At 40.5% G+C, this 57,671-nt stretch carries 53 protein-coding genes (1 of these 53 only partly in view); 34 read left to right on the top strand and 19 right to left on the bottom strand.

The genetic code is table 11. From position 1 onward, the window contains the following. Positions 1-212 precede the first annotated feature (212 nt). From proV to L4C37_RS17575, 4 genes are all read left to right on the top strand, one after another. Complete coding sequence (gene proV / locus L4C37_RS17590; RefSeq protein WP_137373038.1) at positions 213-1,400, top strand: glycine betaine/L-proline ABC transporter ATP-binding protein ProV; 1,188 nt, start codon at positions 213-215, stop codon at positions 1,398-1,400. 4 nt (positions 1,401-1,404) lie between these two features. After that, entirely contained in the window at positions 1,405-2,490 is a 1,086-nt protein-coding gene (gene proW / locus L4C37_RS17585; protein WP_273296269.1) for a glycine betaine/L-proline ABC transporter permease ProW, read from the top strand. Continuing rightward, complete coding sequence (gene proX / locus L4C37_RS17580; protein ID WP_137373040.1) at positions 2,483-3,490, top strand: glycine betaine/L-proline ABC transporter substrate-binding protein ProX; 1,008 nt, start codon at positions 2,483-2,485, stop codon at positions 3,488-3,490. Before proW ends, proX begins: the two co-directional genes overlap by 8 nt. Positions 3,491-3,673: 183 nt before the next feature. Further along, on the top strand, positions 3,674-4,183 hold the full coding sequence (locus tag L4C37_RS17575; RefSeq protein ID WP_429769324.1) for a lipocalin family protein: 510 nt from the start codon (positions 3,674-3,676) through the stop codon (positions 4,181-4,183). Positions 4,184-4,293: 110 nt separating this feature from the next. On the opposite strand, the gene L4C37_RS17570 is transcribed toward L4C37_RS17575, so the two are convergent. After that, on the bottom strand, positions 4,294-5,925 hold the full coding sequence (locus L4C37_RS17570) for a methyl-accepting chemotaxis protein (protein WP_137373042.1): 1,632 nt from the start codon (positions 5,923-5,925) through the stop codon (positions 4,294-4,296). 406 nt (positions 5,926-6,331) lie between these two features. On the opposite strand from L4C37_RS17570, the gene L4C37_RS17565 reads away from it, so the two are divergent. The 3 genes from L4C37_RS17565 (at position 6,332) to L4C37_RS17555 (ending at position 7,778) form a co-directional block, all read left to right on the top strand. Beyond that, positions 6,332-7,075 carry a class I SAM-dependent DNA methyltransferase gene (locus L4C37_RS17565; protein ID WP_273294029.1) on the top strand — a complete coding sequence of 248 codons (744 nt, stop codon included), beginning with the start codon at positions 6,332-6,334 and terminating at the stop codon, positions 7,073-7,075. 76 nt (positions 7,076-7,151) lie between these two features. Then, positions 7,152-7,325 carry a hypothetical protein gene (locus L4C37_RS17560; RefSeq protein WP_167494017.1) on the top strand — a complete coding sequence of 58 codons (174 nt, stop codon included), beginning with the start codon at positions 7,152-7,154 and terminating at the stop codon, positions 7,323-7,325. A gap of 51 nt (positions 7,326-7,376) precedes the next feature. Continuing rightward, entirely contained in the window at positions 7,377-7,778 is a 402-nt protein-coding gene (locus tag L4C37_RS17555; protein ID WP_429769323.1) for a YkgJ family cysteine cluster protein, read from the top strand. 26 nt (positions 7,779-7,804) lie between these two features. On the opposite strand, the gene L4C37_RS17550 is transcribed toward L4C37_RS17555, so the two are convergent. The 3 genes from L4C37_RS17550 to L4C37_RS17540 form a co-directional block, all read right to left on the bottom strand. After that, positions 7,805-8,134, bottom strand: coding sequence for a DUF4144 family protein (locus L4C37_RS17550; RefSeq protein WP_137373045.1), 330 nt, complete (start codon positions 8,132-8,134; stop codon positions 7,805-7,807). A 102-nt stretch (positions 8,135-8,236) separates the two neighbouring features. Beyond that, positions 8,237-8,698, bottom strand: coding sequence for an NUDIX hydrolase (locus L4C37_RS17545; protein WP_429769322.1), 462 nt, complete (start codon positions 8,696-8,698; stop codon positions 8,237-8,239). Between the two features lie 63 nt (positions 8,699-8,761). Beyond that, the gene (locus tag L4C37_RS17540; protein WP_429769321.1) at positions 8,762-9,163 is read right to left on the bottom strand and encodes a hypothetical protein; all 402 of its coding nucleotides are present in this window, start codon (positions 9,161-9,163) and stop codon (positions 8,762-8,764) included. Positions 9,164-9,330: 167 nt separating this feature from the next. Between L4C37_RS17540 and L4C37_RS17535 the strand changes: the two genes are divergently transcribed. The 3 genes from L4C37_RS17535 (at position 9,331) to L4C37_RS17525 (ending at position 11,890) form a co-directional block, all read left to right on the top strand. Next, positions 9,331-9,762: a hypothetical protein gene (locus L4C37_RS17535; protein ID WP_429769320.1), complete on the top strand. Its 432-nt coding sequence runs from the start codon at positions 9,331-9,333 to the stop codon at positions 9,760-9,762. 40 nt (positions 9,763-9,802) lie between these two features. Further along, on the top strand, positions 9,803-10,084 hold the full coding sequence (locus L4C37_RS17530; RefSeq protein WP_429769319.1) for a putative quinol monooxygenase: 282 nt from the start codon (positions 9,803-9,805) through the stop codon (positions 10,082-10,084). Between the two features lie 276 nt (positions 10,085-10,360). Beyond that, positions 10,361-11,890 carry a phospholipase D family protein gene (locus tag L4C37_RS17525; protein WP_429769318.1) on the top strand — a complete coding sequence of 510 codons (1,530 nt, stop codon included), beginning with the start codon at positions 10,361-10,363 and terminating at the stop codon, positions 11,888-11,890. Positions 11,891-12,035: 145 nt separating this feature from the next. Here the strand turns inward: L4C37_RS17525 and L4C37_RS17520 are convergent, their stop codons facing one another. After that, positions 12,036-12,947, bottom strand: a complete 912-nt coding sequence (locus L4C37_RS17520) for a DMT family transporter (RefSeq protein WP_167494018.1) — start codon at positions 12,945-12,947, stop codon at positions 12,036-12,038. Between the two features lie 197 nt (positions 12,948-13,144). Next, positions 13,145-15,082 carry an amidohydrolase gene (locus L4C37_RS17515; RefSeq protein WP_429769317.1) on the bottom strand — a complete coding sequence of 646 codons (1,938 nt, stop codon included), beginning with the start codon at positions 15,080-15,082 and terminating at the stop codon, positions 13,145-13,147. Positions 15,083-15,464: 382 nt separating this feature from the next. Here L4C37_RS17515 and L4C37_RS17510 point away from each other — a divergent pair, with 382 nt between their 5' ends. After that, on the top strand, positions 15,465-16,355 hold the full coding sequence (locus tag L4C37_RS17510; RefSeq protein ID WP_273294037.1) for a LysR family transcriptional regulator: 891 nt from the start codon (positions 15,465-15,467) through the stop codon (positions 16,353-16,355). Positions 16,356-16,430: 75 nt separating this feature from the next. On the opposite strand, the gene L4C37_RS17505 is transcribed toward L4C37_RS17510, so the two are convergent. Beyond that, positions 16,431-17,468, bottom strand: coding sequence for a linear amide C-N hydrolase (locus L4C37_RS17505; RefSeq protein ID WP_429769316.1), 1,038 nt, complete (start codon positions 17,466-17,468; stop codon positions 16,431-16,433). A gap of 419 nt (positions 17,469-17,887) precedes the next feature. Between L4C37_RS17505 and L4C37_RS17500 the strand changes: the two genes are divergently transcribed. From L4C37_RS17500 to L4C37_RS17490, 3 genes are all read left to right on the top strand, one after another. Continuing rightward, a complete protein-coding gene (locus L4C37_RS17500; RefSeq protein WP_429769315.1) occupies positions 17,888-19,450 on the top strand; it encodes an amidase in 1,563 nt (520 codons plus the stop codon). A gap of 123 nt (positions 19,451-19,573) precedes the next feature. Next, positions 19,574-20,572: a DUF2860 family protein gene (locus tag L4C37_RS17495; RefSeq protein ID WP_429769314.1), complete on the top strand. Its 999-nt coding sequence runs from the start codon at positions 19,574-19,576 to the stop codon at positions 20,570-20,572. Positions 20,573-20,715: 143 nt separating this feature from the next. Next, entirely contained in the window at positions 20,716-21,756 is a 1,041-nt protein-coding gene (locus L4C37_RS17490) for a helix-turn-helix domain-containing protein (RefSeq protein ID WP_429769313.1), read from the top strand. Positions 21,757-21,928: 172 nt separating this feature from the next. On the opposite strand, the gene L4C37_RS17485 is transcribed toward L4C37_RS17490, so the two are convergent. Continuing rightward, a complete protein-coding gene (locus L4C37_RS17485; RefSeq protein ID WP_429769312.1) occupies positions 21,929-22,888 on the bottom strand; it encodes a GlxA family transcriptional regulator in 960 nt (319 codons plus the stop codon). A 115-nt stretch (positions 22,889-23,003) separates the two neighbouring features. Here L4C37_RS17485 and L4C37_RS17480 point away from each other — a divergent pair, with 115 nt between their 5' ends. Continuing rightward, positions 23,004-23,795: an MBL fold metallo-hydrolase gene (locus tag L4C37_RS17480; RefSeq protein WP_429769311.1), complete on the top strand. Its 792-nt coding sequence runs from the start codon at positions 23,004-23,006 to the stop codon at positions 23,793-23,795. 149 nt (positions 23,796-23,944) lie between these two features. On the opposite strand, the gene L4C37_RS17475 is transcribed toward L4C37_RS17480, so the two are convergent. After that, positions 23,945-24,562 carry a hypothetical protein gene (locus L4C37_RS17475; RefSeq protein ID WP_273294046.1) on the bottom strand — a complete coding sequence of 206 codons (618 nt, stop codon included), beginning with the start codon at positions 24,560-24,562 and terminating at the stop codon, positions 23,945-23,947. A gap of 214 nt (positions 24,563-24,776) precedes the next feature. On the opposite strand from L4C37_RS17475, the gene L4C37_RS17470 reads away from it, so the two are divergent. Next, positions 24,777-25,322, top strand: coding sequence for a TetR/AcrR family transcriptional regulator (locus L4C37_RS17470; protein WP_273294043.1), 546 nt, complete (start codon positions 24,777-24,779; stop codon positions 25,320-25,322). A 48-nt stretch (positions 25,323-25,370) separates the two neighbouring features. Then, entirely contained in the window at positions 25,371-26,252 is an 882-nt protein-coding gene (locus L4C37_RS17465) for a phosphotransferase family protein (protein WP_429769310.1), read from the top strand. 155 nt (positions 26,253-26,407) lie between these two features. On the opposite strand, the gene L4C37_RS17460 is transcribed toward L4C37_RS17465, so the two are convergent. Further along, on the bottom strand, positions 26,408-27,058 hold the full coding sequence (locus L4C37_RS17460; protein WP_429769309.1) for a DsbA family oxidoreductase: 651 nt from the start codon (positions 27,056-27,058) through the stop codon (positions 26,408-26,410). Positions 27,059-27,419: 361 nt separating this feature from the next. Between L4C37_RS17460 and L4C37_RS17455 the strand changes: the two genes are divergently transcribed. From L4C37_RS17455 to L4C37_RS17445, 3 genes are all read left to right on the top strand, one after another. Beyond that, complete coding sequence (locus tag L4C37_RS17455; RefSeq protein WP_429769308.1) at positions 27,420-28,097, top strand: glutathione S-transferase family protein; 678 nt, start codon at positions 27,420-27,422, stop codon at positions 28,095-28,097. A 192-nt stretch (positions 28,098-28,289) separates the two neighbouring features. Then, the gene (locus tag L4C37_RS17450) at positions 28,290-28,631 is read left to right on the top strand and encodes a hypothetical protein (protein ID WP_137373066.1); all 342 of its coding nucleotides are present in this window, start codon (positions 28,290-28,292) and stop codon (positions 28,629-28,631) included. Positions 28,632-28,974: 343 nt separating this feature from the next. Next, positions 28,975-29,460: a VOC family protein gene (locus L4C37_RS17445; protein ID WP_137373067.1), complete on the top strand. Its 486-nt coding sequence runs from the start codon at positions 28,975-28,977 to the stop codon at positions 29,458-29,460. 176 nt (positions 29,461-29,636) lie between these two features. Here the strand turns inward: L4C37_RS17445 and L4C37_RS17440 are convergent, their stop codons facing one another. After that, positions 29,637-30,131: a YcxB family protein gene (locus L4C37_RS17440; RefSeq protein WP_429769307.1), complete on the bottom strand. Its 495-nt coding sequence runs from the start codon at positions 30,129-30,131 to the stop codon at positions 29,637-29,639. A 394-nt stretch (positions 30,132-30,525) separates the two neighbouring features. Here L4C37_RS17440 and L4C37_RS17435 point away from each other — a divergent pair, with 394 nt between their 5' ends. After that, positions 30,526-31,410: an MBL fold metallo-hydrolase gene (locus L4C37_RS17435; RefSeq protein WP_429769306.1), complete on the top strand. Its 885-nt coding sequence runs from the start codon at positions 30,526-30,528 to the stop codon at positions 31,408-31,410. Between the two features lie 675 nt (positions 31,411-32,085). On the opposite strand, the gene rplY is transcribed toward L4C37_RS17435, so the two are convergent. Further along, the gene (gene rplY / locus L4C37_RS17430; protein ID WP_137373070.1) at positions 32,086-32,364 is read right to left on the bottom strand and encodes a 50S ribosomal protein L25; all 279 of its coding nucleotides are present in this window, start codon (positions 32,362-32,364) and stop codon (positions 32,086-32,088) included. A gap of 354 nt (positions 32,365-32,718) precedes the next feature. Between rplY and L4C37_RS17425 the strand changes: the two genes are divergently transcribed. Next, complete coding sequence (locus tag L4C37_RS17425) at positions 32,719-33,453, top strand: glycosyltransferase family 2 protein (RefSeq protein ID WP_429769305.1); 735 nt, start codon at positions 32,719-32,721, stop codon at positions 33,451-33,453. 8 nt (positions 33,454-33,461) lie between these two features. Further along, a complete protein-coding gene (locus L4C37_RS17420; RefSeq protein WP_429769304.1) occupies positions 33,462-34,718 on the top strand; it encodes an LssY C-terminal domain-containing protein in 1,257 nt (418 codons plus the stop codon). A 205-nt stretch (positions 34,719-34,923) separates the two neighbouring features. Here the strand turns inward: L4C37_RS17420 and L4C37_RS17415 are convergent, their stop codons facing one another. From L4C37_RS17415 to radD, 4 genes are all read right to left on the bottom strand, one after another. Next, complete coding sequence (locus L4C37_RS17415; protein ID WP_429769303.1) at positions 34,924-36,279, bottom strand: ATP-binding protein; 1,356 nt, start codon at positions 36,277-36,279, stop codon at positions 34,924-34,926. A gap of 112 nt (positions 36,280-36,391) precedes the next feature. Then, entirely contained in the window at positions 36,392-37,051 is a 660-nt protein-coding gene (locus tag L4C37_RS17410) for a response regulator transcription factor (RefSeq protein WP_429769302.1), read from the bottom strand. 92 nt (positions 37,052-37,143) lie between these two features. Next, the gene (locus tag L4C37_RS17405) at positions 37,144-37,536 is read right to left on the bottom strand and encodes a PepSY domain-containing protein (RefSeq protein WP_137373075.1); all 393 of its coding nucleotides are present in this window, start codon (positions 37,534-37,536) and stop codon (positions 37,144-37,146) included. Between the two features lie 73 nt (positions 37,537-37,609). Then, positions 37,610-39,352, bottom strand: a complete 1,743-nt coding sequence (gene radD, locus L4C37_RS17400) for a DNA repair helicase RadD (RefSeq protein WP_429769301.1) — start codon at positions 39,350-39,352, stop codon at positions 37,610-37,612. A gap of 109 nt (positions 39,353-39,461) precedes the next feature. Between radD and rsuA the strand changes: the two genes are divergently transcribed. The 3 genes from rsuA to L4C37_RS17385 all read left to right on the top strand — a co-directional run bounded on the left by rsuA (position 39,462) and on the right by L4C37_RS17385 (position 42,351). Beyond that, entirely contained in the window at positions 39,462-40,157 is a 696-nt protein-coding gene (gene rsuA / locus L4C37_RS17395) for a 16S rRNA pseudouridine(516) synthase RsuA (RefSeq protein ID WP_137373077.1), read from the top strand. A gap of 317 nt (positions 40,158-40,474) precedes the next feature. Then, positions 40,475-41,689 carry a Bcr/CflA family multidrug efflux MFS transporter gene (locus L4C37_RS17390; protein WP_429769300.1) on the top strand — a complete coding sequence of 405 codons (1,215 nt, stop codon included), beginning with the start codon at positions 40,475-40,477 and terminating at the stop codon, positions 41,687-41,689. Beyond that, positions 41,689-42,351 carry a DUF2913 family protein gene (locus tag L4C37_RS17385; protein WP_429769299.1) on the top strand — a complete coding sequence of 221 codons (663 nt, stop codon included), beginning with the start codon at positions 41,689-41,691 and terminating at the stop codon, positions 42,349-42,351. Before L4C37_RS17390 ends, L4C37_RS17385 begins: the two co-directional genes overlap by 1 nt. 38 nt (positions 42,352-42,389) lie before the next feature. Here L4C37_RS17385 and L4C37_RS17380 read toward each other — a convergent pair whose 3' ends face one another. Beyond that, complete coding sequence (locus L4C37_RS17380) at positions 42,390-43,829, bottom strand: DUF2867 domain-containing protein (protein WP_429769298.1); 1,440 nt, start codon at positions 43,827-43,829, stop codon at positions 42,390-42,392. A 99-nt stretch (positions 43,830-43,928) separates the two neighbouring features. Here L4C37_RS17380 and L4C37_RS17375 point away from each other — a divergent pair, with 99 nt between their 5' ends. The 5 genes from L4C37_RS17375 to nhaA all read left to right on the top strand — a co-directional run bounded on the left by L4C37_RS17375 (position 43,929) and on the right by nhaA (position 51,111). Next, positions 43,929-45,302 carry an MATE family efflux transporter gene (locus tag L4C37_RS17375; protein ID WP_429769297.1) on the top strand — a complete coding sequence of 458 codons (1,374 nt, stop codon included), beginning with the start codon at positions 43,929-43,931 and terminating at the stop codon, positions 45,300-45,302. Between the two features lie 123 nt (positions 45,303-45,425). After that, positions 45,426-46,097, top strand: a complete 672-nt coding sequence (locus L4C37_RS17370) for an ABC transporter ATP-binding protein (protein WP_137373082.1) — start codon at positions 45,426-45,428, stop codon at positions 46,095-46,097. Then, the gene (locus L4C37_RS17365) at positions 46,078-48,531 is read left to right on the top strand and encodes an ABC transporter permease (protein ID WP_273293937.1); all 2,454 of its coding nucleotides are present in this window, start codon (positions 46,078-46,080) and stop codon (positions 48,529-48,531) included. The genes L4C37_RS17370 and L4C37_RS17365 overlap by 20 nt, the downstream gene beginning before the upstream one ends. A gap of 2 nt (positions 48,532-48,533) precedes the next feature. After that, entirely contained in the window at positions 48,534-49,670 is a 1,137-nt protein-coding gene (locus tag L4C37_RS17360) for a lipocalin-like domain-containing protein (protein WP_429769296.1), read from the top strand. A 268-nt stretch (positions 49,671-49,938) separates the two neighbouring features. Beyond that, a complete protein-coding gene (nhaA, locus tag L4C37_RS17355) occupies positions 49,939-51,111 on the top strand; it encodes a Na+/H+ antiporter NhaA (protein ID WP_372264571.1) in 1,173 nt (390 codons plus the stop codon). A 76-nt stretch (positions 51,112-51,187) separates the two neighbouring features. Here the strand turns inward: nhaA and L4C37_RS17350 are convergent, their stop codons facing one another. Together L4C37_RS17350 and L4C37_RS17345 are read right to left on the bottom strand one after the other, a co-directional pair. Continuing rightward, the gene (locus tag L4C37_RS17350; protein ID WP_137373086.1) at positions 51,188-51,799 is read right to left on the bottom strand and encodes an OmpA family protein; all 612 of its coding nucleotides are present in this window, start codon (positions 51,797-51,799) and stop codon (positions 51,188-51,190) included. Then, positions 51,799-53,109 (bottom strand): TolC family outer membrane protein, encoded by a 1,311-nt coding sequence (locus L4C37_RS17345; RefSeq protein WP_429769295.1) that lies wholly within the window; start codon positions 53,107-53,109, stop codon positions 51,799-51,801. The genes L4C37_RS17350 and L4C37_RS17345 overlap by 1 nt, the downstream gene beginning before the upstream one ends. A gap of 834 nt (positions 53,110-53,943) precedes the next feature. Between L4C37_RS17345 and psrA the strand changes: the two genes are divergently transcribed. The 3 genes from psrA to fabV form a co-directional block, all read left to right on the top strand. Beyond that, the gene (psrA, locus tag L4C37_RS17340; RefSeq protein WP_167494020.1) at positions 53,944-54,573 is read left to right on the top strand and encodes a TetR family transcriptional repressor PsrA; all 630 of its coding nucleotides are present in this window, start codon (positions 53,944-53,946) and stop codon (positions 54,571-54,573) included. An 80-nt stretch (positions 54,574-54,653) separates the two neighbouring features. Further along, positions 54,654-56,936 (top strand): acyl-CoA dehydrogenase, encoded by a 2,283-nt coding sequence (locus L4C37_RS17335; RefSeq protein ID WP_137373089.1) that lies wholly within the window; start codon positions 54,654-54,656, stop codon positions 56,934-56,936. Between the two features lie 252 nt (positions 56,937-57,188). Further along, positions 57,189-57,671 carry the beginning of an enoyl-ACP reductase FabV gene (fabV, locus tag L4C37_RS17330; protein ID WP_429769294.1) on the top strand. Its footprint extends 720 nt past the window's final position, so 483 of the gene's 1,203 nt are visible here — the first part of the coding sequence; its start codon is at positions 57,189-57,191; its stop codon lies off the right edge, out of view.

Here is a 57,671-nt window from a genome sequence, read left to right as displayed (position 1 = left end):
TAAAGAGCGATTGTTAGTGAAGATCCATAAATATTTAACCCTTAACAAACAATGGTTTGAGTTGGTGTGTTGTAGTGTTTAATAGGATGCCAAATCATTCAATATCTGTATTGATAAGAATATATAGTACTTTGTTCATTGATTGTTTTAGGTTATTTGATTAGAGTACTAAGTGTTTAAAGATAAATTAAACGCAAAAAAGGATTGTTTATATGGATCCCATACTAGAAGTTAAGGGACTGTACAAGGTGTTTGGAGAAGACACTGACCGCGCATTTTCAATGATCGAAAATGGTGCCGATAAAGATGAAGTCTTTGAGAAAACAGGGTTAACGATCGGCGTTAATGATGTCTCTTTAAGTATTCAGGAAGGGGAAATCTTCGTGATCATGGGGCTCTCCGGATCAGGGAAATCAACTCTAGTTCGCCTTCTTAATCGCCTCATTGAACCTACTCGGGGTAATGTACTGCTTAGGGGTAAAGATATTGCCCACATCTCAGAAGAAGAACTTCGCCAAGTTCGTCGTAATAACATTTCAATGGTCTTCCAAAACTTTGCTTTGATGCCACATATGACAGTGATTGAAAATGCTGCATTTGGTCTAGAGCTTGCTGGCGTAGATACCGATAAACGTAAAAAATCCGCATTAAGTGCTTTAGAACGAGTTGGTCTTGACCCTTATGCTGAGTCTTATCCTGATGAGTTATCAGGTGGTATGAAGCAGCGTGTTGGATTAGCAAGAGCATTGGCTTGTGACCCAGATATTCTTCTAATGGATGAAGCATTCTCAGCCCTTGACCCTCTTATCCGAACTGAAATGCAAGATGAGCTTATCAGGCTACAAAATGATGATAAGCGTACTATTGTTTTTATTTCTCATGATTTAGATGAAGCGATGAGAATCGGAGACCGTATCGCTATTATGCAAAATGGCGAGGTAGTTCAAGTCGGTACTCCTGATGATATTCTAAACAACCCAGCTAATGATTACGTAGAAGCTTTCTTCCGTGGTGTAAATGTTGCGAGTGTTTTAACTGCAAAAGATATAGCACGTAAAAAACCTGCTGCCGTATTCAAAAAATCAGAACACGACGGGCCGGCTTCTGCACTCCAGATCCTAATGGATAATGATAGAGAGTATGGGATTGTAGTGGAGAAGAGTAGTCACTTTTCTGGCATTGTTTCTATTGAATCACTTCGCAAAGCACATAAAGAAAATACTTCTTTGATTAGCGCTCAATTACCTGATGGTGTCACCCTCAAACCAAATCAACCAATTAACGATGTACTTGGTTTAGTCGCAAGTGTGCCGTACTCAGTTCCTGTTGTGGATGAAGACGGTAATTACTTTGGTGTTGTGACGAAATCACGACTACTTCAGACGTTAGATAAGGGGTAGGGAAATGTCATCTGAACAAACAAATAATGATCCATGGTCACAACCTGCAGCTGAATCAAGTGACCCATGGGGGCAAAGCGCAAGCTCTACTGCTGACGCCGATTGGTTGAGTAGCGAAGTCGTAGAAACTAAGCAGTTCGATATCATGAACCCTTTTGAAGAGGCTGTACTGCCTGTCGATGTTTGGGTTGAATCTGGTTTGAATTGGCTTGTTGAACATGGTCGACCTTTATTTCAAGCGATTCGTGTACCTATTGATTTCATTCTTAGATCGTTCGAAACAGCGTTAGTTTCCACTCCTGCCCCGTTTATGCTGATAATTCTATTTTTATTAGCTTGGCAATTCTCTAACTTAAGGTTAGGTCTAGCTACTGGAGTCTCGCTTGTTTTCATCGGTTTAATTGGTGCTTGGTCTGAAGCGATGACCACGTTATCGCTAGTAATGACTTCGGTCTTTTTCTGCTTGCTAATTGGACTTCCCATGGGGATCTGGCTAGCCAGAAGTAATACAGCTGCGAAATTCGTAAGACCTATTCTTGATGCAATGCAAACCACACCGGCTTTTGTTTACTTAGTACCAATCGTTATGCTTTTTGGTATAGGTAATGTTCCTGGGGTAGTGGTAACCATTATTTTTGCTTTGCCTCCAGTTGTTCGCTTAACCATTTTAGGTATTCAACAAGTGCCTGAAGAGCTGATCGAAGCTGGTCATTCATTTGGCGCGAGCAAAAAACAAATGCTGTATCGAATTCAACTGCCATTAGCACTTCCGACAATTATGGCTGGTGTTAACCAAACTTTAATGCTGTCGCTTTCGATGGTGGTTATTGCTTCAATGATTGCCGTTGGTGGTTTAGGGCAAATGGTATTGAGAGGTATTGGTCGCTTGGATATGGGGCTTGCCGCTGTTGGTGGTCTTGGCATAGTTATTCTCGCTATCTTGCTCGACCGTATTACTCAAGTATTAGGTGCTAATGCAGGTAATACTAAATTGCGTTGGTACCACATGGGTCCCGTAGCAATAGTACTGCGCGCTTTTAACCGTGGTAATCAATCAGAACTAAAACTAAGGAAAAAAACGAATGAATAATTCATGGAAGAAGACTCTAACGGTAAGTATTGTTTCTGCACTTACTATTTCTAGTAACGTTTGGGCTGAAAAATTACCAGGTGAAGGTGTTTCAATTCAGCCGTTGCAGTCAACTGTTGCTGAAGAGACATTTCAAACTTTGATTGTAAACCGAGCTTTAGAAAAGTTGGGTTATGAGGTTCAACCAACGAAAGAAGTAGATTACAACGTTGGTTACACTTCTATCGCAAAGGGTGATGCAACGTTTTTGGCGGTTGGTTGGTTCCCATTGCATGCTGATAAGTACAAAATGTCAGGTGGTGATGAGAAGTTTTACCGTGAAGGTCAGTACATCAGTGGCGCAGCGCAAGGTTATCTAATTGATAAGAAAACTGCCGAGCAATATGGCATCACTAATATTGGTCAATTATCTGATCCAAAAATCGCTAAGCTATTTGATGCGGATGGTGATGGTAAAGCAGACTTAACCGGTTGTAACCCAGGCTGGGGTTGTGAGCTTGTGATTGAAGAGCAGTTATCTGCGTACAAACTGCGTGATACGGTTTCTCATAATCAAGGTAACTATGCTGCAATTATTGCAGATACAATTTCACGCTATAAAAAAGGTGACCCAGTTCTTTATTACACATGGACTCCTTATTGGGTAAGTGGTGTTCTTGTACCAAATGAAGACGTAGTTTGGTTAGAAGTTCCATTCTCTGCGCTACCTGGCGAGCGTAAAAATGTAGATACAACGCTATCGAATGGTAAAAATTACGGGTTTGAAATGAACTCTATGCGTATCATTGCGAACAAAGAATTTGCGGCTCAAAACCCTGCGGCAGCCAAACTATTTGAAATCATCAAACTGAACATTAATGATGTTAGTGCTCAAAATATGATGATGAGCAAAGGCAAAAACAGTACGGCAGATATTGAATCCCACGTTAATGGTTGGATTAAAGCTAACCAAGGCTTATTCAACTCTTGGGTAGCAGAAGCTAAAAAAGCATCAATGTAATTTAAGGGTTATTTTTAGCCCAATATAGGTGTTAGTTTGAAAGCCAGTAGTTAACCTACTGGCTTTTTTATTTTCACCAGTGATCTTAATAAGTTATCTAATCGTAAAAGTTAGTGTCTGTTACTTTTTAATCGCAATGTAGGAGAGTTACTATTGCGATGAATTGAAAATTAGGAGCTATTGGTGAATAAAATATTACTTACGGTTAGTGTATTACTACTGAATGGTTGTTTAGGTATGCCTGAATCAGTAAAACCGGTCACGAATTTTGAGCTCAATAGATATTTGGGGCAGTGGTATGAAGTTGCTCGGCTAGATCATTCATTTGAACGTGGGCTTAGCCAAGTAACAGCTAATTACACTCTTAAAGATGATGGTGGTGTAAGGGTTATAAACCGTGGCTACTCTCTAGAAGAAAATGAATGGAAAGAAGCGGAAGGTAAGGCATATTTTGTGAATGAAAGCGATGAAGGGTATCTAAAAGTATCTTTTTTTGGTCCTTTTTACGGCTCTTATGTCATTTTTGAATTGGAAAGTGATAACTACCAATATGCTTTTATTTCTGGACCAAATAATGACTATTTGTGGTTACTTTCGAGAACAGCTTCAGTAGAACCTGACATCTTAGAGAAATTCGTCAGTTTATCTAAAGAGCGTGGATTTAATACAGATGAGTTAATCTTCGTAGAATAAAATTGATTTGATAAATTGATGATGGGTAAGGGAAGACGAAGTTATAAGTCGTTTCCCCTTACTGCCTGAGGGATGTGCACTTGTCTGGCTATCTTAGTGCTGGCGGTCGCTTAAGTTCTAAACTCACTCACTAGCTGATCCAATCGAAGGCACTGGCTCGATAATTCTTCTAAAGATGACTGAGCGTCTTGGACAGTAGAAACTATCGATGCACTGCTATCGGCTATACCTTGAATATTCTCATTCAGTTCATCACTAACAGTACTTTGTTGATGGGATGCAGTAGCAATATGTGCATTCTTCTCGTTCATTTCTCCAATAACAGAAAGAATCGAGTGTAGAGATTCACGAGCTTCCCCTGCTTTATCAATCGTTTTTACACTGCTTAGTTCGCTTTCTCTCATAACACTTACCGCTTTATCAGCTCCTGATTGAAGCTTTTCAATCATAGTTTGAATTACGCCAGTGCTATCTTGAGTGCGGCTAGCCAATGAGCGAACTTCATCAGCTACAACAGCAAAACCTCTCCCTTGTTCACCCGCTCGAGCTGCTTCTATAGCGGCATTCAGAGCCAGTAGGTTTGTTTGTTCGGCAATGCCTCGGATCACTTCTAGAACAGACGCAATTTGCCCAACATCGGTATTCAACGTATCAATTACTTTCCCCGCAGATTGCACATTTGAGCTTAGCTGGCTAATTGAATCGATGGTTTGATTTAACGATGAATTGGTGATTTCAATCTGACTATTCGCGGATTTCGAAGACTCTGCAGTTTCAGCTGCATGTTGACTTACACTATGGCTGGTTGCTTGCATTTCATGAACAGCAGAAGCAACTAGCTCGCTGTCTTTTTGCTGATTATGTGTTGCATGAGCAATATTACCAGCCAAAGTTTCAATGTTCATCATTTCAGAACGCAGTGTATTCGATGTGTTAATAACCTGGATAACTGTGGACTGTATTTTAGTGACAAATTCATTAAAGGCATTTGCGACTTCACCTAATTCATCTTTTGATTTTACATGCATTCTCTGAGTTAAATCTCCATTGCCTGAAGCGATTTGAGTTAATGCGGTCTTTAATTCAATGATTGGTTTGATGACGCTATTGTTCAGTAAAATGATAATACTAAATGCTGTTAGTATTACGAATAAAACACCACCCTCAAGAATAAGTTCACCTTGATTACGAGCATCACTTATTTCAGATTCTAATTGAGTTTGCTTCAGCTCAAGCGCATCTTTGACGATGTTCAATTTCTTACGCACATCAATAAAATGTGTCTCAAAAAGATCAAGATTGTTTGAGTAGTAGCTAGACCATTCATCTCTCGGTAATGACTTTAAACGATCATATTCGGCTAACCATTGCTTAGTAGAGTCAATCAACTCACTGACATTCGAAGGGTGATTGCTCGGCATTATTTCAACCAAGTCCATTGATTTTTGCATTCGAGGGATCGCTTTATACGCATTATCATCGAATTCAAAAAGGTGATGCTCGAACTCTTTATCTGAACGGGATAGGGCAATGCCACTCATTGCTGCCGTCGCTTGATATAAATCGCGATAAGCATCGTTTAGATCGTTTTGCACCGGAAGTAACTGAAGATTAAATTGATTGGATAGCTCGGTTTGTTTCCAGGTGGAGCTGACATTAAAAAATGAACTTGCGGAAAAAACCAAGATCATAAAAATAATGGGTAAAATTAACTTCTTTTTGATTGAGGCGTTACTGAACATACCTATCTACCTAAATGAATATTGTTAAAAAGTACAACGAAAATTTCACCCACCGTATTTACGTAGGGTTCACATTTCTATCTTAATTTCTTATGGGACATACTAATGGAACACGTATCAATAACTTAATTGATACGAAGTATTATATATTTATGTAATATTTAGTTTTAGATATTAATCGATAAACCTTTAACTATTTGTCACTGATACGACGTAGATCAAGTTATATTTAATAAACACGATTGTTAATTTTTATCGTTTTAATAAAAATATTTAATTGATCATTTTTATAAGTAGAGTTGTTGGTTTTCTTATTATTAATATAAATATTTATCTCAGTAGCTAATAGTATTTAATTAATATTCGTTTATTATGCGTCCCCCATAATGATGAGTAATTAAAACTAATGGCAACAAACTCTTTATATACCGACCTTTCTCGTTACTATGATTTAATGTGCGAAGATATTGACTACCTATCGCAAAGTCATGCTATCCATAGGTTGCATCAAATGTTTGGTAATGGTGGAAATCATCACCTGGATCTCGCTTGTGGAACAGGACCTCACGTACGTCATTTTCTTAATTATGGATACCAAAGTGCTGGCTTAGATATTAATCAGCCAATGCTTGAAATTGCAAAACAACGTTGCCCTGAAGCCAGTTTTGTTAAGCAAGATATGAGTATGTTTACCACGCAAAGCCCTATCGATTTGATTACCTGCTTTTTATACTCACTTCACTACAGTGATGGGCTAGAGAGACTGAAACAGTGTATTCAAAGTGCATATCAAGCATTACAAGTTGGTGGTATTTTTTGCTTTAATGTTGTCGATAAATCTAAAATTAAACGAGACTCTTTTGTGCGACATTCTGTCGAACGAGAGGGGGCAAATTTCACGTTTCAATCGGGATGGCGATATAGTGGATCAGGTGACCAGCAATTCTTAGATCTACAGATTGAAAGGTCAGCAGACAGTTCTACACAGAGTTGGAAAGAATCGCACCCTATGGTGGCTTTCACATTCCTTGAATTGAAGATGATGCTAGAAGCTTATTTTGAGGTCCATATTTTTGAACATGATTACCAGAAAATTATCCCTTGGGATAAAGAGTCAGGTAATGCCATTTTTGTTTGTATAAAAAATTAGCCAGTTGCTAGTATTCCGTATCAGCAATCTGTATAAGGGCTCCCTAATCAAATTGCAGGTAGAGTGAGGTCGTGCTTTGGATTGTCCATCATGTGAAGAAAATATTGGTTGGGACTGGGTAGAAGAAGAAGAGATTGAGCCGAATGTAGAGTTCGATTGTCCAGAGTGTAATGAAACACTTATGTATACAATTGATGAAGGCACTTACTACGGCGCCGAGCATAAAACGGTTGAAGTGATTGATAAATAAAACCCATGAGTTTTAACTTCAATGTGTGTTCCAACTGAGAATTAATCGTTTATGAAAGCATGTAATCAATGTGGAAAATGTTGCATTAAGTATGGTGACGGTGACTTAGCGGCAACACGGGAAGAAATTGATCTGTGGGAGCTATTCAATTCAGACATATTTGAGTACGTTAAAGGTGATGAGATATGGTTTGACCCTGAAACGGGAAAAAGACTGACTTCATGTCCCTTCTTAGGTATCGAGCCAAAGAAAGACGAATCGGCACCTAATAAATATACATGCAGTATTTATCTTGATAGACCGGAAGATTGCCGACATTACCCAAGTCTAATTTCAGAAATGGTTAGAGATGAGTGTGAAATGATTGAAGTTGTCGATCTCCAAAACACCAAGAAAGCCCAAACCAAACTGGATTACTTAATGAGGGACAGTCGCCCCTCTAGTTATTCTTAGTTTAACTCATTTTTATTGTTGATCATTTATCCGTCGCCATATTCAAAAGCTAAAGAATTGATAGCTTCTGCAATGGTTGGGAAGTGAATCTTAATAATACACATCTCTGCCTTGCTGAATTCATGTTCTTGAATAAGTACGGTCACATCTTGAACATTCAACTTCTGTTTAGTGTCAGCCAGTACTGGCTTGTTAGTAGATGAATCTATGAGATAGCAAGCCCCGGTGGAATCAACAATGTAGTCATTATCATCCAAAATTAGATCTTGGCATTCGGAAATAAACACCTGCTCATTCTGGAAGAACATCAACTCATTATCACCGTCGAGTTTTAAAATACATGGCCATGAAATCATAGAAAGCCTTTAAGTTATGATGTGCTGAGTTGTAGTGTGCTGGGTAAGCTGCTCAGAAAAAAGTAATTTTTGGATTAGCTTTAAATCTCAAGTGTACTGTCCTTAGTTTGTAGGTTTAAGCTTAACTCGATATAAATCATTAATTGGTTTCTCAACAAAATACGACCAGACATGATCATAAACAGCATGTTGATTTGGGAAAGGCGCTAAGTGCTTCGCTTCATCTAAAGTACACCACTTATACTCTGAATGTTCATGGTTAATTTCGATGGTTTGATTGGGTGGGCATACTGCTACAAACACAGGGATCAGCTCAATCACGTTAGAATAAGCTTCATAGAATTGCTCAAGAAACTGAGCATTATAGAGGTGTGTGACTTCAATTTGTGTCTCTTCTGAAAACTCACGTACAATCGCTTGCCAACCGGTTTCTTGAGCTTCGATTGAACCTGCCACATGGCACCAAAAGTTGCCCTTTGTACGCTTCATTACTAACATCTTCATTTCACCATCTATTTCAGAAAGTGCAACACCTGAAACAATAGAAGTATTTACTGGGATCATTTTATTACCTATTAACATTTTGTTGGCTGTTGGCTGTTGGCTGTTGGCTGTTGGCGTTAAGGTTTATTGGCTACATGCGCTATTAACAGCAGGTATGTACTCTAATTTATTTGCTTTGAATAAAGAGATACCTGTATTTAGGGTGTTTAGTACTTCATCTATTAAATCACTCTCTGTATGCACTTCATGTGCATGAACTTTATCATCATGGATAGTTTGAGTTTTATTTAACGCATCTTGAAGGGTTGTGGTTAATTCTTGTTCAAATATCCACCCGCCACACCCAAATCCAACAAGAGGTAAATCTTGTGCAGTTATGTTTGGGTCTTCAGCTATTTCTAATATTAAGGATTTTGATGTGAATTTTAATAGCCAACTGTAACTATTAATCATCCCATGCCCAATGAATTTGTCAGTAATAGTGATTGTGCCTTTGCAATCTTTATTATTTATTTGAATAGTCATTGATTAAAACCAGTTGAAAGTTAGTAAATATTGCATAACTTTAACATTATCAATACAAAACAACGAATAAATACTAAATAATCAGTTACGTTATTTATGTTTTCTGGATGCATTGGTTCATTTAAGATGCATTAGAAATACCTCCAACACTATTAATGGAAAAATTTATGAAAAAATATATACCAGCAGCGATATTTGTGACGCTTTTAGTTGGGTGTGATGACGCATCAAAAGCTATCGACCAAGCACAAGATGCGGCAAATAAAGCGGTAGATAGTGTTCAAGACCAGATTGCTTCCATTGATTTGAACGATATTGATATCAATCTAGAACAATTCGGTGATGCAGCAGATTCTGCGACAGAAGTAGCAGCTTCAGTACAAGAAGCTTTAGAAGCTGATTTCAGCGATCCTGAAGCTTTAATTGAGATAAAGGATCATATAGCTAATGCTTATAGTTGTTTGGTTGATGCCTCATCAGAATCGGTTGCTGAAAAGTTGATAAACAAAGTGACAGCATCGATCAATAATGATGAAGCCATGTCATTAATCGAAGAAGGCATTGCCAAAGCTAATGAAGCAAAAGAGTGTGTGATGTAGCTTCACACATCAAACTAGTTCGTTAATCACAAGGAAGTGTATGAGTAAGGTAGTTTTACGCGGGTTCATTGTTGTACCTGAAGCGGAGTTAAGCCAAGTAAAGGGTGAGCTAGTTAACCACATAACGCTTACTCGGGCAGAGAGAGGGTGTTTAATCTTTAATGTAATTCAAAGTGAAGATAATCCATATCACTTCAGCGTTTATGAAGAATTCACTGATAAGGAATCCTTTGAAGCTCATCAAGCGAGAGTGAAGCTATCTCGTTGGGGAGAAGTGACGGGCAATGTAGAACGGCATTATGAGATCACGGAAGAAGGTTGATCTTTATGAGTATAAGAAAGGTGGGGGATTCGATATTGCCCTCAGTTTCTACATAGTACAGCTACTGGCATCTAAAGTTTGAGCCTTTATGACTCCTTTATTGGTTATTTTGGCTTGGTGCATATTGTAACCACAATACAGCAAGAGAGAAGTGGACTCGTTTGGTGTACTATTTACTGTATATATCGACATTTCCTATCGTATAAAGAGTGCTTTTTGTAAGTCATAGGAATTAAAGTCAAAATTGGCTATTCAAAATAGAAGGAAGTGTTCTAAATGCCCGTGCTGCAACGCATTAGTGTAACTGTATTTTTAATCGCTGTTCTTGCAGGGTGTGCATCACTCCCTGAAGAAGTGAACCATCCAACTGAACCTGTTGAGCAACAGGTGAGCAGTACTTTATCTGAATTATCAGATGCCTTTCGCCTCAGTAATGCGAGTAAAGAAACAAGCGCCGTTTTATTACAAGACACAGGTTGGGATGCGCTCGCGCAACGATTAGCATTAATTGAAACCGCAGAGCAGAGTATTGATATTCAATATTACATCTGGAACTCCGATGCCTCTGGGCATTACTTAGCGAACAGGCTACTCGCTGCTGCTGATCGCGGTGTAAAAGTTCGTGTGATGCTAGATGATATTAACTTGAATGAACGCGAAGATCTTCTTGTCACTTTAGATTCCCATCCTCATGTAGAAATCCGCGTATTTAACCCAATCCCAAGTCGAAAAGGTGTGTCTAAATGGCTTAATGTCTTGAGTGACTTCTCTCGTCTGAATCGTCGAATGCACAACAAGTCATTTACGGTTGATGGCGCTTTATCGATTGTAGGTGGGCGTAATATTGGTGATGAATATTTTGATCTGTCTGAAGAAATCAACTTTCGAGATCGAGATGTACTCGTAATGGGTAGCGTTGTGCCTGAAATCCAAAAGAGTTTTATCAATTACTGGGATAGCACCTGGTCATATCCGGTAGAACTTTTGGGAGGGGAACCATCTGATTCTCTCATGCTTGGGGAAATTGCCACGCCAACGTATAAGAACTACCCAGCGTTACCAGAAGGTAATGAAACCTCGAAGCTATTCATGAAGCAAGCAATGAGCGAAATGACATGGGTAGAAGCGCACTTTATTTCTGATCGCCCAGTTCCATTGGATTCAGAGAATACAAGTGAGCCGAAAGCAACGGCACAGCTACTTGGAAAGCTATCCTCGGAATCTGAACAAGAGGTTCTGCTGGAGTCGGCTTATTTAATTTTTGATGATGGTCAATTGGAACAATGGCAAAGTCTTGCGGATTCCGGTGTGCAGATTAAAGCGCTGACGAATTCTATGGCTTCTAATGACCTAGCTACGAACCACTCTGGTTATGCAGCTCGCCGCCAAGATATGTTGGAGCATGGTATACAGCTTTTTGAATTAAAGCCGGAAGCGCAAGTTTGTGAAGAATCGACACAAGATATTTCAAAGTGTGCTCCAACCATGCCTTACGGTCTTCATGCTAAATCAGCGGTTTTTGATAATAAAATTGCTGCGATTGGTTCTTTCAACTTCAACTTACGATCGACATATCTCAATACTGAATCGTTGCTAATCATCAATAGTTCAAGTGTGGCTAGTCAACTCGCATTAGATATTGAGCTTGCAATGAATGAAGATAATAGCTGGCGCTTAGGTTTGAATGACGGTGAAGTTCAGTGGTCTTCTGGCTCACAAATATGGGACAGTGAACCTGATACTGGAAATTGGGAGCGTATTAAATCCAGTTTGTTACAGTTGCTACCAATAGAGAAATACTTATAAAGTCGTTTTCTAATAGATCTATACAGTTTAAGTGAACTCTAAAGACTGTTCTTATCAAAGATAAGAGATAATGGGCAAAGTAACGTGTCATCGCTACTTTGCCCATTTTGTTTTCATATCTGCTTATATAAGCAGAAGCATGAGTTTACTTAGATTTAAATGGCGTTAGCATTTGTTTGCCAAACACATTGATCAAAGCGCCTGTCACAATAAGCCCACCTCCTAAGTAAGTCCAAATGGATGGGATTTCATTAAATATCCACACGCCTAATAAAGCTGAAAATACGATCTGTACGTAAGAGTAGGCAGAGGCTTTACCAGCAGCTTGTGTTTGCATAGCTTTGGTTAATCCGTATTGACCAATTTGGGTAAATATCCCAACTAAAATCAGCATGATGGTCAGAAATACACTCGGCCATACAAAGTCATCCCAAATAAGAAATGTTGAGATGGGCAGTGCAACAAGTGGGAAATAGAAAATAATGACCGAGCTGTCTTCGGTTTGGCTGAGTTTTCGAACAATCACATAAGCAATAGAACTGCCAAGTGCACCACAAAGAGCAACCACAATGCTTAGTAGAGGTAATTCACTGTCGACACTAGAAACAACATCACTGCCTGAATTGGACTGAACCATAACAAAAAGACCAGCTAAGCAGAAGGCGATGCAAATCATGGTCGATTGCTGAATTCGTTCTTTAAGAAATAGCACACCGAGCAACGCCGTAAAAATAGGATGAACATATTGCAAAATAGTGGCTTCCGCCAAAGGTAATGTGGTTACCGCGTAATACACACACATCAAGGCTGCTGTACCCACTGTACCGCGAACGAACAAGAGGGGTTTATTGTGTCCCCAAGGTGAGATACCTTTTCGCTTTACGTCCAAATAGCTAATGATCAAAGAAACTAATGCCCTTGCTGCTACTATTTCAAAAACTGGGATGCCGTATTGACTGACGTACTTTACACACGCCGACATGAGTGCAAACCCAAAAGCAGAAAGAAGCATGAATCTGACCCCAACGGGGATCACTGAAAAAGAAAGTGCAGGCATAAAAGATGTAATTAAAGGGAAAGGTAGGCAATCATAACGCAGTTTGTAGTGACAGCCTTATGCAATTTTCATAGCGGAAATTAATATAGGACAGATTAGAGAAACGAATGTAAGAACAGAGCAGAGAAAAGCCGCTAGCTGTTGGTTGTCGAGTTAGCGGCTATAGATTAGATCTTATTGTCAGTTGCTCTGGTATCTTACTTAATCTGAGACATTACATGCTGTAGGTAAAGGCTCGTTGAGCAAACATCATTGTGTTCATGACTATGATTATGTCCATGATGACTGTTACTACCGCTAAATGGCATAGGGTGACCAGAATGAAAATGGTCGCGATTTAATACTTTAACTATATTCATAGTCTCACTGTTCATAGCAAGACCAGCATTGTGTTTAGCAATAGGCGCAATCGTCCCCTGGTATATCGTAGCCTCCACCTTAATCTTATTAATATCTTCAGGTTTTACTTTGTATGGGCTGCTATCTAGAACAGTGAAATTTGCAGACTTACCGATATCAATGGTGCCAATTTCATTTTCAAGTCTTGCGGTATAAGCAGCATCGATGGTGATAGCTCTCATGGCTTCATCAACCGAAATTCGTTCTTCTGCACCCATAACAGTTTTGCCGGATAAGCCAATTCGATTGACGGCTGCCCAGACCATTGCCAAAGGCTGAGCTGGTGCCATTGGTGAATCGGAGTGAAGTGATAACTTACCACCAACATCAATAAATGAACGACCACGAGCCATCGTTTCTGCACGTTCTTGATCAAGCCCTTCTTTGCTATAGAGTTCTGATAGGATATGCGTGTAATACGGGTTTACACTAAAATTTGCCCCCAAATCTACGGCTTTGGAAATATCATCTTTATCGGTAATACCTAAATGATGGAACCCAGTTCTATGGTCGGTTCTCGGCGTTTCTTTATTTAGTTTATCGACAATGTTAACGGCTGTATCAAAACCTAAATCACCATTTGCATGAACCACAATCGTGTAGTCGTCTTCCCAGTATGGGCGCATGCTGGCTTCAAGGTCGGCTGGCTCTTGCATCCATTCACCTTTATGACCGTCGGTATAGCCATCTTTCATCTGCATTAGTTGACTATACATAGCACCGTCTGAAAAGAGTTTTACAAACTTTGGCAACCATTGTACTTGTTCACCTTGATAGGCTTCGTGTTGGGTTTGACCTTCAGCTATCACTTTGCCTTTTTCTGGGTCGTTATTTGCCATCATGTAAGTAAAATTACCAGCAGGGATTAACCAGTAATCCATTGGGAAGCCGTCTGTTTCAAGAATATCGATCACTTGAGAGAACATTTCAGGCGTAGCTATCACACCGGGGTCAATAGCAGTAGTAATGCCTCCAGAATGTACATAGTCTTTTGAACGTTCCATGCCCGTCGCAAACATACCGCTTTCAACCCAGAATTTAAGTACATCTTCTAGGATAAGTTTCCCGCCCGCTTCAAAGGCATGCCCTTTATTCCAGTCAAGTTGTGTATAGGCGTGTCCTTCACCAGACCAAGACTTCTCATCCCAACCAAACATGGCTAATGCTGCATCGTTAAAATACAATTCATGGAAACTGCGATGCCATACAACAATTGGTCGCTCTGTTGAGATTGCATTCAACTCATCTCTACTCATTTCGCTGCCATGAAAATAATTGTGATAGCCCCATGTCAATAAAGGTTCTCCTTTTGGAGTCTTTGCTTCAATCTCTGCTAGCCTTGCCATGTAGTTATCATGACCGACAACTCCTTCCACATTTCCCCAAGGCAATTGCCAGTCAGCAGGGGTAATAAACTCTGTGCCAAGTAATATCCCCATTAGCCATAAATGGATATGAGGTTCCACAAAACCGGGAGTTATCACGCTATCTTCAAACGTCGTGTCGACCGTCAAACCTTGGTTTAATTTATATTTGTTGGATAAATCAGACTTATTACCAATATCTAGAATTTTGCCATCTTGTACGGCGATAGCATTGGCTTCACCATAATCGTGGTCCGACATGGTCACAATATCGTTAGAGACGTAAAGAGTAATTGGAGCCTCAGTTGTCGCAAAAACCGAGTGTGTTGAAAGCAAACTGGCAATAGCACTGGTGAGAAAGATTTTTTTCATTGTCATTCCTAATTTCTCTTTCGAAAAATCCGTTTCGGTGAAAGGTTAAATGTAATCATGTTAGATAGTGCATTCATTCCTGATGCATACGTGAAGATGATGTGGTCGACTATCTTCATTCATGAAGTCTTGTGTATTTGAACCTGTAGCAAAGGCTAGAAGGCAATATTGTGTATTGGTTAATATCACTTGCCCGACTCCCTTCACATTATTTTTGTAAAATAGCAGTGTATTTACGTTACTAATAATTCATTATGATGGGTAAATTCCATCATTTTAATGTGCTTAATCGATGAATCGAAAACCAAGCTCGTGGAAAAATGCGCTTGAAAATCTAAGCTCGTAAAAATCTAAGTTCGAAAAAATTAAGTGAGTAATAAATATGTTTTCCTATGAACATTTGAAATCTTTTTGTACAACTTATGATGAACATAGCTACAGCAATGCAGCACGTGTATTGGGGAAAGACAGAACGACGATTCGTGAGCAAGTGAAAGCACTCGAAGACAGCTATCGAGTCGAATTATTTACGATTGAAGGAAAAAAAGCGGTACCTACGGAGTTTGCCCGTTCGATCTATAAACAGTCGAAATTACTTGTGCAGAATAGTGACCGGTTGCATTTACGTATGCTGGAAGCTTACCAACAAGAACTTATTCATTTAGATTTCTATCATGATACGTTAATGCCGAATGACCTCGTGGTTGAAATTGAGTCTTATGTATTGAAAGAGCATCCAAATTTAATCATTAACTGGTTGCATCGGAACCGAGATGAAGTTTTTGCTGACATTGTGACTGGTCATAATAAAGTTGCCATCATGCAGCATCGAATGGAAAATATTTCTGAATATCCCATAACGGCTATTAAGCTAGGAGATGGTGACTTTTCTGCTTATGCAAGAGTAGAGAGTCCATTGTTTCAAACCCCTCTGGTACAGCTCGAAGATTTACAGTTGGAAACCCAATATATAAGTGAGAACCACACTAAAACTATGCCTGAATGGTTAGGCATTTCTCCTTATTTTCGGACGGTGAGTAATAACGATATGTTATTAGAGTTAGTTAAGAAAAACGGTTGGGCATTACTACCCAATAGCTTAGCGGCTGAATTGGTGGCAACAAAGAAAATACGTAAAATTGAGTTTAAAGAACTGCTGAATCATTCGGCAAAATTTGGATTATCGTTCTTCTACCCGATGAGCTTTGAAAGTACCAATGTCTATTCGGGCTTATTAGAAGTGATTCGTTCGTATTCTAGGAAGTATCTTTAGTTAAAAACTGAATCAAGAAGTTTAGCGGTGAGGATTCGATAATTCGGACCCTCAGGAGGGCAATCAGCTTTACGACTATTGACCAGAATGTATGATTTTGTCCGTGATATTGCCAATTAACCCCGGCTGCACTAGCTCAAATTCAATCGATTTTCCTGATTTTTGAATTTCTTGGATATTATATTGAAGCTGTGTGTAGTCGTCTCCCCATTGATAGCGAATTAAGGTTTCACCAGATTGTAAGTGGTAATTCACAGCATACTCGGTCGCATATCCAGCCATGACACCATCTATAGGTACATTCGGCGCATCATGGGGGATTTTGTATGTTGTTGAGTCTAACTTTATTAAACCATTCATAATGCTCGTAGGCTCTTTCAAGTGACCTAAGAAATACGTTGAGTGAATAAATCGGTCTTCAGGGTTAGCATTTCCTCCAGTACCAAGATTGGTCTGTGAGAATTGCTGATCTAGCTCCCCCCAACCACGTTTAGAACGTTCCACATTCGCTAGGTGCTGACTGTAATCAGGCTGATTGGTCATAATCGCATATTCAGAACCGCGCCAAATCTGTGGTCCTTCAGAGCGAAATTCGATAATGGCTGAATCTCCAGTTATATCTTGCAAGCTGATATGCAAAGCAATACGAACCGGAACGCCTGGGATGAATTCAGTAGTGGCTGGAGTGTTTTTGATAAATTCAACGGCGTCTTCAACCGTTGAGAATTGTGATAATAGGTGCTTGAGATAGCTTAATGCGCCGATCTCTCCATCGTTAGTAATGTCTTTGGTTTCCATTCCTCGATCATACAAAACATTTCCACTTAGCCCAGCGTTGTTTACGCCGTCAGTGATGGCGCCGTATGTGGTAATCCCTGTTACATCAAATTTTGATATAACCTGATGCTGGCGATCTAGGTGTGTAACATAAGTACTTTCTTTAGGGATATTAACCAGATGTGGATGAGTTTGTTCTGACCAATCTAGAGTGCGTGTAACAAAAGTTCCATTGCTTTCCGTATCCCATAGAATTCGTGTACACGCCTCTGCGGCAGTCACTACGCCGAAAGAAAGAGTCGAGATGATCGCAAGAGAAAGAGATTTTTTGTTCATTATGATAAGCCTCGTTATTGGAAACGAGATCATCATGACACTTTACCTTATAACGAAACATTGCAATGTGATGGGTAAAAACCATCATTTTAAGGCGGCTCAGTCTACGTTTTCATTTTGCTTTTTTGGTGCTTAAAGAGGGCGGTTTAGATTTTATTGAACCTCCTGAGATATTCGCCGCCATTACTTAAAGTAAAGATAACATAAGCCCTACCTATCAAACTGGCGCAATTTGTATAGATATTGACTGTAATTGCACTGCACCAAATTCTCTTCTTATTTAATCTATACCCATCGATGACAGCAAGGAATACAAGCTGTACGGGACTAATAAGTCGTGAAACAAGGATAGTTGCTAGCCTAAATTAGAGGATAGACACTATGAAAAAAACGATAACGAGAGAAGAAGTTTCCTAAAAGTGGTGGGCAAAAGTGTAGTGTCTGCTGCTGCGTTAACCATACCTACTTTGGCTACTGCAGAAGCATTATCTAAGTCAGAGTTAAAATCTAATCCTAAATCTAATTCTAGCCTTCCACCTGACTACAAAGTGACAAACCAAGTACTAGATGCAACTGAAATGGCTGATCTTGTTAGGCAGAAGAAAGTCAGCCCTAAAGAGCTTGTTCAAGAGTCGATATTTAAAATCAAACAAACGAACCATAAGGTGAATGCGGTGGTGTCCGAGTGCTTTGATATGGCTTTAGAACGTTCAGTTTCAATCAACCCATACTCACCATTTGCTGGTGTTCCTTTCCTAGCAAAAGATTGTGTCGATGTTGAAGGGTTAGAATGCACCATGGGTTCACCTTTGAATAAAGGTAGAAGACCTAAATCGACTTCTTGGTTTATTCAAGCAGCACATAATGCTGGGCTTAATACCATTGGCATGACAAACATCCCAGAGATGATGACATTCGGCTGTACCCAAAATCCGCTATATGGTGCGACTCGTAACCCTTGGGATATCCGTAAAGGTGTTCATGCTTCTACTGGTGGTGGAGCGGCAGCCATTGCTGCTGGGTATGTACCGGTAGCTCATTCGACAGATGGAGGTGGGTCTTCTCGCATGCCTGCATCAGCTACGGGGATTTTTGGTTATAAACCAAGCCGAGAGCAATTAATCACAGGGTTGATAAATGGTTCAACCAATGAAGATTTTACACACCAATCCTTTATGTCACGTACGGTTCGGGATACAGCATTGGCTGTTTCTGTAACAGAGAACCACGTTAAAGACAGCTTTAAAACGGCATTCCCCAGAACCCCACTAGGAATGGTACATACTCCTTTGAATCGTCCTATAAAGGTCGGAGTCACTATGATGGACATACATGGAAAGCTGCCGGATGAAGACACTCGTTCTGCAATCCTTTTAACCTGTAAGCTATTAGAAGAGCTAGGGCATATCGTAGTGGAAGTTGGTCAACCCGTCACAAATGGTGAGCAGTTTATGTATGACTACATGGGTGTTTTTGGAAACAAAATGGCGAGCTTTGCTGAGCAGTTCGACAGTATTGGTACGCCTTTGGAGTCTATGTCTCAACTAGTCAGTACAAATGTGACATATTTAGCTCGAACTATGCAGGCCCGTATTAAATCCCATCCGAATTTATATATTGATTCGAAAATAAATTGCCACAAATTTTCGCTTCAGCATAACCATGAGTTTTTTAGAACGATCGATGTTTGGTTGACGCCTTGCTCCAATCATATTCCTCAAGACATTAGCTATTTTGATCAAAAAAAGCATTCCGGAGAGACTATTTGGGATCGTTCCGAAAAGCTTATGTCTTACACCCCGATAGAAAATGTTGCAGGTAATCCTGCGATGTCAGTTCCTCTCTACTGGAATCACCGCAATATGCCAGTTGGAAGCCATTTTTCAGCCGCGAGAGGTAATGACCGGCTGTTATTTGAGTTGGCTTATCAATTGGAGAATGCGAATCCATGGAGTGAAAGAAAGCCATCCATCGCTGTTTGATTCTCAACACAAGATTCACTTATGAATGCAAGCTAGTAGATAAGTGTATCTAAATTAATGCATCCGAATTCGAAACGTAGAAGCCTTCATACAAGTTATCGTCATTTAAAATAGAGCCCAACAATGAAACAAATAATTACGCTAGCCATCACTTTGATGATCTTTGCTCCTCAGGCAGTATCAGCTTTAGCACCAAGCCAAGGTATTACAGGCAATATCACTTTCTTAACAGGGTTCTTGGCAGACTCAAACAACCTAGATGTCAGCCAAAGTTACACCCAAATGCAGTCGGACCTTTCAGTATCAGGCTCGACTGAAACAAGCGGCATGGTAGGGCTTTTAGGTTCTCTAAAGTATACCTTTGGTGACTCGTTGGATAAGCAGCTTTTCTTAGGAACATCGCGAGATGATGTCATTACCGGAACACTTGCATTTGAAGTGGGATACAGGCAGCAATTGACAGACGGAACCGTAGTCGATGTTTCGTTTTTGCCAACTCTTATCTCGGGTGAAGTATGGGATGACCCGTATGCAGTTGATCAAAAGAGAAAAGAAACCGACCTTTCAGGTAATGTAGTTCGGATGCAGTTATCGAAGATAATGGGCTCTAATTTTCATATAGATATGGCAGCTGGTGAGTCTGATGTGAAAAATGAGCAATCTGGGCTTAAAGGTTTAGGCTTAGCAGATGAGCAAAGAGCCTTAATGAAGCGTGAGCGTAAGTACTATTATTTCAAAACTAGATACCAACATATGCTTAATAATGGAGCTGGTTTACTTACCCCGTCTTTAAATATTTTCTCATCAGATTCAGAAGGTGATGCGCTCTCGTTTTTTAGTGTTGGTGCTGAAGTAAGCTTAGCAAAAAGATTCAATAAACATGGCATTGCTTTAACTGTGAATGCCGATAATCGAGAATATGATGCAGTGAACCCTATCTTTAATAAAAAACGTGAAGACAAAGATTTGGGTATTTTTCTAGCGTACGAATACTCGGGAGTATTGGGGTATAAAGATTGGTCTGTCGTCTCGTTCATAGGCGCAAAATCGACCGACTCCAACATTGAATATTATGATTACTCACAATATATAGCGTCCGTTGGTTTGGATTATAAGTTTTGATACAGCCAACTAAATGAGCCATTATTGCCACTATCTGTAAGCTGCCTTGTAACCCGTCTTGTAACCTGAGCTGAGATACTTTAATTTGGGCTCAGATACTTTAATTTGGGTTCAGATATAAAGGCCCAACACAGCAGGTAGTTATGGCACAAAGCTTTAGTTCTCAGTTACCTATTTTTTGGTTTAACATTTTAGATTCTGCACTAGAAGCTCGAGTGGGCGATACCAGTGAATTCTGGGAAGGAGACGATTCTTATCAAGCTCTATTGTCTGCTGATTCGGTTTCAGCTTACCAACTCCAAGCTGCGATAGCCCATATTTATCAGCAGTTTGGTTATGAACTTATTGATATTTTTAGTGAATCAGCGGAATACTTTGATGAGCTAGAACTGGGTCCTCCCGTTTTAGCAATGCTCACTGCTCCTACGTTAACTCAGTTTTGTGAATTACTCAGCCGATACTCCATTCATATTCATCCACTTCTGAAAATCTTCAGCCGTGAAACGGATAGCGGTGGACTCGAGTTGTGGGTTGTAACCCCGGAATACGTCGATGAAATAACATTAATGACCCACATGAGTTTAGGGCTGTATTACGGACTGATCCTTAAACTCATCAGGCGTTATCTTAATGCCCCAAATCAATTAGTGGCTATCCACTTCAATCGTCATACTGTCGGTGAGGAGTTTTTACCTATTTTTGAACGTGTGTTTAATGTGCAAATGAAGCAAGGCTACCCTGTACGCTATTTCTTTTTTAGTGAAGAAGTGGTGAACATGCGAGGTCGTGAGTATCTAGCTGATTTCCATTTAGGTTTAAAGCAGATGGCAGATAAACAGCTGGAAAGCGTACTTGAATCAAGCATGTTGTTTAAAGTGAATGAAGCGTTTAAAACGGTTCCGGTCAAAGATATTAGCCAAGAAAATATAGCAAGTACTCTTTGTATGAGTACAAGGACATTGAATAGAAAATTGCAGCAAGAAGGCATTAACTTCCGACGTTTGTTTGATAAATACCGTCTTGAACTCAGCCTTACAATGCTCAATCGTAACGAGGCTAACATCACACTTATTGCCCTCGAACTGGGTTTTTCAGATTCCAGTGCTTTTAGTCGAGCATTCAGAAAGTGGACGGGTCAGTCGCCGGGAAAAATTCGGCAAAGCAAGCTTGAGGGTGGGCAGTAACGATTGAATGCTTAGACACAAAAGAGCTAGCAGACTAGAGAGCGCCTTTACAAGAAAGTATGGATACAATTACGACATTCCATTAAGCATCTATCTCAATGGAGAACGTGTTTAGCGTACTTAAAGTTGTAGCCCATTTTTAGAAAGATTAGACGTAGATTGAGTCATTACCCTACAAATTCCCTCTGAAAGTTCGCCTCCATTCTGATGGGGAAACATTAAAGCGTTTTTTAAAATGTTTTCGCAGTAAGCTTTCAGCCCCAATACCAGACAGTTCGGCAATTGTGGCGATTGAGTAATCCGTAGATTCGAGTAATTGCTGGGTACACGCTAATCGATGATTCAATAACCACTCACCAAATGTGCACCCATACGATGCCTTAAATTGTCGAGTGAATGTTCGCCTGCTCATGGCGCAACGGGCGGCGAGGGTATCCAAATCATATCTTCCCGATAAATTCTGAATAACCTCATCAAGTACATAGCCAAAGCTGGTGGCTGCTTGAGGTTTATTTGGTATTGGGCTAGGAATGTATTGCTGTTGTCCACCGCTACGAAATGGAGCAGTAACCATTGAACGAGCAATATGAGAAGCGGTTTCATTACCACACAGTTTTCTAACTAAGTGTAAGCAGCAATCTAGGGAAGCGGCTGTGCCTGCGGAAGTCAGCACTTTCCCTTGTTCAATAAATAGATGCTCACAATCCATAGTGACATTGGGAAAGGTTTCTTGGAAAACATCTTTAAAGCCCCAATGTGTCGTCGCTTTCTTGCCATCGAGTAAGCCAGCTTTGGCAATGACATAAACACCAAGACACAGACCAACAATGGTGGCATTTCGTTGATAAGCCTTCTGAAGCTTTTCGAGCAACTCTGTGCTTGGCTCTGGTAGCGTGTTGGGCCAGCTAGGAATCACCACAATATCCGCTTCATCTATCGCTGAAAGGTCAGAATTGATGGACGCATTAAACCCTGAGCTTAATGCCACATCATGCGCACCTTCACTACAAATCGTCAATTCAAAAGCTGGCTCTAGGTCAATGAAAATGTCCTGAAAAACCAAACACGGAACCGATAAATGAAAGGCGCTGATGTTATCAAATGCCACTAAAGCGATAGAATTTTTCTTCATACTATTTGGCCCAATTTGAGCGTTAGGTGTCCTTTTGGCTAGTGTCGCATATTCAGGGGATATCGGATACTAGTGATCAGACAGTGATTATTAATTAGAAAGGCAGGAAATAATTATGAAAATTCATCACCTAAGAAGCGCGACGTTTGTTATTGAATCTGGAAAGCACTTTATCTTGATTGACCCAATGCTAGGGGACCAAGGAACGTTGCCTCCATTTTCTGTGTTTCGCTTTAAAGCGGCGAAAAATCCTACCGTTGATTTACCGTCAAATGCACAGGATCTATTAGCTAAGGTGACTCACTGTTTAGTCACTCATAGCCAAACTTTTGGTTTCAAGCCTTTGCAGCATGGTGACCATCTTGATTCTGCTGGGGAGGAATTTCTAATTAAACATTCCATTCCAGTTACGACGTTAACTAAAGATAAAGCTTATTTAGAGAAGTACGGCATGTCTGTTGAAAGCGGGTTAGAACCATGGATTTCAACTGAGTTTTTAGGTGGAAACATTACCGCAGTACCAGCTCAGCATGGTCATGGTTGGATTCATAAAGTAATGGCGAACGGGTGCGGTTTTTTCCTAGAGTTACCTAATGAACCAAGCATTTACATCAGTGGTGATACTGTTTTAACGGCAGATGTTGAACGTGCATTAAGTGAACTAAAGCCAGATATTACCGTTGTTGCTACTGGACAAGCTCAAATGGATGTAGGGCAGCCATTATTGATGTCGACCAATGAAGCGATGGAGTTTATCCGTTTGTCACCAGGTAAAGTTATTGCTAATCATATGGAAGCGTTGAACCATTGCCCTGTGGATAGAACGACGTTAAAACGCTCGCTTGAAGCGCAAAATTTACTGGAGAAAGTCTCTATCCCTGAAGATGGCGAGAGCTTAACGTTTTAAGTTTCTGGATTCAGTAATATCGAGACCGCTTGTTTGAGTTAATTAGTTTGTTTGAGTTAGCTAGTTTGAATGAGCTTTGTCGAGCAGCTTCAGCAAAATGCTCGACAATTGTCTTTGCACCATTACAAGCTTGCTTAGTTAACGTGAATTTAATCCACTAAAGTTGGGCGGTAAGGCTCTTCTCTTACGCCGTGCGACAACACTAATTTGATCATGAAGATAGGCGCTATCCATTCAAGACCGGTAGGTGAAGTAATGATGTTAGATAAAATAATCGACAACATTACGATCAGTAACGCAATAGTGCGATGCAGATACATAGGCATGAAGTGGATGAATACGATAGATGCCATCATCACGCCATACCAAAAGAAGGCATAAGACCAAGCAATATCAAAGCAAAGTGGTATAGCGAAAAGCTGGAAATGAATCGCAGGAAATAGGAACCTGCTGCCCACTAATTTACCTAGCCAGGTGAGTTCCAGTGATTGGTCTGTATGTAGAAAGCGTTTCATCGAACCCAGAGAATTACTCAATACGCCGCCAATCATATCTAGGGTTAGCACAGATGCCACGATCACTTGTAACCAACTCCAGCCAAGAGATTCCCAAGCAAAGAAGTAAAGGATCACCGGAGCGATAAACGCAGAATAGCTGGCAATTATGGATTCAGTTTTAGTTGCGCCAAACCCAGTAGTGAAGTTGAATTTTCCTTCGCAATTCCAGTTTATATGGGCACCTTTAATCGTCGTTTTATCTTGTGACATCATTATCCCTTTCTCTTTTATGAACGAGCATTATTCAATATTTTCATTGATTAGTAGTTTTTAGAAAAATTATAAAGACCACCTGGTCCAAAAAGAATATGCGATCATTCATAAACCTGTCAAACTTTTTAGACCGACCGTACTAAAATGATTTTTAATTAGACTTAGGGATGTAAAATTAATATAGTCCACACGGACTTTTAAGGAGGGCGTAATGCCGAAGATTGTTGACCGAGAAGCGTATCGACGTGAACTTGCGATAAAAGCGGTAGATATTTTTACTGAACACGGTGTAAATGGCTTAGGGATGCGGGGTATTGCAGAAGCACTTGGGCTTTCCAAAAGTGCTTTATATCATTACTTTACCAGCAAAGAAGAGTTATTTAAGGCGAGCACTGAGGTGTTTTTAGAGCCGACTTCACTTTATGGGCTAGCTGAAGGTGAAGATGTCCCGCAAGACAAAAAAGCAATGCTCATTAAGCTCGTTACTACATTGGATAATCGCTTTCGAGGTGAACTCACCTTAATGCTTGATTACACCAAGGATAGGAGCGCGCAACAAGTAAGTGAAGATAGCTTACTAGCCATCGCTAATCAGAAGTTTAAGGGAGAGCTCGGCAATATCGTTGGAGACAGTCATGCAGATCAGGCTTATGCGCTATTGTTTGGTGGGCTAACAATGCGACTTTTGAATGGTGAACAAACACAAATTGAAGACATTGTTCAGTGGGTTTTGAACATCCCGAACCGCAGAGAATAATTGGTTAGAAATAGTAATTGAGATTAAGGATTAAGGATTGAGTGTATTATGGATAACGATCGAAGAAATCCGATTTTGCCTCTGGATGAAGAGAGCCTATCGGAATTTTTAGAAGGACGAACGCTTGTATCTTCTAGCCTATTTCCTCAGGGTAAATGTAATTCAAATTATAAGCTAACACTGAGTGATGGCACGGTGGTGGTCGCAAGGGTATCTAACTCAGGTCCTAACTCAAAAGAGCTTCGAGTTATGGAGCTGGCGCAACAGTGCGTGAAAGTTCCTAAGGTACTTTATGAAAACGCTGCCATTGTTGTATTAGAATTTTTAAATGGTCGGAACCTAGAAAGTGTACCCGAGTATTCACGTCTTGCTGGTGTGGCTATTGCTCAGCTTTCTAGCGTTACTTTTGATGCGTCAGGGTCGATAGAAGAAGATGGTTCGATTTCGGCTTTCGATTTCGGTGGTGTTCAGGGGTTCATTCATAGTTCATTAGAAAATGCAGATTTAGCAAAACGCCTAGGGGTTGAAAGAAAAGAGAAGCTCTTAACGTTGCTTTATAACAAAGCTCATCTATTAGAAGAATTGGATTCACACACTTGCTTTGTACACGGGGACTTTAACCCTACAAATATTCTTATTCATGAAGGGCACTTAAGTGGAGTGATCGATTGGGAATTTGCTTTAGCAGGAACACCTTATATGGATATAGGTAATCTGTTAAGGAACACACCACAAAGCTTCCATTCGGAAATAGAAAACGGGCTTCGAGAAGGTGGAATGGACTTACCTTCTGATTGGAAGGAACGAGCGGAGCTGGTGGACCTTACCAGCCAACTGGAATTTTTGATGTCTTCTCGCTCTGAAGAATTCAAGCTTACTTGTATCCAAAGAATAGATAACGTAATTGAGCAGTATGGGGAGTCGTTTTAGTTAACACATTGGACACTTACTCAACTTACAATCTTAGTTTATATCCTAAAAACTTAACGATGCTAATCCATATTCTTTAACTGCTTAACTGCTTAACTGCTTAACTGCTTAGCCGATAGGGTTGAAACATCAGCTAAGCAAATTATTGTTAGCAGTTAGTCCTGCTTGTTCATTAACTCAGTTAAGAACTGTTTGTAGTTCGCAACTGGATGAGCACCAGTGACAGCGGATTCACGGTTAAAAACAACAGTTGGAACGCCAGACACTCCATGTTGTTGCCACTGGGCTTCTTGCATGCGGATCTTTTCTTTAAGCTTAGGTTTGTCTAACCAAGACATACCTTCATCAGCATCTAACCCAACTGCGGTTAATTCATTTCTCAATGTTTCATGGTTCGACACGTCTTTTTGTTCGCTGAAAAATGCAGTGAACAATCTAAGCTTAAGTTCGGTTTGTTTACCCTCAGTTTTCGCATAATCAAGCAGGACGTGAGCCTCTAACGTATTGACCATTTTCATGTCGTCGAAGTAAGTAAACTTGAACCCGTGTTCTGCGCCAGCTTGTGCAATGCGAATACGCGCTTGTGCACTTTCTTCTGGGCTAGAACCGTATTTTCTTTGTATATGAGCTCGTAAGTTTTCCCCTTCAACAGGCATGTTGGGGTTAAGTTCGAAGGGTAGCCATTCAATGTCAATTTTATCTGCAATGTTGAGCTCTTGGATTGCGGCTTGGAGATTGTTATAGCCAATGATGCACCAAGGGCAGACAACATCAGAGATGATTTCTAGCTTTATCTTATTGTTCATAACACACCACATGTATTTTGATAAATAAATTGAACGACTGTTCATAATTCTAATAATACTGTCACTAATTAACTACCAAGGAAAGCACTTTTTAGTTTCCCCAAAGTTTTTGTTTGTAGCGGTATTAATTAATGATTTTTCATCGCTGTTACTTTACTGCCGTCATTGACGCGTTAGTTATTGGGAGGATTAGGCGAAAACTAATTGTCTTAAGCTTAAAATTTAACAACATGAACATATGTTCAATTTAATTATTGAACGGTCGTTCTTGTTGGTGTAGTGTTTCTTTTATCAAAGGGCAGTGTTGCCTCAAATGAGTTCTATATAAAACTGAATGACAGTCCTAAAAAAGGGTCACATTATGCTTAACTTCTATTTCCACCAGACACCCAACCCAATGAAAGTTGCTTTATTTCTAGAAGAGACAGGTTTGGATTTCCAACTTGTTCCTGTTGATACACTTAAAGGTGACCAACATACCGCAGAATATCGGCTGATTAACCCAAATGGAAAAACACCAGCGATTGAAGATGGCGGTCAGCGTGTTTTTGATTCAAATGCCATCCTCCTTTATCTTTCAGAAAAAACAGGAAAATTAGGAGGGCAAGCAGAAGACCGTGCAGAATTACTTTCTTGGTTAATGTTTATAGCTTCGGGTCTTGGTCCATTTTCTGGTCAATCTGTTCACTTTCGCCACGCGGCACCTAAAGGTCAAGATTACGCAGTAAACCGTTACTTACGTGAAGCCGAGCGCCACTATGAAGTGCTTGAAACTCATATGGAAGGACGCGAGTTTATCGTGGGCAATGAATTTACTTTGGTTGATGTGGCGGCTTGGGGATGGCTAGATAAAGCTACTGTGGTACTGGGCGAAGAAGGGTTAGCACCTTATCCGAATCTAAATCGTTGGTTTGATGCAGTGAATAGCCGACCAGCAGCACTACGTGCTCGTGATATCGCAAAAGATGTTGAATTTAAGAGTGAATTTGATGAAGAAGCGCGACGTGCATTTTTCCCTTCAAACTACCCAAAAGCATAATTGATAGAGCAAGCCATTCAGCTAAATAGCCCGCATCTTAGCGATGATTAAATCTGTCGTAGGATTATAAATAAAGCTGTTAGATCTCCCATCTAACGGCTTTTTTGTAAAAACAGAGGTTGTCGAGGCTAGAATAGTAAGGCTATTTATAGCAAAGTAGAGGACAGTTAATTAAGTCAAAGGGACTAATCTATGTTGGTTGAGTTGGAACAACTTATTGATTCAAAAGATGTCATTGTGCTTAGTACTCCTGAAGAAACCGCTGTAACTTGGTTGCTCGAACCATATAAAAACTGCGCGAATATTCGAGTCATAGAAGATGCGCATAAGCTGGATACAACGATGATTTTGGAAGCCTGCAGCTTAAATCTTAGCGAAAGCAAAAAAGTAATCCTTACCGCCCAGTTTCGGAGTCAGCTACCAGTTATCAATATTGCTTCTTTGTGTAATGAAAAGCGGAAAAAATTGGTAAACATAGAGCTATTAGGCTGGAACGAAGAAAAAGCAGAGCCATCTTCTTATAGTTCCTTTTAACTACATGACTATCCCGCAAGTTAAGGCGGTTGGGTTTATGTGCTCGCTTCATACTTAGCCACAAGAATTAGGTGGTTAAGATACGAAGCAGCGAACCGTAGTGTCTATTTGTTTCTGAGTCTCCGCACTGAGAATCGTCAGAATCGAGTAGATTTTTTTCCGACACCTTCCACACCGTATTAGCATTTTTGCAGACTACGTTCTTCTCAAATTACATTACTTAAATAACGTAAAATTATCATTAATATAAAATATGATAATTTTATTTGATTTACTTGTGTCCATATACTCTCTCCATCGAAACGAAACATATACAGAATTAAAAACGAATTTGGAGTAAGTTATGAAAATGAATCACGTAGGCATCATGGTTGGCGATATGGATAAAGCGGTAGAGTTCTACACTCAGGCACTTGGTCTAAAAATCGTAATGAACAACACGAAAGTAATCGAAGAGCGCGAATCAGCAATTGGTCGAATGTGTATTGCCGTATTCGGTGAAGGTTTCAAAGGCTTTAACATTGCCCACTTAGTGACTTCTGATGGTATTGGTGTTGAGCTGTTTGAAATGAAAGAACGCCAAGAACGCCACGAAGTCGATTTTTCTCGCTTAGGCATCTTCCACTTCTGTCTACAAACAGATGACTTTGAAGGCGTGATGGAGAAAGTAGAAAAATTCGGCGGAAAAGTACGCATGGACGTAATGCGCTACCATCCAGAAGACGACAGTAAGCAAGCGAAAATGGTTTATTTAGAAGACCCGTTTGGCAACCTATTCGAACTTTACTCGCACACATACGAAGAAACATACGCGACTGATTACGAGTAATAGCGTTTACCTACCTAACGTAAGGTAGAAAAACTGAAACACCCCCTAAAGAGGATTGGTAGAAATATCAATCCTCTTTTGTTTAGGGATACTTAAACTGTGTTTGTATGAAACCTTCTAATCTCCTGACAAGTCATGACTAATTTCACTTAGTCACGACATTGAAAGCAGCAATGTTAGTTCGTTTTCGATGCTGCGTGCTGAGCGACAATGAATTCAATTACTTCATCATTTAAACAAGATTTACTGACATACTGGCGCTGCTTACCCATGTGAAGGATAAGCCCTAAATCGGTTTGTTGAAGTTGGTCGATTTCACTCCAGGTGATGTTACGGGTATTTTTCCCGTTTTTATAACTCACACCGTCAGAATCAACCTGAAAAACTACTTTGCTTCCTGAACTCGAACTGATGGTTTGTCGCCATAACCACCAGGTTCTTTTGCAGTAAACACTGAACGCCTCAACCACACTTAAAACAATAAAGAACCAGCCAACGTAGCCATTGGGTAATAGCTCAAATTCTAATAGAACCACACCAAACACAAGGAAAAGGATGCCTTTTAAATAGGCTTTTGGAAATTTAGCTGGAAGGCTCGTTTGATCATAACACTCTGCAAAAAAGGGCTTATCGAGGGTGTATTCTGTAGTGAAATCGAAATCTTTGGACATATGTGACTGCTTTAAGTTTTTCTGTGAATGAGTATTCTATGCTGCGATCTCGCAACTCAAGTATTGTATAGCTTCTCGGAACTTTCCTTTAACTATTTTGCTTCTCTTTTGTAAATCAATGATACCGACGGGCTCTACTTACACCGAGCTAATTTGTTACCTCAATGAGTATTAAGCCGTACATATAAAGCTAAAGACCAATTCACTAAAAGTTATTTGCTCTGTAAATTTCTATGGAGCTTATGGCTTGATTAGGCATATAAAGCACGAATGGTCTGTATTTAAAGACATGATTTGTTCGAATAGTGAAACAATGTTGTTCAGTTTTCTGTGTTTATTGGGGTGAATAGTAAACATATACTTTTTACGAATTCACTTTTTGGAGAACAATTCAATGTCTATTTCATTTAAGCAACTTACTAAGGTCATAGCGTTAGTCGCGTCCACGGTACTTTCGGTTAACACAGCACAAGCCGCAGAGTTAAAAGTTCAAGTGTTCAACCCCGGAGAGAAAAGTCTATTCCCGGTTTCCTCGACACTCGTTACTGGTCCCAAAGAAGCGGTATTAATTGATGCACAATTTCAGAGAGATGATGCACAAAGCGTATTGAGAATGATCAAAGACAGCGGCAAAGAGCTTAAAACTATTTATATAAGTCATGGAGATCCCGATTTCTACTTCGGTTTAGACGTCATTACTGCCGCATATCCCAAGGCTAAGGTTGTTACTTCTCCTTTGTCGTATAAGCATATTGAAGAAACTATTGAAGGGAAGCTAGGATATTGGGGACCAATTCTTGGTGAGAATGCTCCTCAAGAAACCATTATGCCGGACATCCTTTCTGGAGATACTCTTACTCTTGATGGGGAAAGCATAAAAATAATAGGGCTTGATGGTATAGACCCTAAACATACTTTTGTTTGGATACCATCGCTTAAGACTGTTGCTGGTGGGGTTATTCTCTATGAAAATGTTCACGTTTGGATGGCGGATAATCAAACTGCATCTTCTCGCGACAAATGGTTAACTACACTAGACGGCTTAGCTTCACTCAATCCAAAACAGATTATTCCGGGTCATTATATTGGAAAAAGCACTCAAGATATGAGTTCTGTTAAGTTCACTCAATCTTATATTCGTGAGTTTGAAGATGCAGCTATTAAAGCGGCTAATTCTGCAGAGTTAGCTGAATCAATGAAAAAAGCGTACCCTAAATTCAAAAATATAAGTGATTTAGAGCTCAGTGCAAAAGTAATAAAAGGTGAAATGCAGTGGTAACATGCCGCCAGCTCATTTCTTATTAAACTATTCAGTACTATAGAATGAGTGTTTATGATAGCCGACTCTGATTCGTTGTAAGAGTCGGTTTACTCTGCCGTAAATAGAACCAGCGGCAGCTTTTTAACCAGAGTAGCATAGCCCTTATTAGCTTCCACTAAGCATCAAAATTACCAAGCCTGGGAAAGTGGTGGTTAAAGACTCTTCTGTTAACCCCCGCACCTAGACAACCGCTACTTGCCTTACCGTGATAATAATTATGTACGATGGTTCGGTCGTTTCAGCTCTTCTTAAGTGATAAGGGCATTACAAACGGTTCGAAAGTACAATGAAATATTTCACCGCTCTGCTTCCCTTGAACTCGAATTAATGACAACACTTGAATCTTGCGCCGTGAAGTGACTTGCATTCAAAGTATAGTCATGCAGCAATCGACCTAAGTAGGGTAGAACCTTGTCATTCAGAGTCAAATAATGATTGAGCGGATCACTCTGGTGAGTGTAGACCAATTGTATTGCGAGAAGTTGTGGACGTTTTTGAGGGCTCAAAAACGGTGAAACCCCGATGTTGGTAGCATCGGGGTTTCGAATTTCTTAGATTTCACGACTGGTAAGATCGTTTATCTTTTCTATGCAGAAGGCTGGATTAATCCAATCTTTATTCCTTGGTAGGGAATTAGATACGGATGAAGTCCATGTGCTCAACTTTAGGCTTGAACGCGTGACGTTGAACGTCTTGCGGCTTAACCTTAACTTCAGCGCCGTCAATCACAAGAGTGATTACTTCGTAGAACTCAGGCTTATCCATTTGGTTGATCACGTCAGTGTGAACAAGTTCGATAGATACTGCTGCTTCTTCACCACCGTAGATTACAGCTGGGAATTTACCAGCGTGACGTAGGCGGCGGCTCGCACCTTTACCTAGTTCAGTACGTACTACTGCTTCAAATTTCATAGTTTTACTCTCAAATTAGTAAAATTTTAATTTCACACGACAATGCGACCTTGTCAGTGTAGTAAAACTCACACAAGAAGTTCCTGTCTGAGCGAGCGCGGATACTAACACTCTCAGATAAATGGAGCAAGAGTGAGAGGGCGTTTAATCACTAAGTACACATTATTAAAGTTTACCTGCTGTCATTTTATCCAACATTAGACCAATTTAGGCTCTTTACCGATTCAAGCTATTTATCAAAATTCATTATTCGCCTGTTCGGTGAATGGAATATGAACATTCCGCTAAGCATTCATTAAGGCTAGTGCCGCTAATCTACACCTACATTAAATGAACAGAAAAATAGGTGAAGTTATGGAACCGGTAAGCGTTGTAGTCATTACATTAAATGAAGAAAAACGGATTGGTCGATTGATGGAAGAGCTTAGCCAACAAACACACCAAGACTTTGAAGTGATAGTGGTCGATTCAAACAGCGAAGATAATACTAGGGAAGTCGCGCTGGCTTATGAAAATGCTCTGCCATCTTTGACGGTACACAAAATGGAAACGCGTGGTGTCAGTTTAGGTCGTAACACCGGGGCGTCACTAGCTAAGTACTCAAGAATTTTGTTTCTTGATGCAGATGTTAGCTTAAATAAGAATTTCTTAGCGAGAGCTTTGGGCGAGCTAGAAGAGAGAAAGTTAGAAGTAGCAGGCGTGTATATGAGCTCTAAAGGCTTACCTTTGGTTCATAAAATGGGATACGGGCTATTTAATATTGGTCTGTTCACTACACAATTTGTATTTCCAACCGCAATAGGTGCCTGCATTTTTTCAACGAAACGTGTACATGATGAAATTGGTGGCTTTGATGAAGAAATCGTTTTATGTGAAGACTGTGACTATGTAAAACGAGCAAGCAAAACCTGGCGTTTCCGTTTCTTAAATATGACGTTCGGTTTTGACCCACGAAGGCTTGATCAAGATGGCGTGCTTAAAACGGGTAGCACCTATTTAAAAGCGAATGTGAGACGCATGTTTTTTGGTGAAATGCGTAATAACGAAATGGACTACAAGTTCGGTCATTACAACGAACAGCAACAATAGGGCGAACTATGTTTGAGGGGTTCAGTTTATTTCTGGGGGCGTTGGCAGATGCGCTGATTGGACCCAACCTGTTTGTTCCTGGTGAGCCATTTTTTATAGCCGCAGGCTATCAGTTGTATCAAGGTGCTTGGTCTGCTGTGCTATTTGTCATGATAGGTGGTTTAGTCGGTGATCAATTAAGTTATTTTATCGGCTTACATTGCGGGCAAAGAGTTCAACGTAAAATTATCTTAGTTCAGCCGAAAACAAAGCGTCTTATTGCTCGCTGCCGTTACTTAATGGCAAAACGAGGCAGCTACATCATCATGTTTGCCAGATTATTAGGTCCGATTGCTTGGATTGTGCCTTTTATCGCGGGTTCGCATAAAGTGAAGTGGCGAAGTTTTAGTGTGTTATCCATTGTGGGTTTAATACTTGGCGGTGGGCAATTTATAATATGGGGTTTAATTCTAGCGCATGGTGTTGAACATTTTCCTCTATTGAATGAAGCAAAGATCTTTGTTGTCGAGCATCAAACTACTTTACTCGCATTAATGCTTGTGACGTTGATGGGCATTATTGGCTATAGATATCGTTGGCGCTATCTATTTGCAAAGGTAAGTGTCTTGTTAGTGACGTTACTTGTTTACTGCAATTATGCTCATTTTTTTTGGTACTCGGATGACTTTAATACCGAAGTAAATAATAAGGTTAAATCATCTGAAAGTAGCTCAGAATTAAGCTATAAAGCGTTCCCTGGGAAGTCAGCATATTATGATGCTCAAGCTATTAATATTCAGTATATCGGCGAAACCCCAAGACCTTTAATGAATACTCTTGGCTGGATAGAAAATAAAACATTCTCTAGAAATGAAATTGAATTTGCTGGCTATGTTTCATTATTGCGCAGTCAAACTCCACCTGTTTCGGATTTATATTGGCAGAAAAAACCGCAAGATATGGCTTTCCAGCTGCCTGGAACTTTAATGAAAAGAAGCCATATTCGCTGGTGGAAAGTGGGTGTGCAACCCGAAACTAAACAACCACTGTGGTTAGGTGCAATTAGCTATGATGATGGATTAAAACTTACGTCATATTCTGGAATTATGACGATTCTGCATAGTATCGATCCTAACGTAGATAAAGAACGAGATAAGCTAGAAGAACAAATTAAGCAACAACGTCCAGACATCCGCATCGAGAAGCAGCAGCTAGTACAGCAAGAGGTGATGGATGAAGAGCATGACTACTATACAGATGGCAACATCCTGATAATAAGTGGATGAATGACCGGTCCGTAGTAAACAACTTTAATCAGTGATTGTAAAAATGGCAGCGATTATTCGCTGCCATTTTTTAGTAAATGCTTCTTTGGATTATGTTTTGCTGGAATCTATTTTGTAGGCTTTATGCTTGTGAGCTCTGAATTGTAAGCTCATATAGTTGGTCTACGTTTTGAGATTTACTTTGCCAAACAAGAAAAGCAAAAGCTTAGCCTTTAAATTGATTCAGTATCAACGTTGCTTTTAAGCCGCCCATCGAGCTTTCAGCCAATTCGAGGCTACCGCGATAACTGTGTGCCATTTCATTCACGATATTCAAGCCTAAACCAGTTCCAGGAGTGGTCTCATCGAGTCTAACACCTCGCTTAATGACTTGTTCAAGCTGCTCTGGAGGTATGCCTGTTCCGTCATCTTCAATAATGAGTTCAATGTTGCCATTTTCAAGCTCAGTTGAATGAACTCTTATAATGCTGCTTGCCCATTTATAGGCATTCTCTAATAAATTACCGACCATTTCGTCGAGATCGGTCTGATCAACCGTGACTTCCAGTTCAGAATCAAGCTCATTGATTAATGTGATCTCATTGGCTGCGTATACTTTATCAAATGCCATAGAAATAGCGTCTATACGCTCAGAAGGTGAAGACTTTACCGATAGGATATTCATAGCACCAGCCATGCGCGCTCGACCTAAATGATAGTCGATATGATCTTGTAATTGATTAGCGGGCTGAGCGAGTTTTTCTTGCTGCTCTTGTGGTAGCGATGCAATTTCATTTTTTAAAACAGAAAGAGGTGTTTTTAACGCATGTGATAAGTTGCCAGCATGGTTTCGTGCTCGTTCTAGTAACTCTTGATAATGAAAGAGAAGGGCGTTTAGGTCAGAAACTAATGGCGAAACTTCCCTAGGGTAATTGTTGCTTAAAACTTGCTGCTCTCCTTTTCGGAGCATCGCAAGTTCGCGCTGCATTTTATTTAAAGGTAGTAAGGACCAACTCACCTGTATTCCGATTAAAAGCAGTACGCCAATAAAGAGCAAGCCTAAGATTATCCAAACCTGACCGGTGAGTTTATGCAGTGTTGACTCTAGAGGGTCTTCATCTAAACCGACAATTATAGTGACAGGGTCACCTAGTTCGGGAAGGTAAATGTTTTGTTCTACGTAGATTAACGACTCACCCTTTGCCCCTTTGATCACTTTGCGAATAGGTTTGTCAGTGATAGAGAGATTCTTATCCCATAAGGATCGAGATCTGAGTGTTTGATCTTGTGTGGCTGCTCGCCAGTACACGCCGCTATAAGGTTGGTAAAATCTTGGGTCTGAAAGACGTTCAAGCATGACAAGCTGATTGTTTTTATCAACTTCAATATTTGCGGTTAATTCATCTAGGGTAAGATTCAGCTGCTGTTTCACATCATCAATAAGATAATCATTAACGAGTTTAGGTATTCCAATACCTGCCGCTAAGATCATTGCCCCAAGCCAAAAAGCCGCTGCGAGAAGCAAGCGGCTTTTTAAGCTGATATTTTTTAAGTTTGGTTTACTGAGCGCGGCTTTCGGCACGGTGAATCCTTTTAATCAGCGCAGGAAAATAGTGGTTGTTTAGGGCAATGAGCGTATTTATTACTACCCTCATTGGTATTATCAAAACTGTACTCGTTGACTTTACTCGGTATTAATCAACGTTAAGTTGATAACCAAGACCACGAACGGTTTTAATCACCTTCGGGGCGATTTTTTTACGGATACGACCAATAAAAACTTCGACGGTATTAGAATCGCGATCAAAATCTTGTTTATAGATATGCTCGACTAATTCGGTTCTAGAAATGACTTTGTCAGCATTATGCATAAAGTACGCAACTACTTTATATTCTAAAGCCGTTAAGCTTACTGCTTGACCTTGCCATAATACTTTTGAACTTCTTGTATCTAAGCTTAAGTCACCCATTTGTAGTATAGGGGAAGCGTTACCTGAAGCTCGGCGTAATTGAGCTCGGATACGAGCGATTAGCTCGACCATTTCGAAAGGCTTAGTTAGGTAGTCATCAGCACCAGCATTGAGACCTTCAACACGTTGAGTCAAAGTGTCACGAGCACTTAAAATGACAACCGGGGTATTGATGTTTTCGTCTCGAATGCCTTTTAGTACAGTAAGACCGTCAAGTTTTGGGAGACCGAGATCAAGAACAATCGCGTCCCACTCTTCAGAAGTCGCACGATAAAGTGCATCAATCCCATCTTGAGACAGTTCAGGTACCCAGTCAGCACCTTCCAGCGTTTTTAAAATTTGTTGACCTAAACTTGGATCGTCTTCAACCACTAATATTTTCATATTCTTACCATTAATTATTGCTGCTTGAGCTTATTGTTCTTGAGGTTATTGTTACTGCAGCTTTAGCTTTATTGTTATCACTGATGGTTACGTTATTTTTTAATTACGTCTTGTAAATTTCGACCTTTGATTTCGAGCATTTCTAACGTTGTCGCGTTGTATTCGACTTTAATCACGTTGTTGTCATGGACTAATTTGAGTTCATATACCCATTCATCGTCATCTTCTTCCAGTTCAACTCTGATCACTCGCCCGTTCAATTGAGATTCAATCGTTTCATAAAGCTCAGAAAAAGGTTTGATTAAGCCATCTTTGACTGCGTCATAGACTTCATCTTGATCCTCATCGAACTCAATTCGTGTGCCTTCTTTATAAACATCCTGGACGAGTTCATGACCATTATTATGGTCTTTAGCCATTGCTAGGTTAGGCAACAGCAAGGCACAAAGCAAAGGTAAGGTTGCAATCATTAGTTTACTTAACATAGCTGATCCAAGGTTAGGTCGATATTCATTAGTATAAAAGAGCGAAGATGAATAGAAAGTGAATCTAGTCAGCTTAGCGATCTTGAAGCTCGTCTTCAAAAATTTTGTCGCGCATTTTCCAAAAGCGTCCTGCTTTTCGTGCAATCACAAACTGAGGTGGGCGGAACCTGTGTTGGTTTGCTACCACTTTACTTGGAGAAGCCTCTTCAAAAGATCGATGCCTGTCAGCTAAATGTGGTCGAACGAATTGATCTTTGAAGTTCTGTTTTTGTTTTTTGGTTGTGAGTGACCAAAACTCATGAACTTGAGCTTGGTTCTCGCCACGGTAGGTCACTTTAAGTTGTGACTTTCCTTTATCATCTTTGAAGACATTTAAATCCATCTCTAAACATTCGAAAACTAATGCGTCTTTTAGATTTAAGGCTTCTTTCAGCTTTTTATCAGGATCTACTAAAGTTGCATCGCACTCGTGACATATTCTTGCGGCAATGTCGTTATCGGCACCACACTCATTACAGTATTTAGCTCGAAATCGATAGCCGCAGTGCTCTCGTTCGCCTGTTTCTTCATCAGTGAAATAGCCTTGGCACTTACGTCCAAAGTGTTCTAACAAAAAGCCATTGTTGTCTAGTTTTCCCCAGAAATTATTGTTGAATCCGCATGCCGGGCAGGGAATGGTGATTATCTCGCTGTCTGAGTCTGGTTTTGGATCCCCAACTTCTGGCTGATATAAGTCGTAACTGTTACCAGCATAATCGAGCACCAAGCACTCTTTTTTACCTTCAGAAAGTCTTAAGCCCCGACCAACAATCTGCTGGTATAAACTTATTGATTCAGTTGGTCTTAAAATGGCGATAAGGTCAACGTGCGGGGCATCAAAGCCGGTCGTCAATACGGATACGTTCACTAAAAACTTGACTTTACGTTGCTTAAAATCGTTAATGATTTGGTCGCGTTCCAGCGTCGGTGTATCGCCTATAACAATTGATGCTTCACCTTCAGGCAATAAACTCAGGATTTCTTGTGCATGTCGGACTGTGGCTGCAAATACCATAATGCCGAGTTTGTCTTGAGCAAGATGAACGATTTGATCGACGATTTGAGGGGTAGCTCGTTTAGACTGCTCAATCACCATATCCAGTTCAGCTTCTTTGTATCGCCCAGTACTGGCAGGTTTTAACTGAGAGAAGTCATAGCTTAAAACTGGTGCATCAATCATACGTGCAGGAGTAAGAAACCCTTCATCTAGAAGGTAACGAATGGGTAGTTCAAAAATGCAGTCTTTGAAAAAACGAGGTTCTTCACTGCGCACTTGCCCACGAGTGTGGTACTGATAAATCCAACCCATTCCAAGCCTGTAAGGGGTTGCGGTTAACCCAAGCACTTTGATTCCAGAATTATTTTCTCTTAAATGACTAATGACTTTTTGGTAGCTACTGTTTTTTTCATCTGGCACGCGGTGACATTCATCAATAACAAGTAGTGAAAACTGGTTTGAAAAGGAATCTAAATTTCGAACAACAGATTGAACAGAGGCAAAGACAACTTGTTGGTCAGTTTCTTTCCTACCAAGACCGGCTGAAAAAATAGAGCCTTTTAAATCATACCCTTCATACTTTGCGTGATTTTGTTCAACCAATTCTTTTACGTGAGCAAGAACTAATACTCGCCCTTTGGCTAGGCGGGCAAGTTCAGCGATTACCAAGCTTTTTCCTGCACCTGTTGGTAAGACTAAAACAGCAGGAGTTTGGTGTTTTCTGAAGTAGTGAATAACCGATTTAACAGAGTCAGCTTGGTAAGGTCGAAGAGTGTACATACAGTATCTTGTAATGTTATTGGCAAGGCGATAAACAAATAATGTGAAATCGCTCAACTATTTCGATAAAGGTGACTATAATACCTGACTTAAATCAGATGAGGTATTCATGCGTTTAGATAAATTTTTGTGTGATGCACTAGGTGCAACCCGAAGAGAAGCAACAAAAACATTACACACCAAGACAGTAACGGTTAACGGCGTCATGGTGAAAAGTGGTGCAACTAAGATCACTGAAGAGTGTGTAGTAGAGTGGCAGGGTAACGAGCTACGAGTCCATGGACCGCGTTACATTATGCTTTATAAGCCAGAAGGTTTTGTGTGTTCACATGAAGATGGTTCAAACCAAACTGCATTTGAGTTGCTCGATGAAATCAAAATGGACAAATTACATTTTGCTGGTCGACTTGATGTAGATACCACCGGTTTAGTTTTAATTACAGATGATGGTCAGTGGTCGCATCGTATAACTTCGCCTAAGCATAAATGTCAGAAGACATATCGCGTATGGTTGGTTGAACCCGTTGAAGATGATTATGTTGAAAAGTTCAAAGAAGGCATTCAACTTAAAAGTGAAACAGGTTTAACATTGCCAGCTCATTTAGATGTTAGGGCTGAGAAAGAAGTCTTGCTGACTATCCATGAAGGTAAATACCATCAAGTAAAACGCATGTTTGCTGCACTAGGTAACAAAGTGGAAGCATTACACCGTGAGAAGATTGGTGAGATTGAAATGGATGAAGAATTAGAGTTGGGTGAATATCGCTACCTTACTCAAGAAGAAGTCGATTCTATCTGGAAGTAAATGGTTTAAGTCTAAACCTTTAACCCAATGATTAGTTGGGTGAGCAATTGTAAGTTAGATGCGATCGTCAGTTATATGTCATTTTAAGTTGGATATAATTGTCGGTTTGATGCAGTTACAAGTTAGATAACAGTGACTCCCCAACTTTTCTATCAAAGCTTTAACTGAAAGAATCTTGTTTTATTAAAGATACCTCTTCGCCTTATCAAGCCGACCAAGGATCGCGTCGGCTCGTGTTATTTGACTGGTACTAGGAAAGTCTCAGCCATTATGAATACCCGATACTCCATTGGGTTCTAGTATTTAGTCGGAGCTATATGCAAACATCGAATCAAAACGTTGCTTCCCAGCCTCAGCAGCCCCAATTAGGTTTGTTGCTATTCTTGATCTTAGGTGCCATTGGCGCACTGACTCCACTCGCCATTGACATGTACTTGCCTGCAATGCCAACGATTGCAAAAGATCTCGGTGTAACAGCAGGCGAAGTGCAAATAACGTTAACTGCTTATACTGCTGGTTTTGCTCTTGGGCAATTGCTGCACGGACCTCTAGCCGATAGTTATGGTCGTAAACCTGTATTAGTCATCGGTGTTGTGTTGTTTGGTATTGCATCAGTGGTCAGTGCGACAACTCAAGGCATCGATGCTTTAACCTATGTACGCGCTGCTCAAGGTTTTGCAGGTGCTGCTGCGGCGGTAATCATCCAAGCTGTTGTACGAGATATGTTCGACCGTGAAGATTTTGCGCGAACCATGTCATTCGTGACGCTAGTCATGACGGTTGCCCCTTTGATTGCTCCAATGATTGGTGGTTACCTTGCTCTATGGTTTGGCTGGCGTTCGATTTTCTGGGTGTTAGCTATTTTTGCAGTAGTCGTTATTGCTGCGGTTGTTTGGAAGATTCCAGAAACATTACCTGTTGAAAATAGACAGCCGTTGCGTTTTAAAACGACCATGCGTAATTATTTCCGTTTGTGTCGTAACCCTGTGGCAATGGGGCTGATTTTTTCAGGCGCCTTTTCGTTTGCTGGTATGTTTGCATTCTTAACGGCCGGCTCGTTTGTTTATATTGATGTCTATGGAGTCAGACCGGATCTTTTCGGTTACCTATTTGGCTTAAATATCGTTGCAATGATTCTGATGACAAGCATCAACGGGCGTATCGTTAAAAAAGTAGGCTCACATGTCATGCTTAAGGCGAGCTTGACGATTCAACTGCTCGCGGGTTTAGGTCTATTTGCTGGCTGGTATTTAGATTTAGGCTTATGGGGAATTGTACCTTTCGTCATGTTATTCATAGGTACTCTTTCGACTATAGGCAGTAACTCAATGGGGCTACTATTAAGTGGTTACCCAAATATGGCAGGAACGGCATCATCTTTGGCGGGTACATTAAGGTTTGGTACGGGTTCTGTTATTGGTGCGGTGGTTGCTATGCTGCCAAGTGATAGCGCAGGTCCCATGGCTATTGTGATGGCGATATGTTCTATATTGTCAGCATTGTTATATTGGACATTAGGAAAGAAGGCATAATGTCGAACTATTATATTGAAATTCAAAGACTCGTGAACTCTGCTCTAGGTGAACTAGCGGCACTACACAAATCTAAAAAAGCGGTCGACGCACCCATTGCAAACAACCATTATTTGGTGCGTTGGGTAACTAAAGCCATGAAGTCTCAAAGCTTTGATCGCAGCATCGTAGCTGATTTAACTCGCTGGCAAAAACAAGGGCGATCTAAAGGGAACAAAGCTGATTTAATGTTCACTTTTAAACGTATTTCTGCGTTTTATGCGCACTTTTTCCCAGTAGGTGAAGAACCAAAAGCGTTGAAAGACAGTGATGTTGAAGCCTTCATGGATAAGATGTATGAAAAAGGCTGGAGCGTTTCAAGTGAAGATGAATTAACAACAGGTGGAAAAATACAGTTTTTCACTGATGGTGACCATTCTTTCGCCTTATGCGCAAAGCAATGTGACGATTCATTTGATGGCGAAATCATGGCAAGACCAATGAATTGGTTTGTGCGAGGAAACCACCAAGAGTTTATTGAATCAGCTATGGAAGCTGGTTTTATGCTTCACAAAGTAACGGATTATAAATCAGCAGTTAAATACCATGGTGAATATATTGTTTACCCTGAAAATCGCGGTAGTCAATTGGCAGAAATGCCTCTCAGTTTAACTGGAAATTAAATATGAAAGTGCCGTTCGTTTGAACGGCACTTTCAAGCTTAAATCTGTTTCTGAACGGCTTTGGCTTGCTTTTCTATAGCCTTTACCATGCCTTTGAAAATGAATAGATGGGCTGGCATCATTGCGAACCAATACATTAAACCCATGAAACCTTTAGGGTGCCACCAAGCGGTAATCGTTAACTCTCGGTGTTCTCCTAGATCCGTAATGGCAAGCTCTAATCGACCGAGCCCTGGACCTTTCATTCCAAAAAAAAGAGAAAGAAAAGCGTTGTCTTCACAACGAATGACTTTCCAAGAATCAATATAATCTCCAACCTTTAGATTAGGTCCTTCAGGGATTTGTCTTATCGGACGTCCGCCACCAAAAAATATATCTAACCATTCTCTAGTCCGCCATAAAGCGTTAGCAAAAAAGTAGCCTTGTTTTGGACTACCAATTTGCTGAGCGATCTTCCATAAGTTTTCTTGGGAGACTGAAGTTTTGATTGTCGCCCCTGTTTTTTTGGGATAATAGCCAAATCCAGCCTGCCAACGAGAGAAAGCGGTCGTGTCGAACCCCCATACATTACTTTTAATGAAAGTCCCTTCGGCGTTGATGGCTTTTTCCACCATACTTTCAAAGCTGACTAATGGTTGAGGATATTTTTCTTGTATTGCTGTGGAATTGGCAATGAAATCGTGCTCTAAGCCTGCTAATAAAGCTCTACCTATACTTGAAGGTACAGAAGTTACTACGCCTAACCAGTAAGACGCCATTTTAGGTGTGAGTAGGGAAGTTGACCACAAGCGAAGGGGGCGCTTGGCTATTTTAGCGATATGTTTGAATTGATTTCGGTATGAGACAATATTGGGTCCTCCGACTTCAAAAGTTTGGTGTTTCGAAGGCGGATCTTCAGCCAAGCACAGTAAATAATGGTTTAGATTTGCAAGTGCAATAGGGTTGGCTTTGGAATCTACCCACTTAGGTGCGATCATTATTGGCAAGTTGTAGACAAAATCTCGCATTATTTCAAAAGCGGCAGAACCTGGTCCAATGATGACCCCTGCTCTTAACTCTGTGATTGGAACGTCTTTAGACCTCAGTACTTCACCTGTTTTTAAGCGAGCTTGTAAATGTTCAGATTGGCCCGTTTGTGGTTGGAGAGAACTTAAATAAATGACATGTTTGTTTTTGGAACCCAGCGCATCAGCGAAGTTATTGGCTAATGTCAGTTCGTAATCAATAAAATCATGCCCTTCAGCCATGCCGTGAACAAGGAAAAAGATAAGATCAAAATCTGGGACTAAATCATTTGTTGCAGCTTTGTTTTCCAGATCAAGATAGATAAGCTCTAGATTTTTATGTGGAGTGGTGCGAGCTTTTAGATAGTCGATATGCCTAGCTGCTGCTGTTACTTGATAACCTTGCTCAAGTAGCAATGGGAGCAGCTGTGAGCCGACATAACCTGAAGCCCCTAAAACAAGAACTTTCTTCATATTTGCCCCATTTAGTCATGTGGTTAAAAAGCATTCGTTGATATAATAGCTTGAAAATTTCCTTTTATCATCAATGTGTTCCGTTAGGGTGATGCGCTCATGCTGCTTTCCAATATTCTTTATCATACCAGAGGCGATTTCCTGCGTCGTCTTATCGCGATCGCGTTGCCTATTACCCTTCAAAGTATCATGTTTTCCAGCCGAGGTTTGGTTGACGTATTAATGCTTGGTCAGTTAGGTGAAGCCGATATTGCGGCTGTTGGCGTGGCAAGCCGAGCGATGTTTGTTACAACTATTATGCTCGTTGGAGTGACCACTGGTGGCGCTTTACTTACCGCTCAGTATTGGGGGGCAGGAGATAAGCAAGGCGTGAGAGAAAGTACGGCACTAACTTGGATCGTTGCTATGTTTTTTGCAGCATTAACGGTCGCGTTTTTTGTTTCTTTTCCTGAACAAGTCATGTCTTTAACAACCGATTCTACTGAAGTGATCAGTTTAGGTGTTGAATACATGGTGATTACGTCTTTAAGTATGTTTGCCGTTGCCTGTGTGAGCAGTATGGCTGTTGGCTTACGAGCGATGCACAGACCTGGCTTAAGCACCTTCTTCAGTGGAATAGGGATTCTTTCTAATGTTCTACTTAACTGGATACTCATTTTCGGTAACTTAGGTGCGCCTGCGCTTGGAATAAAAGGGGCTGCGATTGCTACTGTACTAAGTGGGGCAATCGAAGTTGCAAGTTTATTCGGCTATTTATACTTTAAGAAGCACTTACTCGCTTTTCGTTTGTGTGATATTAACGCTGCTGCAACGATAGAAAAGGTGACGAGGTTTTTAAAGTTATCGCTGCCAACAACATTTAACTTTTTGGCATGGGCTGGTGGTTTGTTTGCTTACCACGCAATAATGGGTCAGTCAGGTGTCCAAGGTTTGGCAGCTTTGTCAGTGATGACACCGGTTGAATCTATTTCTTTAAGCTTATTGATCGGAATGTCTAATGCTGGAGCGGTGCTAATCGGGAACCAACTTGGTGCTAAACAAAACGAAGCGGTCTATTATCAAGCCTTAGGCATCAGTATTATTAGTTTCTTAACCGCTATTATGGTTGCAGTCGCTCTGTATTTTATTCAAATTCCAATTTTGAATGCGTTCAGTGCATTAACAGCAGAAACGAGAGCGCTTTCAGAAAAATTTATTGTTGTACTTAGTATCGGTATTGTTATCCGTTCTATACCAATGACGGTGATTGTTGGTGTACTAAGAGCCGGTGGGGATGTGAAATTTTGCTTGTACCAAGATTTGGTCGCGCAGTGGCTCATCGGTATCCCATTAGCAGCAGTTGCAGCTATGTACTTTGGTTTCAAGCCTGAATGGATTTACTTGTTGTTTTTAACTGAAGAAGTGATCAAATGGTTTGGCTCTTTGTACCGTATGAAAAGTAAGCGATGGATTAAAAACTTAATTGAAAATTAGAAGGAAAGCGTATAAATGATGCAACATTATGCTTATGGTGTGATCTATATGCCAAATTACTTCCTACTAACAGTGAATTAGTGTAGATTCTCACTCCAAATTCTAACTAATGTGAGCTGTTTAATGTTAAAGCTGTCAGACCTATGTAAAGGCTATGTAGATGGGGGAGAATTCCACCCAGTTTTACAAGGTGCTGAACTGACATTAAACCAAGGTGATCAAATTGCATTAATGGGTGAGAGCGGCTCTGGTAAGAGTACGCTATTGAACCTTATTGCTGGGTTAGACATGCCAGATTCGGGTGAAATCTCTTTTCCTCGTTTTGAGATGCATAGTTCATCTGAAACAAAGCGTACGGCTTATCGAAGAAACAACATTGGTCATATCTTTCAGCAATTTAACTTGCTACCAACTCTCAATGTCGCAGATAACATTCGTTTTTGTCGTCAGTTAAAAGGTTTACCTGAAGACAAGGGACTATGGCGCCAAATATTGTCGGCTTTAGATTTAATGCCATTATTAGGGCGTTATCCTGAAGAAGTGTCGGGTGGGCAACAACAACGAGCTGCTATAGCTAGAGCGCTTTACATGGAGCCTAAGTTATTACTTGCGGATGAACCGACAGGTAGCTTGGATGAACGTAACGCTGAAGCGGTAATGCGTTTACTTACTTCGCTGGCTCGAGAGCTAGAATGTACACTTTTTTTAGTGACTCATAGTGAAAAAGTGGCTCAACACATGGATGGTAAAATTCGTCTTCAAGGAGGGCAACTGCATGTTATGGCCCGTAGTTAAAGCGCTATTAGGTCATTACCGCCGTCACCCTTTACAAATTATCCTTGTGTGGCTTGGTCTTACTCTAGGTGTTTCTTTACTTGTTGGTGTAACGGCTATAAACCACCACGCTAAGCAAAGTTATACCCATGGCGAAAAACTCTTTTCAAACCCTCTTCCTTATCGAATTCGCCCTAAACACAATGCAAATAAGATCCCTCAAGGCTTTTATATTCAGTTAAGAAGAGAAGGCTTCCAACAGTGCGCACCATTTGATAACCACCGTGTTACTGCTGAAAATGGAACAAATTTGATGCTTGTTGGGTTAGACCCGGTAGCCATGCTTCAACTTCAACCTGGCATTGCACTCAAAGAACTGACGACTTTACGTTTAATGCGCCCACCTTATCCAATTCTTGTAAGTGGTGACCTTGCAGAATATATGGATTGGAGCGATGGGAGCTATATCGATTTAGCTGACGGTTCTCAACTTGGTCCACTCGTCGTCGATCAGAAAAATTTAATTAATGGCACTCGCTTAATTGCTGATATTTCTTTATTAAGAATGTTGCAGAGAAGTTCTGGCTTATCTGTTATCGCGTGCGGGCATATGTCTGCAGAAAAGTATGAATTGTTGAAAAACATGCTGCCTAATGGGCTTACGATTACGCGAAACTCTAAAGCTGAACTTGAATCATTGACTAGCGCATTCCATATGAATTTGACCGCGATGGGAATGCTTTCATTTGTGGTCGGTCTGTTTATTTTCTATCAGGCCATGTCTCTATCATTCATTCAAAGGCAGCCGCTAGTTGGAATACTACGTCAAACTGGCGTGTCTGGTTGGCAATTAGCGAAAGCATTATGCTTTGAACTTCTGCTTTTAGTTCTCATGAGCTGGATTTTCGGTAATGTCTTCGGTCTGATGCTAGCCAATCAACTGTTGCCTGCCGTGTCGGCAAGTTTAGGTGACTTATATGACGCGAACGTAGGTTTATCGATTGAGTGGAGTTGGGTTTGGAGTGGCTATAGCTTACTTATGGCTTTAAGTGGCGCTTTCTTAGCATGTGTATGGCCGTTAATTCGCCTTCTGCAATCACAGCCTATCCGTTTGTCTTCTCGGTTATCAATACTACGTTTTGCTGGATCAGAATTCATCTGGCAAGCGCTTATCGGTTGTGCATTTTGTGTAGCTGCCGTTGCGGTATATCAAGCTCCTCAAACCCAAGAGTCGGGTTTTGCAATAATTGCACTTATGCTTGTAAGTGTGGCGTTATTTACTCCATTTATCATGTGGAAATTATTTAATAGCCTTTCCTATTCACTACGCTGGGTTCGCGCTCGCTGGTTCTTTGCTGATGCTGCAGCCAGCATGAGCTACCGCGGTGTGGCAACGATGGCCTTCATGCTTGCTCTTACGGCAAATATAGGTGTGGAAACGATGGTTGGGAGCTTCCGCGATACGACTGATAAGTGGCTTACGCAGCGATTAGCGGCAGACTTGTATATTTATCCAACGAACAATGCTGCCGCTCGAATGAGTAATTGGTTATCAGATCAACCTGAAGTCGATTCGGTATGGTGGCGTTGGGAGAAAGACATAGCAACTCCTAAAGGCAGTGTTCAAATTGTAAGCACTGGTCCTTCAGAAGGCGAACTTGACGCTCTTACGATTAAACTTGGTATTCCTAATTACTGGTATCACTTACACCACTCTAAAGGTGTTTTAATCAGTGAATCTATGTCCCTTAAGTTGAATATTCGCCCCGGTGACTATATCGATCTGTATGACAATTTAGGGAATGGCTGGCAAGTAGTTGGTGTTTATTATGATTATGGTAACCCTTACCATCAAGTCATGATGTCCCACCGAAATTGGTTGTATGGTTTTGCCGGGCGAGGGAATGTAGGTCTTGGTGTTGTTATTAAAGATGGAATAAACCCTCAAGGTTTACGAGATCGTCTTGAAAATGTATTTAGGCTGAGTTCTGAACGTGTTTTCGATAACAACAATATTCATAATCAAGCTATGAGAGTGTTCGATAGAACCTTCGCTATTGCAGATACTCTAGGTAACATTACACTGATTATCGCTGTTTTTGGCATTTTCTTTGCGACAGTTGCAGGTGAGGTTTCGAGGCAGCGCCATATTTCACTGTTACGCTGTCTAGGCATGTCTGGTAAAGAGCTTGTCTTAGTCGGCAGTCTACAGCTACTTGTGTTTGGACTCATTGCATCATTAATTGCTGTGCCGTTAGGCTTGGCTTTAGCGACCTTGATTGTTGATATTGTTATTAAGCAATCTTTTGGTTGGTCGTTGGGTATTCAAGTGATTCCTTGGGACTATTTTGTGACTTTCGCGTGGGCGATGGCCGCTTTAATGCTGGCAGGGGCTTTACCCGTTATTAAGATGGTAAGAAATACGCCAATGAAATCATTGAGGGATGCACTTTAATTATGTCTCAACGATCTAAGCCTCAACGACCAAAACTTCGTATTTTATCGTACCTACTTGTTATTGCTTTCTTCGGCATAATTCTAAGTGTTGGCACTTATTACTCATATTATGCTCAGGTTGGAGAGAGAGGCGTTAATGAAGTCAATGCTGTCTTAATGAGTGAGAATAAAAAAGTATTTGAACCAGTGCTGCCAGACCGCAACATATCGTTACCGCAAGACTTCCAATTTCATCCTGATTTTCAGCACGAATGGTGGCATTACTTCGCTAACGTTGAAGATGAAAGTGGAGAAAAGTTTTCTATACAATGGAGCTTCTTTCGTATAGCAACCGATGAAAGGGAAACAACCGGTTGGCAAAGTCCTCAGCTATTTATATCGAACGTTGTTATTACATCTAAATCTCAAGTGTGGAAAGAGCAAAGGCTAGCTCGCGGTGGTATTGGGCAAGCGGGAATGAACAATCGACCGTTTAGAATTTGGATTGATAATTGGAATTGGCGTTCATTAGGCACAACTCCTTTTCCTGGTCGCTTGAGTATTAGCACAGATACTTTTGGAATAGAGCTAAACAGCATAACTAAAGGTCCCTATGTACTGAACGGAGAGAACGGATACCAAGAAAAGCATGACTTGTTGCCTGTTGCTTCTTATAGCTTCAGTGCGCCATTTTTATCGTTGAATGGTTCACTCACATTAGAAGGTGAAACTAAAGTTGTATCTGGCACGGCTTGGTTGCAAAAGGAGTGGGGCAGTGGCTTACTGGGAGAAGGGCAGCAAGGCTGGGATTGGTTTGTCTTTAACCTAGAAGATGGATCTTCTTTGAGTATCAATCGTTACCGCCACAATCAACAACTACCTTATGTATTTGGTACCTTAGCGACACGTTCCGGCAGAGTCTTCCAGTTAACGGAAGCGGATATTGAGATCACTCCGCTGAACAATACTACTCTTCTTAATGGGCGACGCTTACCGTTACAGTGGATAATCAATGTACCAGAGCATCAAATTAACCTGACGACTCGAATACAGCGGCGAGATATGTGGTTGCCTTTTGTTATTCCATATTGGGAAGGACCGATAATGGCTAGTGGTAGTCATGAAGCGGTGGGTTTCATGCAACTTACTGGTTACTGATTTTTAAAGGCCTTAATTAAAGGCCTTTTTTGTATCTATTTGAAACGGATACTTACAGTCTTCTGGATCTCACTGCAACATTTCTCTTCTATACTTAGTTTATCAGTTGAACAAAGCATTGGTAAAAACGTTGTATTGTTTAGTATTTGTAGGAAAAACCGAAGTTAAACCTCTGAAGAAATGATTATTTCTTAGTTTGAGTTAGCTATAAACTCTAGGCTATTCTTTGTTATTCGTTTATTTAAATAATAAATATAAGGGCGAAATCATGAGCGATGTCATTCGTGACTTCTTTAAAATGGAATCTGCAGGCGGTATTTTACTCGTTATAGCAGCAGCAGTTGCGATGTTTGTTGCAAACTCTCCGATGAATGGTATGTATCAGGAATTTCTTCATACATACGTATTTGGTATGTCAGTTTCCCATTGGATTAATGACGGCCTCATGGCAGTCTTCTTTTTGTTGATTGGTCTTGAGGTGAAACGTGAGCTTTTAGAAGGCGCACTTAAATCAAAAGAAACAGCAATTTTCCCTGCGATTGCAGCTGTTGGTGGTATGTTAGCGCCTGCTCTCATTTACGTTTTATTTAACTTAGGTGATCCAGCAGCAATTCAAGGTTGGGCTATTCCAGCTGCAACCGATATTGCCTTCGCACTTGGTATTATGGCGTTACTTGGTAATCGTGTTCCAGTGAGCTTGAAAGTATTCTTACTTGCTCTAGCGATCATTGATGATCTAGGTGTTGTTGTCATTATTGCGTTGTTCTATTCAGGTGACTTATCGACTCTAGCTCTTACTGTTGGCTTTATTGCAACTGGTGTGCTGTTCATGCTTAATGCTAAGCATGTGACTAAGTTGAGCGTGTTCTTATTTGTTGGTGCGATCCTTTGGTTTGCCGTATTAAAATCAGGCGTTCACGCAACTCTAGCGGGTGTTGTTATCGGTTTTGCTATCCCATTGAAAGGGAACAAAGGCGAGCGTTCACCTCTGAAACATCTTGAACATGCTCTGCATCCATATGTTGCGTTTGCGATACTTCCAATATTTGCGTTTGCTAATGCAGGTATTTCACTTGAAGGTATCTCTATTGCAAGTTTAACGGGTATGTTACCGCTTGGTATTGCGTTAGGTCTGCTTGTTGGTAAGCCTCTAGGAATCTTTACATTTAGCTGGGCTGCAGTGAAATTAGGTTGGGCTAAACTACCTGAAGGGGTGAATTTTATTCATATCTTCGCTGTTTCAGTGCTATGTGGTATCGGCTTTACGATGTCTATCTTCATCTCGTCACTTGCATTCGGTTCTGCCAATGTTGAGTACGACACGCTTGCACGATTAGGTATCTTAATGGGCTCTACAACAGCCGCAATAATTGGTTACGCGCTATTGAGTGTGTCATTACCGAAAACTGGCGCCGCATCAACTGCGAAAACAACGTCGTAGATTAAGCTTTAGTTAATTACTACAATGTTTAAAAACCGTGACGAGATTTATTCTTGTCACGGTTTTTTGTATCCAGTTATTTCTCTAATGTTGTAAAAATTGTCCACTCTTCAGCGACTTCTTGACTAAGACCAATTACTGTAGCGGTGACTTTTCGGTTTAATGCTTGTGTTATTGAACTGTTGTCTGAATCGGTCTGCTTAGTATCACCATAACCAACGACTCGCACTCTTTTAGGGTTAATACCATAATAAACTAGGCGATCTTGGACGTTAAAAGCTCTTTCCTTCGATAGTGTTAAGTTATGTCGAGAAGACCCCGTCTTACTTGCATACCCTTGAATTTCAATTGATGCTGCTTGGTAGGTGTTCAGAAAGTTTGCCATTGTTTTTATTTGTTCTACGAATATCGGATTAATTTCAGCCGAATTATTTGAAAATAAAACATTCAATTGCCTAATTTCTTCTGACTTTAAAATTTCCCCACATCCATCGTTGTCAACTTTGGATGATCTTGGTGTATTCGGGCAGGCATCTCTCGCGTTAATTACGCCATCCAAATCCTCGTCTTGGAGATCAAAAGTTTGTTTGGATTCTGGTGTTGCTATATAAGGTTGTTCTGAGTAAGCAAAAGTTTGGTTAAGGAAAAGAGTGAACATTGATATTAATAAAAATAGCTTTTTCATCATTAATACTCCATTTCTTGAGTCCATTCTTCAGGGATCTCGACAAGTAGGGCATTAAGTAAAGAGCCAGTTGCGTTGAGGACTCGATACTTAGCGTATTGCTCAGAATAATGGGCATCTAAATAATCTTTCCGAGCTTCAAATAGCTCATTTTCAGTATTTAATAAATCGAGTAATGTCCGTTGACCAATCCTATATTGCTTTGCATAAGCAATGACTGTTTCTGAAGCGGAATCAACGTGATCAGATAAGAATTGTTTCTGTTGCAGTGTAAGATCTAAAGCATTCCAAGATAATCTGAGCCCTTCTTCTACTTGTCTATAAGCACGGTCACGTAGATCTTTCGACTTGTTTAATTGGTAAACTGCGCTGTCAGATCGAGCGTTGTCAGCACCACCGTTGTAAAGGTTGTACTTCAGGCGAAGCATAGCTAATGTTTCTTGGCTAGAGCCTTCATTTCCTGCGGCGTCTTCTCGCCAAGTTTGAGAAGCCTCAATTGAGATGGTGGGATAATTAACGCCTTTGGATTGTTTATATTGAAAGTGAGCTGAATCTACATCAGCGATAGATATTTTTATCACCGGGTGATTATTGAATGCATACAGCACTGCGTCGTCAACGGTCAGTGGGATTTTGGTTATATCGGCTCTTGGATATACAAGCCCTAGAGGTGACTGACCTACTAGGCGCTTAAATTGAATGTGTGTGTCAAACAGGTTGTTTTGCGCCGCAAGAAGGTTACCGTGCGCTTTTGCTATCCTAGCCTCTACTTGTGAAAGATCTGCTATTGAACCGATACCTGATTCAGCTTTACGTTTGATATCTTTAAAGATTTTCTTATGTACGGATAAATTGCTTTCTGAAAGAGCAAGAATTTCATTGGCTTTGACAGCATTTAAGTATACTTCAGTCACTTCTAACGCTTTATCTTCTGCATCAGCAATTAATTGAAGCCGAACAGACTCAGCTTCGGCTGCAGTTCGGTCTATATCGTAGAGAGTAGAAGAACCATCCCAAAGTAATTGAGTTATAGATACTGTGGCTTCTTTTCGAGTCAGCTCGGTATTTGAACCATTGCCAGGTGCTGGGTTAATCCCTTCGTACCCGATCCCAGCATCAAGGTCGATACTGGGCTTGTAAGCCCCCCCGGAAGCCTCATGTTGATTCTTTTCGCTCATGAACTCATTGAAAATACTTTTGATTTCAGGGTTTGAGGAAAGTGTAGATGCAACAGATTGCTCAAGTGTTTGAGACATGACCGTCGTGCTAGCTGCAATGACATAGCTAATGATAGATACGTTAAATAACCTCATAGCAGTACTCCTTTCCGTTTATTTTACAAGCGTACTTAGCTCCACTGCTGTTTGTGATGCCATTCTTAATGATGGTTTAGTTAGTAAGAAGAGTAGGTCATTAAACAAAAAGTGAGAATGAAATTAAAGAGTCTAAATACTGATTGGGGAGACCACTGCAGAGATAAATCGAATAGGTGAGAGCTTCTATTTTGGCCCAATACTTTGGGAGATGGAGTGAACAAATTAGCGTATTACCTGCTGTTTTTTATAGAAATAACTAATTTTTCATTCTAACCATAAGCGCATTAATTGAAAAAATTGAAGAGGAATGATTATGAGAATATGGATTTGAAATAGGTGTTCTTCAGGAATTGATATTGCGTTGCTGTCTCAAAAGTGAGACTAGTTCAGGGGTGTGGTTCAAACATTTCTAAAATGCACTTCAACGACTAAAGAGGTGGGGGCATATGAGCGGTAGGCGTGAGATCTTCTGGAATTCTTGCTATTCATTTGACGCAAAAAAAAGCCCAAACCAAAACGGTTTGGGCGGATACAAATATAGGAGTTAATAAGGAAAAAGCAGTAAACAAAAAACAGATAGAAACAAGTTTAACGACCTGTAAAACTTCTAAATACTCTGTTTTCTATAGTAAGTATGACCCTCCAATCAGTATTCAGTTCCATCAAAAAGATTATTTTTTCAAACTTTTCAACAATACCTTCTAATTCATAAGGTTGAGAATTCTCTATTTCAACTGGTACGACCAATTTCTTAAAGTGTGATGTTGCTTGCTTGTTAATTAAATGTTTCGTGCGTATATTTCAAACAGTTGTTTAATACGAGTGATTAGAATGGCACCAAGAAATAATACTAAAGAAAAAATCTTAGATGTCGCCGAGGCTTTGTTCGCAGAACATGGTTTCAACGACACCTCGCTAAGAACAATCACGAGTAAAGCGAACGTAAATTTAGCGTCAGTGAATTATCACTTTGGTGACAAGAAAACGCTGGTCCGTGCGGTATTAGATCGGTATTTAGAGGCTTTCATGCCTGCATTACATGACGCATTGATTACTTTGAATTTGAATGAAACTTACAAAATGGAAGATGTGTTTGAGTCTTTACGCATGCCTTTAAGATCGTTAAATGACGTAAGACCAAATGGAACAAGCCGCTTTATGCTGCTAATAGGGCGTGGTTATACCGATGTTCAAGGTCATTTACGTTGGTTCATTACGACTCGCTACAGTGAAGTACTCACTCTTTTTACGGATTCAACGTTAAAGGCAAACCCAAATTTAACGCCTGAGCTTTTATTTTGGAGGCTGCACTTTACGTTAGGTACTTGTGTTTTCACCATGGCTTCAAGTCAAGCTTTGGCTGAAATTGCAGAAAATGATCACGGGAAGCAAGTGGACGCGAAAGCTGTGGTCGATCTACTTATCCCATATTTGTCGGCTGGTATGTCGGCAGGTGAATAAAATTAGTAATTAAAAAAAACCGAATAATTAGAATAAATAAAAATAATCACACCCAAATAGTGAACAAAAGGATCTGAAATATGAGCTCTCTAAGACAAAAATATGTAAGTGACCCAGCTTTTAAATTCTTCAAAAAAGTACTACCACCACTTTCAAGTACTGAAAAAGAAGCAATGGAAGCTGGCAGCGTATGGTGGGATGGAGAGCTGTTTTCAGGTAAGCCTGATTTTAAAAAGCTTCATCAGTACCCTAAACCACAACTAACTAGTGAAGAGCAATCCTTCATCGATAACGAACTTGAAACTCTTCTGGCTATGCTAGATGACCATAAGATCGTAAAAGAAGATCGCGATCTTCCTGAAGAGGTTTGGTCATTTTTGCGTAAAGAGCGGTTTTTCTCACTGATTATTTCTAAAGAATTTGGCGGTCGAAACTTTTCTTCTTTAGCTAACTCAACCATCGTAACTAAAATTGCGACTCGCAGTATAAGTACGGCGGTGAGTGTAATGGTGCCAAACTCGCTGGGTCCTGGTGAATTACTTTCTCACTATGGTACACAAGAACAAAAAGATTACTGGTTGCCGCGTTTAGCGGATGGTACAGAAATCCCTTGTTTTGCTTTAACTGGTCCTGAGGCTGGTTCTGATGCTGGTGGTATTCCAGATGTTGGAACAGTATGTATGGGCATGCATGAAGGTGAAGAAGTACTTGGTATCAAACTGAATTGGAACAAGCGATACATTACTTTGGCTCCTGTCGCTACAGTACTGGGTCTAGCATTTAAACTTCATGATCCGGAAAAGCTACTGGGTGATAAGGAAGATGTCGGTATTACCTGTGCACTTATCCCAGCTGATCACGAAGGTGTCGTGATTGGTGAAAGACATGACCCACTGGGTCTTGCATTCATGAACGGTCCAACCCGAGGTCATGATGTGTTCATTCCGATGGAGTGGCTAATTGGTGGTGCAGACTATGCGGGTAAAGGCTGGCGCATGTTGGTTGAGTGTCTTTCTGCGGGACGTGGCATCTCATTACCTGCATTAGGTACAGCTATGGGGCATTTAACAGCCCGTACAACCGGTGCTTATGCGTATGTACGTAAACAGTTTGGTATGTCGATTGGTAAATTTGAAGGCGTAGCCGAAAGCCTAGGTCGAATTGGTGGTCTGACGTATTTATTGGAAGCCACTCGAACTTTAACGACTACATCATTAGATATGAAAGAGAAGCCAGGAATTGTAACGGCTATCGCTAAATATCATATGACAGAAATGGCACGAACAATTCTTAATGATTCAATGGATATCCACTCAGGTCGTGCAATTCAAGACGGCCCGATGAACTACCTTGTTGCGCCATACCTTGGCATTCCAGTTGCGATTACAGTAGAAGGTGCGAATATCCTAACTCGTAACTTGATGATCTTCGGTCAGGGTGCAACTCGCTGTCATCCATATGTTTTAAAAGAAATGGAAGCGGCAGCTAATCCAGATGAGAAGCAAGGCGCGAAAGAGTTTGATGAACTTTTGTTTAAACATATTGGTCATGCAACGAAAAATACATTTGGCGCATTTGGTGCTGCAATAACAGGCTCTCGCTTTATTAAAGCTGATATGAGTGGACCAACTAAGCACTATTACCAAGATCTAACTCGATTGAGCCGAGCTTTGGCTGTGAGTGCCGATTTCGCAATGTTGAGCCTTGGTGGTGAACTTAAACGTAAAGAACTTATCTCTGCTCGTTTAGGTGATGGTCTTAGCTATCTATACATGGCTTCGGCAGCGCTTAAAAAATACGAAGATGAAGGTCGTCAGCAGTCTGATTTAAACTATGTGCATTATGCGGTTCAACACTGTTTCTATCATGCAGCTAAATCTTTGCAAGAAGCGTACAGAAATTTTCCAAGCAAGTTGGTTGGTCGTACATTAAAAGCGCTTATCTTCCCATTAGGGAATAAGTTTGAACAACCAAATGATGATCTTACGGTTGCTCTAGCGGAAAGTTTGATGACTCCGGGAGCACACCGTGAACGTCTAACTCACCTTTGTTACATTGGTAAAGAAGAAGATGATAGCGTAGGTCTGATGGAAGATGCCTTTAACGCAATGTATAACGTGAAAGGACTTGAAAGAAAGCTAGTACGAGCGGCGAAAGAAGGTAAAGTGGCGAGAAAAGGGCTACTTGCTGATAAACTTGCTCAAGCATTGGAAGCCGATGTGTTAACTCAGGCTGAAGTTGACCAAATAGTTGCAGCTGATAAGTTGAGATATACCGCTATCCAAGTGGATCACTTTAGTCATGACTTTAGTGAAACACTGACGAGAAAAGAGCTTAAACCAAAGCTAAATAGTGTGGCTTAGGCACTTATAAACGGCTTAACTAGAGAAAGGTAAATACTTGGCTCTCATATGTTCGCCGTTGAAATGACAAATACATTAAAGGCTCCTAACAAGGAGCCTTTTCATTTTTAATTGAGAGTAATTCTCTTTTTTAACGATAAATTATCTGATAGTGCTCCAACCACTTGCATTTTCACGACAAATTTAAAGAAATTAGATGCCTTTCGCTTACGAAACTTTTATCCTACGGAAGATTTTTTAAGGAAGTTGAATATGATCATCAAACCTCGAATTCGCGGATTCATCTGTACTACAACACACCCTGTTGGTTGTGAAGCGAACGTAAAAGAACAAATTGCTTACACTAAAGCTCAAGGTCCAATTGTTAACGCACCTAAGCGCGTGCTTGTTGTTGGTTCTTCAAGTGGCTACGGCTTGTCTTCTCGTATTGCGGCTGCATTTGGTGGCGGTGCTTCGACTATCGGTGTTTTCTTTGAAAAGGCTGGTACTGAGAAAAAACCGGGCACAGCTGGTTTTTACAATTCAGCAGCTTTCGATAAGCTAGCTAAAGAAGAAGGCCTGTATTCAAAGAGCTTGAATGGTGATGCCTTCTCAAATGAAGCTAAGCAAAAAACCATTGACCTGATTAAAGAAGATCTTGGTCAAATTGATATGGTTGTTTACTCACTGGCATCTCCAGTTCGTAAAATGCCAGAAAGCGGCGAAGTGATTCGTTCTTCTCTTAAGCCAATTGGT

It is taken from the genome of Vibrio kagoshimensis (assembly GCF_050337535.1).
In the GTDB taxonomy this organism is placed as follows: Bacteria; Pseudomonadota; Gammaproteobacteria; order Enterobacterales; family Vibrionaceae; genus Vibrio; species Vibrio gallaecicus.
Note: the sequence above shows the minus strand (reverse complement) of the source record. Positions and strands in the feature narration are given on the sequence as shown.

Excerpts from the sequence above, each read along its gene's own strand:
- proV (WP_137373038.1), top strand. The coding sequence starts at position 213 with ATGGATCCCATACTAGAAGTTAAGGGACTGTACAAGGTGTTTGGAGAA.
- proW (WP_273296269.1), top strand. The coding sequence starts at position 1,405 with ATGTCATCTGAACAAACAAATAATGATCCATGGTCACAACCTGCAGCT.
- proX (WP_137373040.1), top strand. The coding sequence starts at position 2,483 with ATGAATAATTCATGGAAGAAGACTCTAACGGTAAGTATTGTTTCTGCA.
- L4C37_RS17570 (WP_137373042.1), bottom strand. The coding sequence starts at position 5,925 with ATGTTCAGTAACGCCTCAATCAAAAAGAAGTTAATTTTACCCATTATT.
- L4C37_RS17565 (WP_273294029.1), top strand. The coding sequence starts at position 6,332 with ATGGCAACAAACTCTTTATATACCGACCTTTCTCGTTACTATGATTTA.
- L4C37_RS17555 (WP_429769323.1), top strand. The coding sequence starts at position 7,377 with ATGAAAGCATGTAATCAATGTGGAAAATGTTGCATTAAGTATGGTGAC.
- L4C37_RS17550 (WP_137373045.1), bottom strand. The coding sequence starts at position 8,134 with ATGATTTCATGGCCATGTATTTTAAAACTCGACGGTGATAATGAGTTG.
- L4C37_RS17545 (WP_429769322.1), bottom strand. The coding sequence starts at position 8,698 with ATGATCCCAGTAAATACTTCTATTGTTTCAGGTGTTGCACTTTCTGAA.
- L4C37_RS17540 (WP_429769321.1), bottom strand. The coding sequence starts at position 9,163 with ATGACTATTCAAATAAATAATAAAGATTGCAAAGGCACAATCACTATT.
- L4C37_RS17535 (WP_429769320.1), top strand. The coding sequence starts at position 9,331 with ATGAAAAAATATATACCAGCAGCGATATTTGTGACGCTTTTAGTTGGG.
- L4C37_RS17530 (WP_429769319.1), top strand. The coding sequence starts at position 9,803 with ATGAGTAAGGTAGTTTTACGCGGGTTCATTGTTGTACCTGAAGCGGAG.
- L4C37_RS17525 (WP_429769318.1), top strand. The coding sequence starts at position 10,361 with ATGCCCGTGCTGCAACGCATTAGTGTAACTGTATTTTTAATCGCTGTT.
- L4C37_RS17520 (WP_167494018.1), bottom strand. The coding sequence starts at position 12,947 with ATGCCTGCACTTTCTTTTTCAGTGATCCCCGTTGGGGTCAGATTCATG.
- L4C37_RS17515 (WP_429769317.1), bottom strand. The coding sequence starts at position 15,082 with ATGAAAAAAATCTTTCTCACCAGTGCTATTGCCAGTTTGCTTTCAACA.
- L4C37_RS17510 (WP_273294037.1), top strand. The coding sequence starts at position 15,465 with ATGTTTTCCTATGAACATTTGAAATCTTTTTGTACAACTTATGATGAA.
- L4C37_RS17505 (WP_429769316.1), bottom strand. The coding sequence starts at position 17,468 with ATGAACAAAAAATCTCTTTCTCTTGCGATCATCTCGACTCTTTCTTTC.
- L4C37_RS17495 (WP_429769314.1), top strand. The coding sequence starts at position 19,574 with ATGAAACAAATAATTACGCTAGCCATCACTTTGATGATCTTTGCTCCT.
- L4C37_RS17490 (WP_429769313.1), top strand. The coding sequence starts at position 20,716 with ATGGCACAAAGCTTTAGTTCTCAGTTACCTATTTTTTGGTTTAACATT.
- L4C37_RS17485 (WP_429769312.1), bottom strand. The coding sequence starts at position 22,888 with ATGAAGAAAAATTCTATCGCTTTAGTGGCATTTGATAACATCAGCGCC.
- L4C37_RS17480 (WP_429769311.1), top strand. The coding sequence starts at position 23,004 with ATGAAAATTCATCACCTAAGAAGCGCGACGTTTGTTATTGAATCTGGA.
- L4C37_RS17475 (WP_273294046.1), bottom strand. The coding sequence starts at position 24,562 with ATGTCACAAGATAAAACGACGATTAAAGGTGCCCATATAAACTGGAAT.
- L4C37_RS17470 (WP_273294043.1), top strand. The coding sequence starts at position 24,777 with ATGCCGAAGATTGTTGACCGAGAAGCGTATCGACGTGAACTTGCGATA.
- L4C37_RS17465 (WP_429769310.1), top strand. The coding sequence starts at position 25,371 with ATGGATAACGATCGAAGAAATCCGATTTTGCCTCTGGATGAAGAGAGC.
- L4C37_RS17460 (WP_429769309.1), bottom strand. The coding sequence starts at position 27,058 with ATGAACAATAAGATAAAGCTAGAAATCATCTCTGATGTTGTCTGCCCT.
- L4C37_RS17455 (WP_429769308.1), top strand. The coding sequence starts at position 27,420 with ATGCTTAACTTCTATTTCCACCAGACACCCAACCCAATGAAAGTTGCT.
- L4C37_RS17450 (WP_137373066.1), top strand. The coding sequence starts at position 28,290 with ATGTTGGTTGAGTTGGAACAACTTATTGATTCAAAAGATGTCATTGTG.
- L4C37_RS17445 (WP_137373067.1), top strand. The coding sequence starts at position 28,975 with ATGAAAATGAATCACGTAGGCATCATGGTTGGCGATATGGATAAAGCG.
- L4C37_RS17440 (WP_429769307.1), bottom strand. The coding sequence starts at position 30,131 with ATGTCCAAAGATTTCGATTTCACTACAGAATACACCCTCGATAAGCCC.
- L4C37_RS17435 (WP_429769306.1), top strand. The coding sequence starts at position 30,526 with ATGTCTATTTCATTTAAGCAACTTACTAAGGTCATAGCGTTAGTCGCG.
- rplY (WP_137373070.1), bottom strand. The coding sequence starts at position 32,364 with ATGAAATTTGAAGCAGTAGTACGTACTGAACTAGGTAAAGGTGCGAGC.
- L4C37_RS17425 (WP_429769305.1), top strand. The coding sequence starts at position 32,719 with ATGGAACCGGTAAGCGTTGTAGTCATTACATTAAATGAAGAAAAACGG.
- L4C37_RS17420 (WP_429769304.1), top strand. The coding sequence starts at position 33,462 with ATGTTTGAGGGGTTCAGTTTATTTCTGGGGGCGTTGGCAGATGCGCTG.
- L4C37_RS17410 (WP_429769302.1), bottom strand. The coding sequence starts at position 37,051 with ATGAAAATATTAGTGGTTGAAGACGATCCAAGTTTAGGTCAACAAATT.
- L4C37_RS17405 (WP_137373075.1), bottom strand. The coding sequence starts at position 37,536 with ATGTTAAGTAAACTAATGATTGCAACCTTACCTTTGCTTTGTGCCTTG.
- radD (WP_429769301.1), bottom strand. The coding sequence starts at position 39,352 with ATGTACACTCTTCGACCTTACCAAGCTGACTCTGTTAAATCGGTTATT.
- rsuA (WP_137373077.1), top strand. The coding sequence starts at position 39,462 with ATGCGTTTAGATAAATTTTTGTGTGATGCACTAGGTGCAACCCGAAGA.
- L4C37_RS17390 (WP_429769300.1), top strand. The coding sequence starts at position 40,475 with ATGCAAACATCGAATCAAAACGTTGCTTCCCAGCCTCAGCAGCCCCAA.
- L4C37_RS17385 (WP_429769299.1), top strand. The coding sequence starts at position 41,689 with ATGTCGAACTATTATATTGAAATTCAAAGACTCGTGAACTCTGCTCTA.
- L4C37_RS17380 (WP_429769298.1), bottom strand. The coding sequence starts at position 43,829 with ATGAAGAAAGTTCTTGTTTTAGGGGCTTCAGGTTATGTCGGCTCACAG.
- L4C37_RS17375 (WP_429769297.1), top strand. The coding sequence starts at position 43,929 with ATGCTGCTTTCCAATATTCTTTATCATACCAGAGGCGATTTCCTGCGT.
- L4C37_RS17370 (WP_137373082.1), top strand. The coding sequence starts at position 45,426 with ATGTTAAAGCTGTCAGACCTATGTAAAGGCTATGTAGATGGGGGAGAA.
- L4C37_RS17365 (WP_273293937.1), top strand. The coding sequence starts at position 46,078 with ATGTTATGGCCCGTAGTTAAAGCGCTATTAGGTCATTACCGCCGTCAC.
- L4C37_RS17360 (WP_429769296.1), top strand. The coding sequence starts at position 48,534 with ATGTCTCAACGATCTAAGCCTCAACGACCAAAACTTCGTATTTTATCG.
- nhaA (WP_372264571.1), top strand. The coding sequence starts at position 49,939 with ATGAGCGATGTCATTCGTGACTTCTTTAAAATGGAATCTGCAGGCGGT.
- L4C37_RS17350 (WP_137373086.1), bottom strand. The coding sequence starts at position 51,799 with ATGATGAAAAAGCTATTTTTATTAATATCAATGTTCACTCTTTTCCTT.
- L4C37_RS17345 (WP_429769295.1), bottom strand. The coding sequence starts at position 53,109 with ATGAGGTTATTTAACGTATCTATCATTAGCTATGTCATTGCAGCTAGC.
- psrA (WP_167494020.1), top strand. The coding sequence starts at position 53,944 with ATGGCACCAAGAAATAATACTAAAGAAAAAATCTTAGATGTCGCCGAG.
- L4C37_RS17335 (WP_137373089.1), top strand. The coding sequence starts at position 54,654 with ATGAGCTCTCTAAGACAAAAATATGTAAGTGACCCAGCTTTTAAATTC.